The organism is Prosthecobacter sp. (assembly GCF_044378005.1).
Classification (GTDB): Bacteria; Verrucomicrobiota; Verrucomicrobiia; order Verrucomicrobiales; family Verrucomicrobiaceae; genus Prosthecobacter.
Map to the genome: position 1 here is coordinate 57672 of NZ_JBILYB010000004.1, position 45310 is coordinate 102981.

General features: G+C 61.6%; 23 protein-coding genes and 1 pseudogene (1 of these 24 running past the window's edge). 11 read left to right on the forward strand and 13 right to left on the reverse strand.

The window, feature by feature from the left end:
- The 3 genes in view from lysA to AC6FTP_RS01695 are tightly spaced (at most 57 nt apart) and all read right to left on the reverse strand, a layout consistent with a single transcriptional unit that may run on beyond the window.
- Window positions 1–135, reverse strand: the beginning of a protein-coding gene (gene lysA, locus AC6FTP_RS01685; RefSeq protein WP_497205167.1) for a diaminopimelate decarboxylase. The gene continues 1158 nt to the left of window position 1, outside the view; 135 of the gene's 1293 nt are visible here — the first part of the coding sequence; its start codon is at window positions 133–135; its stop codon lies beyond the left edge, outside the window.
- A 57-nt stretch (window positions 136–192) separates the two neighbouring features.
- The gene (locus AC6FTP_RS01690) at window positions 193–2085 is read right to left on the reverse strand and encodes a protein kinase domain-containing protein (RefSeq protein ID WP_497205168.1); all 1893 of its coding nucleotides are present in this window, start codon (window positions 2083–2085) and stop codon (window positions 193–195) included.
- Complete coding sequence (locus AC6FTP_RS01695; RefSeq protein WP_497205169.1) at window positions 2082–2792, reverse strand: RNA polymerase sigma factor; 711 nt, start codon at window positions 2790–2792, stop codon at window positions 2082–2084. Before AC6FTP_RS01695 ends, AC6FTP_RS01690 begins: the two co-directional genes overlap by 4 nt.
- A 98-nt stretch (window positions 2793–2890) precedes the next feature.
- Between AC6FTP_RS01695 and AC6FTP_RS01700 the strand changes: the two genes are divergently transcribed.
- Together AC6FTP_RS01700 and AC6FTP_RS01705 are read left to right on the forward strand one after the other, a co-directional pair.
- Window positions 2891–6541 carry a fibronectin type III domain-containing protein gene (locus AC6FTP_RS01700; RefSeq protein WP_497205170.1) on the forward strand — a complete coding sequence of 1217 codons (3651 nt, stop codon included), beginning with the start codon at window positions 2891–2893 and terminating at the stop codon, window positions 6539–6541.
- 71 nt (window positions 6542–6612) lie between these two features.
- Window positions 6613–9345 (forward strand): choice-of-anchor D domain-containing protein, encoded by a 2733-nt coding sequence (locus AC6FTP_RS01705; RefSeq protein ID WP_497205171.1) that lies wholly within the window; start codon window positions 6613–6615, stop codon window positions 9343–9345.
- 3 nt (window positions 9346–9348) lie between these two features.
- Here the strand turns inward: AC6FTP_RS01705 and AC6FTP_RS01710 are convergent, their stop codons facing one another.
- Entirely contained in the window at window positions 9349–10779 is a 1431-nt protein-coding gene (locus AC6FTP_RS01710) for a DUF1501 domain-containing protein (protein ID WP_497205172.1), read from the reverse strand.
- A gap of 90 nt (window positions 10780–10869) precedes the next feature.
- On the opposite strand from AC6FTP_RS01710, the gene AC6FTP_RS01715 reads away from it, so the two are divergent.
- The 4 genes from AC6FTP_RS01715 to AC6FTP_RS01730 are packed head-to-tail and all read left to right on the forward strand — an operon-like array spanning window position 10870 to window position 13542.
- The gene (locus AC6FTP_RS01715; protein ID WP_497205173.1) at window positions 10870–11910 is read left to right on the forward strand and encodes an aldo/keto reductase; all 1041 of its coding nucleotides are present in this window, start codon (window positions 10870–10872) and stop codon (window positions 11908–11910) included.
- Window positions 11911–11967: 57 nt separating this feature from the next.
- Window positions 11968–12483: a peroxiredoxin family protein gene (locus AC6FTP_RS01720; RefSeq protein WP_497205174.1), complete on the forward strand. Its 516-nt coding sequence runs from the start codon at window positions 11968–11970 to the stop codon at window positions 12481–12483.
- Between the two features lie 12 nt (window positions 12484–12495).
- Complete coding sequence (locus AC6FTP_RS01725) at window positions 12496–12981, forward strand: GNAT family N-acetyltransferase (RefSeq protein ID WP_497205175.1); 486 nt, start codon at window positions 12496–12498, stop codon at window positions 12979–12981.
- Window positions 12982–13023: 42 nt separating this feature from the next.
- The gene (locus tag AC6FTP_RS01730; RefSeq protein WP_497205176.1) at window positions 13024–13542 is read left to right on the forward strand and encodes a GNAT family N-acetyltransferase; all 519 of its coding nucleotides are present in this window, start codon (window positions 13024–13026) and stop codon (window positions 13540–13542) included.
- A 3-nt stretch (window positions 13543–13545) separates the two neighbouring features.
- Here the strand turns inward: AC6FTP_RS01730 and AC6FTP_RS01735 are convergent, their stop codons facing one another.
- Window positions 13546–14160, reverse strand: coding sequence for a redox-sensing transcriptional repressor Rex (locus AC6FTP_RS01735; RefSeq protein WP_497205177.1), 615 nt, complete (start codon window positions 14158–14160; stop codon window positions 13546–13548).
- Window positions 14161–14276: 116 nt separating this feature from the next.
- Here AC6FTP_RS01735 and AC6FTP_RS01740 point away from each other — a divergent pair, with 116 nt between their 5' ends.
- Window positions 14277–14915, forward strand: coding sequence for a 3-keto-disaccharide hydrolase (locus tag AC6FTP_RS01740; protein WP_497205178.1), 639 nt, complete (start codon window positions 14277–14279; stop codon window positions 14913–14915).
- 271 nt (window positions 14916–15186) lie between these two features.
- Here the strand turns inward: AC6FTP_RS01740 and AC6FTP_RS01745 are convergent, their stop codons facing one another.
- The 4 genes and pseudogenes from AC6FTP_RS01745 to AC6FTP_RS01760 all read right to left on the reverse strand — a co-directional run bounded on the left by AC6FTP_RS01745 (window position 15187) and on the right by AC6FTP_RS01760 (window position 19739).
- Window positions 15187–15378, reverse strand: coding sequence for a hypothetical protein (locus AC6FTP_RS01745; RefSeq protein WP_497205179.1), 192 nt, complete (start codon window positions 15376–15378; stop codon window positions 15187–15189).
- A gap of 283 nt (window positions 15379–15661) precedes the next feature.
- The gene (locus tag AC6FTP_RS01750; protein WP_497205190.1) at window positions 15662–16369 is read right to left on the reverse strand and encodes a hypothetical protein; all 708 of its coding nucleotides are present in this window, start codon (window positions 16367–16369) and stop codon (window positions 15662–15664) included.
- Window positions 16370–16372: 3 nt separating this feature from the next.
- Window positions 16373–18316 (reverse strand): annotated as a pseudogene (locus AC6FTP_RS01755) (YbhB/YbcL family Raf kinase inhibitor-like protein); the annotation flags it as partial.
- Between the two features lie 139 nt (window positions 18317–18455).
- Entirely contained in the window at window positions 18456–19739 is a 1284-nt protein-coding gene (locus AC6FTP_RS01760; protein WP_497205180.1) for a sulfatase-like hydrolase/transferase, read from the reverse strand.
- A gap of 43 nt (window positions 19740–19782) precedes the next feature.
- Between AC6FTP_RS01760 and AC6FTP_RS01765 the strand changes: the two genes are divergently transcribed.
- Entirely contained in the window at window positions 19783–20988 is a 1206-nt protein-coding gene (locus AC6FTP_RS01765) for a sialidase family protein (protein ID WP_497205181.1), read from the forward strand.
- Window positions 20989–21039: 51 nt separating this feature from the next.
- Here AC6FTP_RS01765 and AC6FTP_RS01770 read toward each other — a convergent pair whose 3' ends face one another.
- Window positions 21040–31797 carry a sulfatase-like hydrolase/transferase gene (locus AC6FTP_RS01770; RefSeq protein ID WP_497205182.1) on the reverse strand — a complete coding sequence of 3586 codons (10758 nt, stop codon included), beginning with the start codon at window positions 31795–31797 and terminating at the stop codon, window positions 21040–21042.
- Between the two features lie 150 nt (window positions 31798–31947).
- Between AC6FTP_RS01770 and AC6FTP_RS01775 the strand changes: the two genes are divergently transcribed.
- Window positions 31948–32646, forward strand: coding sequence for a response regulator transcription factor (locus AC6FTP_RS01775; RefSeq protein ID WP_497205183.1), 699 nt, complete (start codon window positions 31948–31950; stop codon window positions 32644–32646).
- The gene (locus AC6FTP_RS01780; RefSeq protein WP_497205184.1) at window positions 32643–34127 is read left to right on the forward strand and encodes a sensor histidine kinase; all 1485 of its coding nucleotides are present in this window, start codon (window positions 32643–32645) and stop codon (window positions 34125–34127) included. Before AC6FTP_RS01775 ends, AC6FTP_RS01780 begins: the two co-directional genes overlap by 4 nt.
- On the opposite strand, the gene AC6FTP_RS01785 is transcribed toward AC6FTP_RS01780, so the two are convergent.
- The 3 genes from AC6FTP_RS01785 to AC6FTP_RS01795 are packed head-to-tail and all read right to left on the reverse strand — an operon-like array spanning window position 34115 to window position 43502.
- On the reverse strand, window positions 34115–36388 hold the full coding sequence (locus tag AC6FTP_RS01785) for a PSD1 and planctomycete cytochrome C domain-containing protein (RefSeq protein WP_497205185.1): 2274 nt from the start codon (window positions 36386–36388) through the stop codon (window positions 34115–34117). The two genes, AC6FTP_RS01780 and AC6FTP_RS01785, sit on opposite strands and share 13 nt — an antisense overlap.
- A gap of 53 nt (window positions 36389–36441) precedes the next feature.
- The gene (gene dtd / locus AC6FTP_RS01790) at window positions 36442–36888 is read right to left on the reverse strand and encodes a D-aminoacyl-tRNA deacylase (protein WP_497205186.1); all 447 of its coding nucleotides are present in this window, start codon (window positions 36886–36888) and stop codon (window positions 36442–36444) included.
- Between the two features lie 32 nt (window positions 36889–36920).
- A complete protein-coding gene (locus AC6FTP_RS01795) occupies window positions 36921–43502 on the reverse strand; it encodes a GEVED domain-containing protein (protein ID WP_497205187.1) in 6582 nt (2193 codons plus the stop codon).
- A 208-nt stretch (window positions 43503–43710) separates the two neighbouring features.
- On the opposite strand from AC6FTP_RS01795, the gene AC6FTP_RS01800 reads away from it, so the two are divergent.
- Window positions 43711–45310, forward strand: a 1600-nt coding sequence (locus AC6FTP_RS01800; protein WP_497205188.1) for a glycine--tRNA ligase, incomplete at its 3' end; no start/stop codon positions are given.

A 45310-nucleotide genomic window follows, 5' to 3' on the forward strand; every position in this document is an offset into this window, starting at 1 on the left:
GTCGAGACGTGTGAAGTGGCTCGTGATCGTGCCTTTGGAATAGACATAAAGAGGCGTGCCGTGTTTCTGCGCCAGGCCCTGGAGGCTGACGTTTTCACAGAAGAGCTGACCCTGAGAGTAATGGAAGCTATGCATACGAGGGCGCGCTAGATAGGCGGAAAGCCTGGGAGCGCAAGGCGCATAGCAGCTGCCTCATGGGGCAGGACCCTTCTTCGCCGTCCCCGTCTTCATCTCCAGATCGAGCACGATGCGGAAGCCGTAGTTGGGCTGGGCGCGGCCGGGGCGAGCACCGATGTGGAAGTCGGGACGAGCTTGGCGGGACTGGCCGGTGGCCCAGGAGCCGCCGCGCAGGCCGTAGAGGACGACGTTGCCATCGCCCACGCTGTCGGGCGCGGGGGTGTCAACCCATTCGGCGACGTTGCCAAAGAGGTCGTAAAGGCCGAGCGCGCTCGGCTTGAAGCTGCCGACGGGCGCGGTGCGGGGGAAGGGATCGCGACGCTCGAAACGCGGCGTGTCCGCTGGCCAGTTGCTGATTTCGGCGACTTCTATGCCGGCGAAGTTGGCCTGCGCGTTGGCGTCTTCGCGTTGCCAGATCGTAGTGTCGTAGTTGGCGATTTCGTTCCACTCGGCTTCGCGGGGCAGGCGATAGGCTTGCTGTGTGGTGAGACGGCCTTCCTGGCGCTCTTTCCACGTCAGCCAGGCACAAAACAAACGTGTTTCGACGAGGTCGATGCCGGTGACGGGATGATCCGGCGTCTGCGCAAAGCCTGGCGAGTCCCAGGTGGAGAGTTTTTCGTTTCGCTCGTCCTTGTCTTCGCGGCCAGTTTTGAAGCCGCGCATCTGTTTTCGCGGGTTTGCCAGTCCGATGCGCCAGTCGGGCAGCACGGCGTTTTCGGCTTCGCTGAAGGCGATGTAGTCGCGCAGCCGCGTCTCATACACGCTGATGAGCAGCTTGCGCTTCGGCAGCGGGACGAACTTCATGCCGAGGCTGTTCTCCCAGGGCTTTTCTTTGGCGGCGGAGGCGGGTTTGGCGAAAACGGGCTTCGCAGGCTCAAAGTGGCCTTTCATGGCAAACCAAGCGCCGAGGGCTCCGCCGAGCACGAGAACGATTAAAGCGGCGGCGAGGCCAAAAACGAGCTTCGAGCGCTTTTTGCGCGAAGCATGCGTGGCGGCGATTTTTCGCACACTGGCGGCCAAATTGGCCACGGAGGCGGTGCGGCGCTGTGGATCGTCGGCGAGGGCTTCGGCGAGGATGGCGTCGATGCGTTTGTCGATGTCGATACGTTGCGAGAGCGGCGTGTATTGGCCCATGGGCACCGCGCCGCAGAGCAGCTCGTAAAGCAGCACGCCTAGCGCATAGACATCGCTGCGTTGATCGGCCACGCCGGCCTGTCGGGTGACTTCGGGGGCGATGTAGTAGGGCGTGCCAAAGGTGTCGCGCGTTTGCGTGAAGCCATACCAGTGCGAATCGTCCACGAGCGTCTTCGCGAGGCCGAAGTCGGCGATCTTCACGGTGCCGTCGCTGCCGACGAGGATGTTCGCGGGCTTGATGTCGCGATGCACGATGCCGCGCTCGTGCGCATGGGTGATGCCGGTGCAGACTTTGTCGTAGATCTCAAAAGCCTTCGCGGGTTCCAATCGCTGCGCTTTGAGCAATCGGCGCAAATCGCAGCCGTCGATGAACTCGCTGACGAGGTAGTGTCGTCCATCGGTGGTCTCGCCCTGGTCCAAAACTCGCACGACATGCTCGTGGCTGAGCTGCGACATGGCGCTGACTTCGTTTTCAAAGCGGGCCGTGACCTCGGGATCGCGAGTCAAACGGCCCGCGACGACTTTGATGGCGACGGTTTGGCCATCGTGCAGGCGTTTCGCGCGATAGACCTCGCCCATGCCGCCGCCGCCGATGAGTTCGTGGACTTCGTAGCCGTCGATTTGCAATGCGACGGCTTCTTTTTCTGCCGCAGGCTCGTCGAGCAAGCCTAGCAGGCCGCTTTTCATGCTGCGAGCCACGCAGGAAGGGCACAGGCCGTTCACGAGGAGATTCTCCTCGTGGGCCGAGCCGCAACTGGGACAGGCGATGCTCATGCGACTTCCCCGAGGACGGAAAGCAGGTAGCGCAGCTCCGTTTCGACATCGCCGCCGCTTTCGAGCGTGGAGGCGACCTCGGAGCGCAGTTCATCGGCGAGGCGTTTCCTCGCGCGGTGCATTTCGATTTTCACATGGCCTTCGGTCATGCCAAGAGCAGCCCCGATCTCCGAGTAAGGTTTCAACAATTCGGGATTCGCGAGTCCCGTCTTCAGCGCATCGAAAAGCGGTGTGCGGCCGCGTTCCTCGAAATGCGCGGCCATGCGGTCCATGGAGCGACGCAGCACGGACCAGGCCCAGCGGCGGTCGAACCACGCGTCTGCCACATCCGGTGCGGCGGCCACGTCAAAGGATTCCATCTCATCCATCGACACGACGGCTTGCCCGCCGCCACGTTTTTGCCGCGCGGCATCGCGGCGGGCATTCGAGAGATGATTGCGCACCGCCTGCATCATGTAGCTGCGCAGTTTGCCACGCTCCGGCGCGACCTTGTGGAGATCGCCCTTCGTGATGAACTCCGACAAAAACTCCTGCGTGAAGTCCCGCGCCTCCTCCCGCTCGCAGCCCAGCGCCCGTAGGTAAGTGTAAATCGCCGGCCAGTAGGCCTTGCAGATGTCCTCCAGCGCCTCGCGAGACTCCGGCGCTTCCGTTTGAGCGGTGAGCACTTGGGTCCAGGCAGTGGCGGGAAAAGGAGCGCGGGAGGGCATGGTTTGAAGAAGTGAAAATAGGCAGTCGGAATCAAATGACGATCAATTTGTAACCCGCAATCTTCACCGGGGCTGCTTGCGATGAACTTCCTCCTCTCATGCATCCCACACGTCGCGTTCTTCTGCTTCTCGTCCTCGCTTTTCAGGCCTTCACGTTCACCTCCGCTCAAGAGGTGCCGCTGCATCCCTCGGTGGAAAATGGAAAGCGCATGGTGCGGTGGAACGTGGCGGCGGGGACGGTGCAGATCATGCGCAGCACGACGCTGGCTCCGGGATCTTGGGTTCCCGCACCGACGCCGAAACTGCTGGGCGGTGATTGGTGGGAAGTTGAGGCACCGACGGATGAAACGCGGGTGTTTTACAAAGCTGATCCGCCCGTGGTGCCGGCTTTGCCGCCGCAAAACATGCGCCTCGCGATGGATGGGAACTCTTTCCGGCTTGAGTGGGACTCGGCGCACGAGGCGGCGGGCTATGTGGTGTATGCGGGGCTCGATCCGAATGTGGGTCCAGCGAACTACGAGCGGCGTGTGGTGCTGGGGAATGCGAACTCGATGCTCATCGAGGGTCTCACGAATGGGCAGGCGTATTACATCACCATCGCGCACATCAATCCGGCGGGCACAGGACCGGTGGCAGTGGCAAGGCGGGCGGTGTTTGGCCCGAATGGCACGGCGAGCGGCACGATGCGGCGCACGACGCCGCAGCAGGCCGGGCGCGCATTTGAAGTCGAGGCGCAGGGTGCGAGCGTGATGCTGACGCCTGTCGCCGCAGGTCCGGGTGCCTTTGTGCCGCAGGGCACGAGTGATGAGCGTGGCGTGGTGAGCATCCCTCATGTGCCGGTGGGCGAGTATTATGTGGACTGGGCCTGGGGAGGGGAAAATGGACGGCGTGCGGGGACGATCACGGTGACGCCGAAGGGTACGACTTTTGGCACGATCAATGTCTCGCCGCCCGCCAGTGGCACTGCGTTGTTTGGCACGCTGCGCATGGCGGACGGCATGCTGCCAGCCGTGGATCATGAGGCTTTCAATCTGCGTCTGCGTGCCACCGTGACGGCCATCGCAACCGGCGGTGCGCAGGTGAGCATGACGCCGGACACGCATGGCCGCTGGCTGTTTCAGGGGCTGCCGCCATCCGCCTTTCCCGTCACGCTGCGAGCGACGCTGGCGGGCTTGTCCGTGGAGCAAATCGTGCCTTCTCCTCCGGCGCAACCGCAGCGCATCCCGCTCGTCTTTACGCAAAGGCCGCCGCGTGTGGTGAAGGTGCGCACGAAGCAGAATGGCCAGGAGGTGCAGTCCGTGCAGCGTAGCGTGCCGACCACGCTGGAGGCAGAGATCGAGAACCCGGACGGCGTGACAACCAACCCGCGCTGGACGGTGGAATACGGCGGCGAGACGCACGTGTTCAACACGCCGACTCCCACGATCTCCTTTGATCCGCCACCGGGCGGAACCACGCAGAGTCCCACGCCAACCGGCGAAACGACGAGCGATGGCGGCATCATCCGCATCCGCGTGAGTGCTGCTGATGTCTCGGAAGATGTATCGTTCGTTGATCGCTCGATCTCTTCCGGTCAGCCTACGCAGCCGGATGGTTATTCGGGCGAGTTGAGGGTTTGGGACCCGCTGACGCCGGATGTGAGTTCGGCTCTGTTTGGCAGCACGATCACGATCACACCCGCGAACGCCGCACCTCTGGTCAGAGTGTCACCCGGCCCCTACTTCGAGATGGATGTGAATGCCACGTCCTCTCCACCCTACCTCGTGCGCATCGAGAAAGAGGGCAACATGCGCTTCCTCTGGCCCTTCTCCACTCGCCTGCCGAATGAGCCGCGCTTCCATCTCTTGGGCATGCAAACGAGCACGCATCACCTGCACGCAACGCAGGATCTCGTCATCAGCTACGCGGGCAATGGGGCCAAGATCACGCTGCCACCGGGTTCACTGCTCGACTCCACCGGCTCGGTGCACACCGGTGATTTCACCGCTTCGCTCGTATCGCTCGATCCCGGCGTGCGGCATCCCTTTCCTCCTGGCGCGGAGGTTCACAAGCTCGTGCTCGGCACTATCCAGCGTACGGCGATGAAGTGGATGGGCTTCTTTTGGATCAGTCTCAAAGACCTCAACGGAGCACCGCTGACACCCACCGCTGGAGCCACGCTGACGGTGCCGGTGAACACCTCCCAGGGCACGCCAACGGCCTATGATCTGGCGGTGCAAAATGATGCCACAGGCTGGTTCAATGACGCAGGCACGGTCACCGAGGTGAATGGCCCCACAGCTGGCATTTACACCGCTCCTCTCACGCAGAACGGCCTGCACATCGTCTATCTCGGCGGTGAGCCAAACACCATCGAGATCGAGGCCGACCGCACGCTGAACTACCCCTTCGACGTGCTCGTGGGCGGCAGCTTTTTTCCGGTCACCGTGCGCGGGCTCAGCACGCACAGCCTCGGCAGCTTCACCCTGCCTGCGTCACAGACCGTGCGGCTGAAGGTGCTCGCGCTCAATCAAGCGCCCGGCATCTACGACTACTACCCGAGCATCAGCGCCATCTACAACTACGCCTCGTTCGATAAGAACGTGATCACGGAGAAGATCATCTCGCCAGCGGCATCCACCACCGATCCCACGGATGCGCCCGCGTTCAAGACCACGCTGAGCCTTGGCGATACCGTGACCGAGCTCGCCAGCCATGTCGGCGACATCAGCGGCAAGTCCTTCTTCCTCGACCGACAGAAGAGCACCAAGGCCGATTCGGATGCCTATTACGCGAAGATCAAAGCACCCGCCACGCTGCTGGAATGGCGGCGGCTGAATGGTTTCCCGGATGCCTTTGGCGATCCGATGCCGAACGTGCCCACCGAGCGCTACGCCACCACCTACTACTACAATCTCACCGACCTCGGCTTTGCCCGTGCGCAGACCATGCGCATGAGACCGGGGCTGAATGACGTGATGGATGTGGCCTTCCAGGTGACGAACTATCCGAGCCTGGAAGATGCGCGGCTCGGCAGCAGCGCCATTGCCACCGTGTGCATGGACTACGCCGCCCGCTTTGACGACGGTGAATCGAATCCGAAGCGCTACACCCGCTTTTATGTGTATGACGCCGCCGGATTCCTCATCGGGGGCGCGGATCTCGATGGCTCGGGCAAAAAGAAATTCGTGCCAAACTCTTGCACCATGTGCCACGGCGGCTCCGACTACACCGCCGGCGGCACCACGAACCTCGGCGCACGCTTCCTGCCCTTTGACCTGCACGCCTACTCGTATCACCCGAAATGGCTCAATCAGAACGTGGAGTTTGCCAAGATGAACGAGGCCGTGCTGCAAACCAAGACCACCTCCGCCATCGAGGACCTCATCACCGGCTGGTATGGCAATCCCTCGCCAAACGCCGCGCCTCTGGAGTGGTTCTTCAGTCACACGCCATCGGCACCGGGGCTGAGCTGGTCTGAAACACCGGATCAAGACAGCGCCTACCATAGCTTCTTCGTCACCTCATGCCGCGTCTGCCACGTCAGCCGCGAAAGTGGCAACGCTCAGTTCGACTCCTACAGCGCGATGGAAGGCTGGGGCTTCGGCGGCACCTCCACGCAGTCACTCGAAATGCCGCAAGCCCAGCGCACCTGGGGCATCTTCTGGGGCAGCCGAGGTCGCAACATCCTCGATCCCAACATGAACTTTGAAGCGCCCCAAAGCCTCTTCGACCGCGCCGGCATCGCGATTCCGTGGCTGGATCCATAGCTGCTGCTCTTTCTTTTGTAACCCACTCACCCCCAGCGGGGCTGCTTGCGATGAACCTCCTCGTTCCTCGCATGAAAAAAGTCTTCCTCGCCTTGCTTCTCATTGTCACTCAAGCCCTCGCTCAACTGCCACAAAACTGGTCGCCGAACTTCCCGGTGACGAACACGGTCGGCTCGATCAACAGTGTCGCGGAGACGGCGGATGCCTATTACGTCGGCGGATCGTTCACCAAGCTCGCAGGAGTGGCGGCGAGTGGCATTGCACGGGTGGACAAAACCACCGGCACCGTGACGCCGCTGGGCGCTGGGTTGACGGGTGGCACACCCATCGTCAATGCGGTGGCGGTGCTCGGCACTGATGTGTATATCGGCGGCACCTTCACAGCGGTGGATGGAGTGCCCGCCAGCCGTGTGGCGAAGTGGAATGGCAGCGCGTGGTCAGCGCTCGGGAGTGGTGCGAATGGCAGCGTGAACGCACTGGCCGTGCTGGGCTCGGAGCTGTTCATCGGCGGCACTTTTAGCTCCGTGGGCGGAGTGAGCTTGACGTCGAGATTGGCCAAATGGAACGGCAGTGCGTGGCTGGCTGCGGGAGCAGGTTTTAACAGCACCAGCGTTCCTACCGGCGGTCTGGCCGTGGTGGGCACCGAGCTTTTTGTGGGACGAGGCACCCAGGTGCAGAAGTGGGATGGCAGCGCGTGGAGCAATGTCGGCCCCACCACGGGCGGCATCGGCGGCATCGCCGTGCAGAACGCCAACAGCGTCTATATCGTCACCAACACAGATTGCCGTCACTGGAATGGCACGGCGTGGACCACGCTGAAGACCTTTGATGAAGTCGCCACGGAGATCGCCGTGGTCGGCAGTGACGTGTATGTGGGCGGGCAATTCACGAACTACCTCGAACGCTGGGATGGCAGCGCGTGGCAAACCGTGGGCACCACAGGCGTCACGAACTACCTGACAATGCTCGCAAGTGTCGGCGGCGCGATGTTTGCGAGCGGTGATTTCACCGTGACCGATGGCGTGACTACGCCCGGTCTTGCCCGCTGGAACGGCAGCGCGTGGTCGTCGATCTTTGAGGACCTCAACGGTGGCCTCAATGGCGAGGGCTATTCCATCGTCGAACTGAACGGCAAAATCTACGTCAGCGGTGGCTTCACCAGAGCCGGGAAAATCGCCGCCAATCATGTGGCCTGCTACGACAAAGCCACCAACACCTGGTCGGCACTGCCTGGCAGCCAAGGCGGCAGCCTCGTCGTTCACAACGGCGAACTTTATGCCTACTACTTCACGGACACGCCTGCTCCACCCTATCCGCTCACCGTTGCCAAATGGACCGGCACCGTATGGGCGACGGTCGGAAATCTGGAGGCTTCTCTGACAGGCAGGATGGAGAGCATCGGCGGCGTGCTTTACGCCTTCGGCGACATCTCGACAGCTAACGGCACGCCCATCAACTACATCGCCAAATGGAATGGCACGACTTGGAGCGATGCGGGCAATGGTTTGTCCCTCAATGCAGACTCCTTCGTGCAATCCATGTGCCAAGTGGGCAGCCAGCTCTACGTTTCGACCTTCAATGACATCAGTGTCTCAGCATTGCAGCACAGCGACATCCTGCAATGGAACGGCAGCGCCTGGGTCACGCACACCAGCAACATCAATCCCTTGGTAAACTGCATGACCGCCATGGGCACAGACCTCGTCATCGGCGGCTCCTTCGTCACCATCAACGGCGTGCCCTGCAACAACAACGTCGCCCGGTGGAACGGCACCTCCTGGAGCGCCCTCGGCACAGGCGTGAATGGAAGTGTCAACGTGCTCAGATACACGCATGAGCTGCTCTTTGCGGGCACACAGGTGGACAGCGAATTCCTCCGAGAGTGGAATGGCAGCACCTGGGAAGAGGTGGGCGGCGGCCCGAACTGGGACGTGTGGGACATGACCGTCCTCGGTGATGAGTTGTTCGTCGCCGGGAGCTTCACTCAGGCTGGCTGGGCCGACATCCCTGAAGGATTTAACTACGTGGCCCCCAGCTCCAGCTACATCGGCAGCTACCCGCTCACGCCCGAGATCGCCATCGAGCAACCGGTGAACACCAACCTCGTCGATGGCAGCGCGAGCATCGACTTCGGCAGCCTCGCCACCGGAGCCAGCACCTCGCTCACCTTCACCCTTCGCGGCACAGGAACGATTCCCTTGCTCAATCTCAGCATGACCAAGGACGGCACGAACAGCAGCGACTTCACCTTCACCGCCATCCCCTCCGTGCTTGAAGACAACACCAGCACCACCTTCACCGTCACCTTCACGCCCAGCGCCGCCGGTGCTCGCAGCGCCGCCATCCACATCGCCAGCAACGACGCGAACGAAAGCCCCTTCGACATCACGCTCACCGGCGCCGCCACTGCCGGCCTCAGCGTCATCGAATCCTGGCGGCAGACCTGGTTTGGCATCACCACCAACACTGGCGACGCCGCCGATGAAGCCGACTCCGATCACGATGGCTTCAGCAACGCAATGGAATTCGCGCTCGGCATGAATCCCACGCTCGCCACCACACCCTCATTCCAAACCCAAGTCACCGGCGGCAACATCGAGTTCACCTACAATCGCAGCAACGCCTCCGTGCTCGCAGGCAAGACCTTCCACGTCCCCTGGACCGAAACGCTGAACAATCTCGACTGGAGCGAGACCGGTAGCACCGAGCAAATCCTCACCGACAACGGCACCACGCAAACCGTGAAGGCCACGATTCCCGCAGGCACGAGCGGCCGCCGTTTCGTGCGGCTGGAGGTGTGGTGAAGTTCACACGATCTCTCGGATCACTTCCCCAAAGTCGATCTCCAGGCGTTTGCGGCCGGGATACTCCATGCGGTGGGAGTCGATGCCGAGCTGGCGGAGCAGGGTGGCGTGGATGTCCGTGACGTAGTGCGGATGCTCCACGGCATGGAAGCCGAGGTCGTCCGTGCTGCCGTGGGCGATGCCGCCTTTGATGCCGCCGCCGGCCATCCAGACGCTGAAGCCATACGGATGATGATCCCGCCCATCCGTGCCCTGTGAGCCAGGCGTGCGGCCAAACTCGGTGGCAAAGACGACGATGGTTTCTTCAAACAAGCCGCGCTGTTTGAGATCGGCGATGAGGCCGGCGATGGGCTTGTCCACCTGGGTGGCGAGCTTGCTGTGGTTCTCACGCAGCTTCGAGTGGCTGTCCCACGCGCCAGCAGCGCCATCGCCATGCATGATCTGGATGAAGCGCACGCCGCGCTCCACGAATCGACGCGCCGCGAGGAGCTGCTCACCGAAAGGTTTCGTCACCGCGTGGTCGAGGCCGTACATTTTCTTCGTGGCTTCGCTCTCGCGGTCGAAGTTCACTACGTCGGGCACATCTTTCTGCATGTGATAGGCCAGCTCGTAGGACTTGATCCGCGCCGCCAGCGCCGGGTCATCAGGGTAACGAAGCGCACTGAGGCGGTTGAGTTTTCCCGCCAAGGTGAAGCGTGCTGCCTGCTCAGCCTCGGTCATCGCGATCTCGGGCCGGGCGTAGGCCAGCGGGTTCTTCGGGTCGATCTTGAGATTCACCGCATCGTAGGCCGGACCGAGATAGTGACCGTCTTTGAGATCAAAGAAGCGGGGGCCGATGTTGATGAACTGCGGCAGGTTGTCATTGAGCGATCCGAGCCCGTAAGTCACCCACGCGCCGATGGTGGGGTGACGCCCATCAAGCATGTGCTTGCCGGAGTGGAACTGCACCTGCGCGCCGTGATTGTCATCCGTGGTCCACATGCTGCGGATGATGGCGAGGTCATCCACCGAGTCGCGCAGGTGCGGGAACCAGTCGCTCACCTCGATGCCGCTTTGCCCGCCTTTGCGGAAGCCGATCTGAAGCGGGTAGATCTTGTTCCGCTGCTGTCCGTTCGCGTCATTCACTACGACCACACGCACCTTCTTCCGCCGTTCGGGATCGAGCACGTCTTTGTAAGGCGTCTCCGCGATGCTTTTGCCCGCATATTTGTTCAGCAGCGGCTTCGGATCGAAGCTCTCCATGTGACTCACGCCGCCTCGCATGAAGAGCCAGATCACATTCTTCGCCCGTGGCTGGAAGTGCGGCTTCCCATCCGGAAACTCCGGCAGAGTGACTGCACCAGCCTCACGCTGGAGCAGCGATTGCAAAGCCACCCCCGCAAAGCCCAGCCCGACATCGGACAGGAAAGCGCGGCGCTGGAGAGGGTGAGGCATGAGACACTTACGCTGCGAGGTGCGAATGATTTTCGAGCTAGCGCAAAGCTTCTCTCTTGGCTCGCGCCGTATGCCCTCTATTTTCAGGACATGAAACGCAATCGCATCGGCCGCACTGGCATCGTCGTCACCGACATCTGCATGGGAACCATGACCTTCGGCCTTCAGGCCGATGAGAAGACCTCCTTTGCCATCATGGACCGCGCCATCGATGCCGGGATCGACTTCTTTGACACGGCGGAGATGTATCCCGTGCCGCCGAGTGCAGAGCTGTTTGGCGTGACGGAGCAGATCGTCGGCAAATGGCTCAAAGGTCGCACGCGGGGCGAGATCATCATCGCCAGCAAAGTCACCGGTCCCGGCCATGGCTGGTTCCGTCCGCCCATTCGCGGTGGCTTCACCGCGCTGGATCGTCGGCAGATCTTCCAAGCCTGTGAGGACAGCCTGCGCCGCCTCCAGACCGATTACATCGACCTTTACCAGACCCACTGGCCGGATCACGGCATGGAGCAGGCGGAGACGCTCGGCGCGCTGACCGACCTCATCGACCAGGGCAAAATCCGTGCCTGGGGCAGCAGCAATGAAACCAGTTGGGGCGTCATGAAAAACCTCTGGGAAGCCGAGAAGCACGGCCTCGCCCGCATGGCCTCTGTGCAGAACAATTTCTCCCTGATCAACCGCCGCTGCGAAAACGAGCTGGCCCAGGTTTGCCGGAAGGAAAGTGTGAGCCTGCTGCCCTACTCGCCCCTCGGCGGTGGCGTGCTCTGCGGCAAATACAACGGCGGCGCTTTGCCGAAAGGCGCGCGCTTCACTGACTACATCCAGAACGGCGGCCCGCGTCAGAAGCGTATGGCCGCGCGCTTTGTGAATGAACGCAGTCTCGAAACCACGGCACGTCTCCAAATCATCGCCGCCGACCTCGGGGTGAGCGTCACCGCGCTCGCACTGGCCTGGAGCAAGCAGCACGACTTCGTCGCCTCCACCATCGTCGGAGCCACCACCGTCGCCCAGCTTGAAGAAAGCCTGGAAGCCGCTGACCTCGTGCTCAGCCCCGAGACACTGGCCCGCATCGACGAGATCGACGCCGAGATCCCAAACCCGATGACCGAAGATGGCTTGAGAAGACTCTAAGTGGAATAAAGCCGTCGAGGAACGCTCACACGGAGGCTGTTTCAGCCCACATCTTCCATGAAGATACTCCTCCTCTCCCTGCTGCTCATCTCATCTGCTACCTTCGCTGCCAACCCGGAGGACTTCACCGTGAAGTCCGCCACTGGCTCGGAAAGCTTCACGCTGAAAGAGGCGAAGGGAAAATATGTGGCCGTGCATTTCCTCCTGAAAACCGAGTGCCCCGTCTGCCTGCGCCACACGCGTGACCACTTCGCCAAAGCCGCGACTTTGCCAAACGTCGTGCAGCTCTTCCTCAAACCCGACACGGATCAAGAGATCGAAGCCTGGGCCACCAAGCTGCCTGCGGAGGAGCTGACAAAGCACCCGATCTACCGCGATGCGAACGCGAAGCTGGCCAAGGCCTTCGACATCCCGGATGGCTACGCTTTCCACGGCCAAGTCGTGCATTACCCCGCCACCATCCTGCTCGGACCCGATGGCAAAGAAGTCTTCCGCTACGTCGGCAAGAACAACGGCGACCGTCTCAGCTTCGAAAAGCTCGCCGAGAAAGTAGCGGAGCTCTCGAAGCCGTGACATGGCTGCGCTGTGAAGCCCGTCATCACCACCCGTCCCGCCGTCGAATCCGACGCGCCTCTCCTGCTCCAGCTCATCGGCGAGCTGGCCGAGTATGAAAAGCTCACCCACGAAGTCGTGGCAACTGCGGACAGCCTGTGCGCGACGCTCTTTGGCCCGAATCGCAGTGCCGAGGCGCTCATCGGCTGTGTGGATGGCGTACCCGCAGGCATGGCGATCTTTTTTCAGAACTACTCCACCTTCCTCGCGCGGCCCGGCATTCATCTCGAAGACCTCTACGTCCAGCCCGCGCATCGCGGCTGCGGTTTGGGCAAAGCCCTCATCACCGCCGTCGCCAAACTTGCCGTCGAGCGCGGCTGCGGTCGCTACGAATGGACCGTACTCGACTGGAATCAGCCCGCCATCAACTTCTACCACAGCCTCGGCGCCGAGATGAAAAGCGACTGGCGCATCATGCGCGTCACCGGTGAAGCTTTGGGGAAAATGGCAGGTTTATAAAGCCGCTTCCAATAGCTGCCGGAAATCGCTAGCCTTTACGCCATGACCTGGATCGACTGCACCCGCGAGCACCTGGACACCATCCGTGCCATCTTCAATGACGCCATCGTGAACTCGACGGCGCTGTACGACTATGTGCCGCGTTCGCCTGAGGTGATGGAGGTCTGGTTTGAGGCCAAACAAAAAGGCGGCCTGCCCATCCTCGGCGTGCTGAGTGATGAGGGTGAGCTGATGGGTTTCGGCAGCTACGGGCCGTTTCGACCTCATGCCGCCTACAAATACAGCGTGGAGCATTCGACCTATGTCGATGCGCGCTTCCGTGGGCGTGGGCTGGGGAAAGAGATCCTCCAGCGGCTGATCGAGCGCGCGCAGCAACAGGACTACCACATGATGATCGGCGTCATTGATGCGCAGAATGCCACCAGCATCGCCCTGCATGAAAAGCTCGGCTTTACCTCCTGCGGGCACATCCGCGAGGCAGGCTACAAGTTTGGCCGCTGGCTGGATCTGGCGCTCTATCAGCTCGTGCTGAGCACGCCCGAGCAGCCGCGCGAAGTCTGAAGATCAGCGGATGAAGTAGCTCAGGTTTTCCAGCTCCACGGCCAGATCCACGCTGTTCACCACCACGTTTTCCGGCACATCAAGCACGGTGGGGGAGAAGTTCAGGATGGCTTGGATGCCCGCCTCGACGATCTGATTCGTCACCAACTGAGCACTGCTGGCAGGCACGGTCAGGATGGCCATCTTGACCTGCCGATCCTTGATGAACTTGGCCATTTCGCTCAGATGCAGGATGGGGATGCTCAGCCCGATCTGCGCTCGTGGAGCAATGTCGAAGGCCGCTGCCACCTCGAAACCCTCTTTTTTGAAGCCGCCGTAGCGCAGCAATGCTGAGCCCAGGTTCCCCACGCCCACGAGGATGACTGGCTGGAGATGATTTTGCCCCAGCACCTCGGCGATCGTCGCGCTCAGGACATCCACATTATAGCCGAGTCCACGCGTGCCGAACTGGCCGAAATAAGTCAGGTCCTTGCGCAGTTGCGTGGACTTCACGCCCGCAGCCTTGGCCAGAGCCTCGGACGAGACGGTATCGACGTCATTCTCTCTCAACCTGCTCAGGCAGCGCTGGTAGATGGACAGCCGGTAGATGGATTTGCGGGGGATGTCTATGCGAGCCACTTGTGAAAATTCACCCGCTGGCACGATTTGTCAATGCAACCGTTAGGCGTCACCCCTAACTCTCGGCTTGCCTTCCCTCGTGTGATTCTCTCCAGCATCGCGTTATGCTTTGCCCCATGAAACTTACCACCCTCCTCGCCCTGGTTTCCACCCTCACCTTCGCTGCCGACCATCCCGACACCACCGGATGGAAAGACCTCTTCGCCCCCGATCTCTCGAACACCGTCGCCCCCGGCGGCTGGGGCTTTGCGAATGGGGAGCTCGTCGCCAAAGATCACGACACGCTCTGGACGAAGGACTCGTATGGCGACTTCATCCTCGATCTCGAATTCAAAGTCGCCAAGGAATCGAATAGCGGGGTCTTCCTCCGCTCCGGCGACATCAAGAATGTGCTCTCTGCCCTGGAAATCCAGGTCCACGACAGTGCCGACGGCAGCAAATACGGCATGGTCGCCGCGATCTATGACGCCATGCCTCCGAGCAAGAGTGCGGCGAAGCCCGTGGGCGAATGGAACCGCTACACCATCACCTGCAAAGGCCCACAGGTGACTGTCCTCTTCAACGGCGAGACCGTCATCGACGCCAACCTCGACAACTGGCCCGAAGTCGGCAAGAACCCCGACGGCACGCCGAACAAATTCAAGAAAGCCCTCAAAGACTTCGCCCGCAGCGGTCCCATCGGTCTTCAAGGTCTCCATGGCGCGGCGCAGGCCCCCGTCTGGTATCGCCATCTGAAGATCAAAGTGCTGGAATAGAGATGATCCATGCTCTGGCCGCCGCCGCGCGCATCTGGCTGAGTCATCGGATGAACGAACCAGCCTAGTGGTTCAATCCAACAGAGCTGATGGGTAAAGGCGTTTGAGTTTGATCCGAGCGTCTTTGGTGGTCTAGCGCCAGTCAGTTCCGTGGTGTTGCTCATTGCGTTGGCCTGCCCAGGCGAGCAGATCGCGCTCGGCTTCCTCCTGGGCAGCATTGCGGCGGTCAAGATACTGGCGTTGGGCCAGCCGATCTCAATTTCGGCCATGTTCAGCCAGCTTCCTTGCTTGGGCGTAAAATGCCATTCGATACGCTTCTTGACCGCAGTGCCTGGCCCGGCTCGAACACCTCGTAGAGCGATGCGGACGTGTGGGTGTTGAGCTGTTTGCAAAACTCGTCCAAACACACCAGCGGGCGCTTTGGGTCGCGTGGACGAGCATAGACTTCCAGCACGTCTTCCATGGCGCATACAAAGGACGCGCTTTGCTTCGGCGGCAGGCACCATTGTTCGATGCGCCGGGGTTTTAACTCGTTTTTTAGCGTCCTGCCCTGCCGCGCGACTTCTTGCGATGCGTCGAACAGCCATGCACCGCGATTTGCAGTCGTGCTCGGCCAGCACACAGCGTGTGCGCTCCACCGAGGGCACCGAGACTCCCACGGCACGGGCGATGTCTCGGTCCTTCATACCGCCCTCCGAGTGGTTCTCATCGGCGCACAGCACGGGTATCGTCGCAAATGACCGGCTTTACCTCACCGGCACTCCCGTCACATCTAGATCCGGCTTCGTGTTCCATCGCGGGGTCCAGCCGGACTTTTCGACCTTGGTGCGGAAGATGACGGTGTTGTCGAGGGCGATGTCGTCGGTCCAGATGAACTTGGCACCTTCGAAGTCGTTCTCGAAGTAGGGTTGTTTGGGATCGACTTCTTCGATGGTGTATTCTTTGGCGTTCTTCCAGGTGCTGTCATCGAAGTCCACTGCCCACCAGTTCTCGGGGAGAGGCTCTTGTTTGACCTGTGGATTGGTAGTGTCGCCGTTGATGGGGCCGTGGAAGAAGTTTTTGGCCTTCCAGCTCGCGTTGGTGACGGTGCCATCGGCGAACTTCAGGCAGAAACCGCCGTCGCCGATGCTGGTGCCGTATTCCATGCCGGTCTTGGGATCGGCGTTGTCCTTCGCGAGCACGGCGATGGTCATGGGATACTCGGGGAGGAAATCGACGCTGACGACATTGTGCGGCGTGAACTGGATCGGATCCACGGCGACGAGACGGCCGTTCACGTAGAGCATGAACCAGTTATCGGCATAGACGTTGAGTTTGATCGTGTCGGCGATGCTTGGTTTGATGAGTCCGGGCGGCCCCTTGGGTTTGGTTGTAGCGCTGGGTGTCTGCGGTCGGACTTGTCCGACGGGTCTGACCTGTCCGACAGCACCACCGCTACTATGAACGACACGCAGCGATGAACTCGCCAGCACCTTGTCTTTCATTGCCGCGAGGAGTTCTTCGCGTCCTGGAGAGTCTGCGACCTTCAGAGGCTCTGAAAGGGCATACATCGTGATCACATAGGTCTTCGCGCCTGGGCCTTTTGAGTGCGGCGGTTCGTAGCCGACCTCTCCTTTGAAGCCGGTGCCGAGTTTGCCGATGCGCTGCGAATCCTTCGGCAGGCTCGCGGCATTCGCGGGGATGTCGTAGAGGGTCCAATACCACTTTTTGTCACCGTCAGGCGTCACATGATCCATGATCAACGCGTAGCTCTTCGTCGCGGCGGGTGCGCCTGACCATTCCAAAGGCGGACTGATGCCATCGCCATCACCTGTGAACTCCACTGGCAGCTTCTGGAGATCTTCAACGACAGAACTGCTAAGCATGAACTTGCCATCGCTGCTGCGGGGTTGATCTGGCAGCGCGACAAAGGCCTCCTGCTTGCCACCGCGACCGCCGCCTTCGCCTTTCTTCATCTGTTCGCGTGCCGGAGGTTCATCGCCACGAGACCGGGGTGCGTCACCGGCAGGTGCATTGCCTGCGAGTTCGTCGAGTTCCGGCGTATCGAGTTTGCCGTCGTGATTGTGATCGAAGGTGTTGAACTGCTCTTTCGCCTTTGCCATCGCCTCGGCGAGCGATGTCCCGTTCCTCGTGGCGTTCGTCTTCGCGTTGTCGGCGAACTCCTGCGCGGTGACAACGCCGTCGCCATTCACATCAAGAATACCCTGCACAGCAGCCTGCGGACGTGGCGGACGACTGCCTTCGCCCTCGGGACGCGGCGGAGGCTCATCACCTGGGCGCATCTCGCCCTCACGACCGCCTTTGCCCTGTCCCTTGCCTTTACCTTTGACCTTCATGCCTTCGGGTCCGCCAGGACCTTCACGCGGAGGACCACCGCCACCACCACGGCGTGCGGTGTAAACTTCATTCGATTTGCCCTCGCTGCCGTTATCGAACTCAAAGGGAAACGTGCCGTCGGCTTTGATCGAGTAGCTGATGCTGCGTTTGTCGCCATTCACTTCATAGCTGAGTTTGTAGCTGTCCTTACCGGTGCTCTCAAAGCCGGTGATCTCCGCACCGCGTAGCGCAGTGAGCGCCTCGCGCACGCCTTGGGCTCGCGGTTGCGGATCGACCTGCTCTCCCGCCTCCACGACTTCGCCATGGAAGCCGCCGATAACATACGGATACTTCATCGACGCATGGTAATGATATCCGTTGGGCGATTCGTGACCGTGGCACTCGTCGAGATTTGCCACGGGCGAGCCATCAGGCTCCGTGAGGCCGTAAATGGGATAGCCATCCAGCGCATAAGCCACCGGCATGCCTTTCCCGGCCTGCGCCTGCAAATGCAGAGGCGCGATGTGGTAGTGGTAATCATCCGCGCGTCCGCAATGCCCGCCCCACTCGTCCAACTCGCCGATCTCGTAGCTGATCTCACCGCGATTGTTCTGCGGGTTGAAGATCGGGATGCCATTCACGGCCAAAGCGATCGCGCCGCGCAAGAATCGGCCTTTGATCATGGCGGGTTCCTTCGCAGGCACCGGCTTCAGCGGGATGCGCCAGGCATTGTCATCGAAATACGGCTGCGGCAGCGGCACCTGCTGCTGCCACGCGGTGATGCCGACCATCATGTTGTGATCCGGCAGGCCATTCGAGCCGACATAGAGAAACTCGCCGTCCGCACGCAGGTCGAGCTTCGTGAAGGGCAGAAAGGCCTTCGAGGTCTGTGGCGCATTCGCCGCGTTCGCGGCTGCTGCTGCGGCGAGTTGAACGACAGAGGCCGTGGAGGCCACTTCCGTCATGCCACGCTCGCGTTTCCACTCCTCCAAAATGTGCGCCCGCAGCGCCTCGCGGTCGGTGGTGGCCAGATCATGCGCGGCGAGGCTCGTCGCGAACAGCAGGAGGACAGGGAGCGTTTTCATAGCACCACCTACTAACTCGCGGCGCGTCAAAACGGCTTCAGCGATTCTCGGGAGATTTGTCAGGATTGCGTCAAGGAGGGTGAGGCAGCGCTTTAGCCTGCCGGATCAAGGGACGTTCATGGCAGGTTGAAGCACTGCCTCACTCCTTCGCCTTCTTTTTCTCCTTGTTCGCATGTCGGCCGCTGCCGTCGCCTTGGTCGAGGATGCCGCCAGCGGGGTTTAGCTTGCCCAAAACGGCCTCCAGGCGTGTGCGGGCCTCGCGCGGACCCTCGACGAGCGTTTCGGTGAAGGGCGCGCCGCTCATGTCGTAGAGCTCGCCCTTTTCGTTGAGCTTCCAATGCGCATCGCGCACATACCACATGCGGGCGAGTTGATTAAAGACCCACTCCCGCGCCTTCGCGGGCTGCCCGAGGAGCTGCGGCGCGATGCTTTGACCATCGAAAGTCATGTCAGGCAGCTTGGTGCCGATCAACTCGCCAAACGACGTGACAAAGTCAGTGGAGTCAATCAGGTCAGCACTCACACGACCCGCAGGCGTTTTGCCAGGCCAGCACGCGATCATCGGCACGAGACCCCCGCACTCCAGCATCGTGCCTTTCATGCCAGAGAGCACCTTGCCGCCGATGGTGGCGCGGTCAGCCATGCCTTTGCCGGTGCCGTTGTCGCCCATGAAGATGACGAGCGTCTTCTCACGCAGCTTCAGCGCATCGAGTTCGACGATGAGTCGGCCGACGAGCTTGTCCATGTAGGCGATGTTGTCCGCCATGAGGTCGTCGCTGCCGGGAGCGCTGTCCGGCGTGGGCAGCAGCTCGCCGTGCACGTGCGACATCGGGTAATAAACGAAGAACGGCTCGTCGCGATGCTGCCGCACGAACTTCACCACGCGGTCGTGGCACATGTCCGGCATGTATTCGCCATCGGCGAGCTTCTTGTCGTCGCCATTGATGCTGTAGCGCTCTGGCTTGCCGCCCTCGACGTTGCGATACACGCCGCTGCCGTTGAAGCGCATCCAATCATCGAAACCATGATCGCCCGGCTCACCGGGAAGCTGGCCCCATTTGCCCACGCAGGCCGTGGCATAGCCCGCGGCTTTGAACAGACGCGGCAGCACGATCTCCTTCAGATCGAGGTTCGTGCAGGCGTCCTGATTCGTCGCTCCATTGCGAAACGCATAACGCCCGCTCATGATCAGCGCCCGCGAGGGCCCACAAAGCGCCGCCGTGAAGCACTGCGTGAACCGCGTGCCCTCCGCCGCGAGCTTGTCGATGTGCGGCGTCTTGTAGCGATCCGAGCCGTAGCAGCCCACGTTCCCGATGCCGAGATCGTCCGCGAGGATGAAGATGACGTTGGGCTTCTCCGCTGCAGTCAGGACGACGGCCATCAAATGAAGCGCGAAGGTGAGGAAAACAAAGTGTCGGACCATGGTGCGCCTGCAAACGTCGGGAACTGAATGCCGTTTCATGATTATGCACCTCACCCGCCGCCATTTTCTCCAAACGACCAGCCTCGCGCTCGCGTCGGCTTACACGCACGTTTTCGCCGCCGAAGACCCGCTCATCGAGTCCATCGAGAAGGTCGTGGTGAAGACACCCGCGCTGCCCAAGGGCACCTGGTTTCATCCGCGAGCCTGCATGGTCGGCAAGAAGGCCTTCATGACCACGCAGCCCATCGTGGGCTCCGATCACTTCGGGCATGTGCACTGGACCACCTCCGATGATCTCGGCCAAACCTGGAGCGATTTCACGCCCGCGCCACCGCTGGGTTGGGAAAAGCTGCCCGATGGCATGAATGAGGCCGTTTGCGACATCACGCCCGAGTTTCATCCGCAGACCGGCAGCGTGCTGGCGCTTGGTCACAATGTCTTCTATCGAGACCGAGGCTTCTTCCGCGACCAACCGCCGCGCTGGCCGATCTACGCCGTGTGGAAAGACGGCGCGTGGGGGCCACGGCGCAAGCTCGTGTGGGACGACCCGCGTGCCACCGAGATCTACTCGAACAATTGCGGTCAGCGCCATGTGCTGCCCGATGGCGATGTGCTCATGAGCTTCACCTTTGGCGTCAAAGGCCAGACTCGCTCCGTGTGCGGCGTGCGCTGCTCCTTTGATGGCGAGCAGCTCCTCATCAAGCAAACCGGGAACGCGCTTACCAACAGCGTCGGCCGCGGACTGCTCGAGCCCTCGCTCACGCGGTTCGGCGGCCGCTTTTACCTCACCATCCGCGCCGAGGACCGCAAAGGCTACGTCGCCGTGAGCGATGACGGCCTGCACTACGAGCCGCAGCAGCCGTGGACCTGGGACGACGGCACGCCGCTCATGACGAACAGCACGCAGCAGCACTGGCTCACGCACTCCGACGGCCTCTTCCTCGTCTATACGCGACGCGATCCCACCAACGAAAAGGTCATCCGCTGGCGTGCGCCGCTCTGGGTGGCGCAGGTGGACCCGAAAACGCTCCGCCTCATCCGCGCCACCGAGCGCATCGTGCTCCCGCTCATTGGCGATGGCGTGAACGCCGCCGACCTCGTCGCCTTCAACGGCAACTTCGGCGTCTGCAACGCCAGCCCCGCCGAATCCTGGATCACCGACGGCTCCTGGTGTCCCAAAACCAACACCGGCGAACTCAACCTCGCCCGCGTGAAGTGGCGGAAGCCGAATGGGTTGGTGGAGGGGTAACTTATCGAAGCTGGGCCGCGAGGTTGTCTGCCAGACAACAATCCTTGCCACTCACGGATTCCACACAACCCGATAAAACGCCCTTTGCCCATTCACCCGCGCAGGCAGGTTGTCGGTGTAAGTCGCGTTTGTGTTGGTGTTCGTGAAGGTCAGCGTGTCAATCGTTGTCCAGTTGGTGAGATCGGTACTCCATTGGATTTGATACGGTTTGTTGGGGATGGCGTTCCAGCGGAGGCCGACTTGGCCGGGGGCGACGTTGGCGACTTCGATGGGCGGACTGACCTTCGGCGCGAGGACGAAGCTGTGGGAGATGCTGCGGTTGATGCGGGTGGGCGTTTCGTCGTTGAAGACGCTGGTGGCATCGGGCGGCATGGGGTCGGTGGCGGTGCGGTAGCTGCGGACGTAGTCGGCCACGGCTTGATCGGGGCCGACGGTGACGCGGATGTGGCCGCTGTTGGGCAGGAGGTAGCTGGTGCTGTTGGCCCCGAGATTGACGTATTGACCGTCGGCGGCGCTGCCGAGGCTGGTGTAGTTCGGCGTGCCGGGCTGCGGGCATTCGAGATAGACGACGCCGTCCTTGGTTTGATAGCCGTAAAGATGGTCGTGGCCGTGGAAGACGACGTTCACCTTGTTCATCACGAGCAAATCATGGATGGGCATGTCCCAGCCGGGGCGCTGCGTGGCGAAGCCGGGGCTGCCATCGGCGTTTTTGCCGCCCCACTCGTATTTGTCGCTCACTTCGATGCCGCCACGTGCGGCGTATTGGGGGGTGCCGGTGGCCGTCTGCGTGCTGCCGCCGACGATGTGGTGCATGAAGACGAACTTGTATCTCGCGCTGCTGTTCTTCAGCGTGTCGCGCAGCCAGTCATACTGCGCTTTTCCGAGGCTCCAGTTCCACGCGTCGTTGGAGGAGTTGGGGTTCGTGTTCGTGTTCCAGAAGGGATCGAGCATGATGAACAAGGCCTCGCCCCACTCGAAGGCGTAGTAGTCTTCCAACAGACCGAGCGTGCCGCCGGTGTAGTCCTTCGGGGTGGGATTGCCGGCGTAGAAGCCATCGGGCGTGGGTGCGGGGTAGAAGGCTTTGCGGGCCTTCAAATCCCAGGCGGGAATGTTGTTCTGCTTGTCGGCGGCGGCGTTGAAGAGGTAGCCGTATTCCGCCTCGTGATTGCCGAGGCCGAAGAAGAACGGGATGCTGTGGCAGGCACGCTCAAAGGCATTGCGGAAGATGATGGCGCGGTTGTTGATGCTCGTCTGATTGATCGTGACGCCGCCGCCCCACTTCGGTGGCACGCCGAGCAGGCCATCGGCGAGCTTGTCGGTCATGAAGATGTCGCCGACGTCCATGTGGAGGTCGGGCGCATCGAGGCTGATGTTCTGCATGGCACGCCAGAAGAGCTGCATGTCGGTGTTCACGTCGATATGCGGGTCCGCAGTGACGGTGAAGCTGAACGTCGTGCCGCGTGGGCGTGCGGTGTGGAAGCTGCGCTCGCCGCGAGCATTGTAGAAGGGCGCACCGACATTGCGATGCCGCACGCGGTAGTAATACTCGGTGTCAGGCTGCAAGCCGGTGATCGGGATGCGGATGGGGTTTTTGAACTCGGGCTTGGCGTTGTCGATGTTGAACGTCGTGGGCGTGGTGGCGAGCGTGTATTGACCGGGAGCGGTGCCGTATTCGACAAAGACCTGCTGATTGGCCGAGGCGATGAGGTTCACGGTCACGCCGTCGGTTTTCGGCAAGGTGAGGAACTCCGCGCCGAGGATGGTGGCATCGGTGAGCAGGTTGTTGACGGTGTAGATGTAGTTGCCGCTGCCGGGGCTGGTGGCGCTGGCGTTCGTGTTGTCGGTGGCCACGACTTTGAAATTGATCGTGGTGCCGCCGTTTTGCGCCGGAATGACCGCGCCCCATACGCCGTCATTGGCGGCGCCATCGCCGTGCAGGCCGTCGTCAAACATGGCGAGCGTGATGGTGGGAGGCGGAGCGGTGGTGGCAATGACGATGTCGTCGATGCTGATGCGCGGCGTGCGTGTGGGAGCCGTGGCGGCATAGCCGGTGGCCTGGAAGCGGATCTTTGTCTGCGTGCCGAGTTCAGCGCCTGCGAGGTCGTAATGGAAGAGCTGGAAGCCGTGGTTCACCGTCGTGGCAAAGGCGGTGGCGAGCGGCGCGGCGCTGGTGTTGACATAAGCTGGTGTGTTGATCACAAACGTGGTGGCATTGGTGATGGAGCTGATCGTCGCGGCCGGGAAGTAGTTCGCGGCGGCGTTTGCGGCGGCATTGGTCGCTGTGGCGTTCACAAGCGTGGCGGTGGTGCCGGTGACGAGCGTGAAGGAGGTGTTCGGCGTGATGGTGCCGATGCGGGTGTTGTTCGGGATGCCGGTGGCGGTGATGAACATGCCTTCGACGAGGCCTGTGGTGTTCGTGCAGGTGGCGGTGGAACTGCCAGTCGTGATGCCGATGGTCGCATTCACCGGCGCGGCGAGCACGCTGCGGCCCGTGGTGAGTCCGGCGGTGCTCGCACAAGTCGCCGTGGTGCTGCCTGCGACGGCGCCCGCGGCATTCAGCACGACATTGCTCAGCGACACCGTTTCAGCGTTCCAATCCTCGCTCAGACGCGTGTTCCAGGTCGCGCCGTTGTCGGAGGAGACTTGCAGCGTCCAGCCGCAGTTGTTCGTGGCAAAGAGATCGCGTGTTTGCACATAGAACTCGATGAAGCCGCTCGCACCTGTGGTGTTGATGGCATTCGTCGTGGTGAACATGGAGGCCAGCGGGTCCGCCGTGCCGCCATTGAACTCCGCAGCGGCCGTGGTGGCGCTCAAAGTGAGCGCGGTGCCCGCCGTGGTGGGCGCGGCATTCATGGTGAAGGTCGTCGCGCTTGTCACGGAGGCCACGGTGGCGTTGTTCGCCAAACCGGTGCCGGTGAGCGACATGCCGTTCACGAGACCGGCGGTGCTGTCGCAGGTCACCGCCGTGCTCGCGGCGGTGGTGGTCGCATTCGTCAAGGTGACGCCGCAAGCTGTGAGCGTGAGTCCTGCGCCCGTGCCGGTGGCGGCCTGCGAAAGGACAAACGTGGTCGCGTTCGTGATGGAGGCGACGGTGGTATTGCCCGTTTGCGTGCCATTGATGCTGCCGGCGATGTTTGGACCAGTGATGAGCATTCCAGGCCACAGCGCGGCGGTGCTCGCACAGGTCACGGTGGTGCTGCCGCTCGTCGTCGCCACGCTCGTGAGGCTGATGGCGGTGCGATTCGAGGTGCTCACGGCCTGACGCACATTGCCCGCGCCGATGGTGGTCCACGCGTTGAGTGCTCCGGTGCCGTTCCAATTGTTCGACGAGGTGTTGTTGAAGCTTTCCTTCCAGATCGCGGTGCTCACAGGCGTGCCGGTGTCGTATTGAAGCTGCACGCTGGTGAGCGTGGTGCCGGGCTGCGGCGTGATTTGCGCCAAAACCGTCGTCGGATCGAGGTAAGTCGGTGCCGTGGGGCCGGTGCCGACGCTGACGATGGCGGGGCCGTTCGCGTTGTAGGTCACGTTGATGCTCGCGGAGCCGGTGTTGCCGCCTTGATCGGCGCTGTCGGTCGAGGTGGCCGTGAGCGTGTTCGCGCCCGGTGTGAGCGGCACGGTGGCGGTCCAGGTGGCATAGCCATCGGAGGTCGTGGCGGCCACACCGTTGACCATCAGGCCGGTGAGTGGCGAAACGGTGTCTGTGGCTGTGCCATTGACCACGATGCTGTTCGCAGTTGTGGTCGTGTTGTTGGCGGGCGCGGTGATCGTGATCACGGGCGTGCTGGCGTCCTGCGTGGACGAAGCGGTGTTGCCAAAGGCGCTCGTGGCCGTGCCATCGGTGGCGGTGCCGCGATAATAATACGTCGTGCCGCTGGTGAGGCCGCTGAAGGTCACGCTGGTGCTGCTCGTCGTCTGCGAGGTGACGCTGGCGAAGTCACTCGTGGTGCTGCGCTGGATCGTGTAGCCGGTCGCGCCGGGCACGGCGGTCCAGTTCAGTGTGATGCTGGTGCCTTTGGTGAAGGCGGGCAGCGTCAAGGCAGGCGCTGGCATGGTCACGGTGAGCACGCCGCTGTCGCTGGTGGTGTTCCCGGCGGTGTTGGTGATGACCACATCATACGTCGCCGCATCGGAGGGCTGCAAATTGGTGAGCGTGAGCTTCGTCGTGTAGGCTCCGCGCACGATGGCGCTCGCGTTGTCGGTGACTTGCGTGAAGGTCGTCGCGCCGCTCACATTGCCGCCGTTGGACAGATTGGAGCCATTTTTCCTCCACTGCACGGTGATGGTGCCGTTCGGATAACTCGTGAAGGGCGCATAGAGCTCGATGGTGCTGCCTTGAGCCGCCGCGTTCGTGATGAGCGGCGGGCCGATGTAGGGCTTGAAGTTCTCCGCGCTGATGGCGGTGACGCTGTTGGTCAAACTGGTGACGATGCTGGCATACGCGGGATTCGCGATGAGGTCGGTGGTTTCCTGCGGATCATCGGTGAGGTTGAAAAGCTCCGGCGTGAGCACGTTGGCCACGCGGCCACGGCGCAGTTTGAAGTCCTTCGTGCCGCCATTCACCGGATCGGTGAACTTGTTGATCGCGATGGGGGCCGCCGCATCCGTGACGAGCGTGGCATTGCCTGGGCGGAGCGTCGTCGTGGTGCTGTTGGTGGCAGCGAGCAGGTTCGGCCACACGTTCAAGCCGTCGAAGGGCTTGGTGTTCTGCGGCGTCACGCCAACTGCGGCGCAAAGAGTGGGGAACACATCGCCCACCCACATGTATTGATGACTGATGATACCGCTGGGCAGCACGCCGGGATAAGAGATGCCCGCCACCTCACGCAGGCCGCCGTCGTAGCTGTCGCCCTTGTCACCACGCAGCGGATCATTGAGCGAGCCCTTCGTCTCATCGCCGCCATTGTCACCAAACCACAGAATGACGGTGTTGTTCGTGACGCCAGCAGCATCCAGTGCATTGAGCACGCGGCCCATCGCCTGATCCATGCCATCGACGGCCGCGGAGATGAGGCGACGGCTGGTGTTCGTGACGCCGAGGTTTTGATACTTCGTGATCAAGTTCGCTGGAGCCGAAACGGGGCCGTGGATCGAGTTGAAGGCCAGATGCAGGTAGAAGGGCTGGCTCGGATTGCGGTTCTGAATGTGCGCGATGGCCTTGTCCGCGAGCAAATTGGGCGACCAGCCGCCGGTGCCCTGCGAATCGGTATGCTCGCTCGGTCCGTCCTGCTGCACGCCATTGAGCCACCAGTCGGGAATATCGAGCGAGTCGGCCTCGGCGCTGTTGTGCGTGTAGTAGTCGATCGCGCCAGAATACTGGCCGTAGTGCGAATCAAAGCCGCGATTGAACGGCGCGTATTGCAGGCCCTCCTGGATGATGCGGGTGTTCACACCATTCACGAGCGTGTGATGCAGGTTCTTGTCACTGCCGCCCATGTGCCACTTGCCGCACATGAAGGTCTGGTAGCCCGCCGCCTTGAAGGTCTGCGGCATCAGATGCTCGCTCAAATCGGTGCCGCGGGTGTTGTTCGTGGCATGGCGAATCGGATTGCGGCCGGTGAGCATGGTCGAGCGTGTCACCGAGCACACCGTCGTCGCGTAGAAGCGCTCCAAGCGGATGGAACCCGGACGCGTCGTGCCAAAGCTGTCCATGTTGGGCGTCTGGATCGGCACCTGGCCGGCAGGCGTGTGATAGCCCACATCGCCCCAGCCCTGGTCATCCGTGATGATGACGACCACATTCGGAGCCGTGACGGTGGTGATGGTGAGAGCAAAAGCCTTCGTGGCGCTGCGATTGGCCGAATCCGTCACTTCGATGGTAAAATTGAAGTTTCCGGCCTGAGTCGGCGTGCCGCTCAAAACACCGCCACTGCTCAGCGTGATGCCATTCGGCAAAGAACCGCTAAAAAGGCTCCAAACATAGCCCGTGCCGCTTCCGCCCGTGGCGGCGAAAGTCTGCGAATAAGCCCCCGTCGTGCTGCCATTCGGCAACGGCGATGCTGTGGTGATCGTCGGAGCCGGAGCGACCGTGTAGCTCGTCGTTGAAGAGGTCGTCGTGCCTGCACCACCAGTGCCCGTGGCCGCGATGGTGAAGTTCACGGTGCTGCCATTGGCCTGCGCGGGGATCGTGGCACTCCAAAGACCACCGCCGAGATCCGTCATGGCGATCACGGTAGGCGGAGCACCGCTCGTCGTGTTCACCACGATGTCATCAATGCTCACACGCGGCGCACGCGTCGGCTGTGTCACCGTGCCGCCTGCATACTGGAAGCGCATCCGCATGTTTGCCGTGCGCTCGCTGGCATCAAGCGTGTAGCGGTAAGGCTGCGCGGTGCCATCGGCCTTGGTGTTGAAGTTGTGATTGATCGTCGTCGCAAAGGCCGTGATCGGCGCGGCGCTCGTGTTCACATACGCGGCGGCATTTAGCACGAAGGTCGTGCCATTGGTGATGCTGCTCACCGAGGCGTTCGCAGGGAAATAATTGCCCGCGATGGCCGCCGTGGCGCTCGTGGCGGCTGCGTTCGCACTCATCGTGAAGTCCACATTCGGATTGATGGCTGTGATGCGGGTATTCGCCGGGATGGTGGTGCCCGTGCTGGTCACAAACATGCCCACCGCGAGCCCTGTGGTGTTTGTGCAGGTCACCGTGGCGCTCCCGCTCGTCGTGCCACCCGTCACATACACCGGCGCGGCGGATACCGCGCGTCCCGTGGTGAGTCCCGCCGTGCTGGCGCAAGTCACCGTCGTGCTGCCGGTGCCGCTGCCAGCTGCATTCGTCACCACGTTCGTCAGAGTCACCGTGCTGCCCGTCCAGTCCTCCGTGAAGCGTGTGTTCCATGTCGTGCCATTGTCTGGCGACACCTGGAAGGCCCACTGGTTGTTCGGCGAGAGACTGTTCAGGTCACGCGTCTGCACATAGAAATCCACGTAGCCCGAAGTGCCCGCCGCATTGATCACCGGCGAGGTCGCCATGGCCGTCGTGAGGCTCGCCGAGGCCGCCTGGAACTCCAGCGCGTTGCCATTGCCCGTCAGCGTCAAAGCCGTGCCCGGCGTGGTCGGAGCCGCGCTCATCACAAACGTCGTCGCGTTCGTGATCGAGCTGATGGTCGCGTTGTTCGCCAAACCGGTCCCCGTGAGTCCCATGCCCGCCACGAGGCCCGTCGTGCTATCGCAAGTCACCGACGTGCTCGCCGCCGTGGTCGTGCAGTTCGTCAACGTGATGCCATTCGCCGTCAAAGTGGCCGTCGTGCTCGAAGCCGTGGCCGCCGCGCTGATGACAAAGGTCGTGCCATTCGTGATCGAGCTGATCACCGCGCCTGCCGCCATGCCGGGGCCGGTGATGATCATGTTCGGCCAAAGGTTCGCCGTGCTGCTGCACACCACGCTCGTGCTCGCACTCGTCGTCGTGCAGTTCGTCAGCACCACGGGCGAGGTGCGGTTCGATTGCAGGTTTGCCTGACGCGTGGCTCCAGCTCCGTTCGTCGTCCAGGTATTGAGACCACCTGAGCCGTTCCAGTTGTTCGACGACGACATCGAGAAGGTCTCGCGGAACACATTCCCGGTCACCTGCGCCCCGAGATCATAGGTCAAAGTAACCCCGCTGATGCCACCGCCGCTTCCAGCCGCCACCTGGGCCGTCACCACGGCCGGATCGGTGCTGCTCGGCGACATCGGATTGATCGTGATGTTCGAAACGGTCGGCGGAGGCACGAAACCGATGCCGGAGAGATTGATGTCGAACGATGGATTGCCCGCGTCACTGCTCGCGATGTGCAAAACGGCTGTTTTCGTCCCAAACGTGGACGCATTGAACTGCACCGTGAAGGTCGAGGTGCCGTTGTTTGCCGCCACAGGAGTCGTCGGAGAGGTGGTGACAGAGAAGTTGGCGCTGTTCGTGCCATCGATGGTCACACCCGTGATGTCGAGCGGCGTGCTGCCGGTGTTCGTAATGGTGAAAGTCTTCGAAAGCGTGCTGCCGACATTCACATTGCCATAGGCCACGGTGCTGAGGCCGTCGATGAGCGAGGTCGCGCCCTGTGCCACGGCGATCTGCGTCGTGAGCGTGGCGGTGCGCACGGCAAGGACCGGGAAGCTAGCTGTCTTCGCCTGATAGCTGATGATGCCCTGCGAGCCACGCGGCGGACCTTCGGCGGCAGGCACGCTGTTGTTCACGCCCAGCTCCAGCAGCCACGCTTCGGTTTGCGTGCCTTTGTTCGACGTGGAAGACCAGTAGGCCGTCGCACGAGGCAGGGCGCGGAAGATCAAGCCGGTGCCGGTGGAAAGCGCATTGCTGCTCAGGGTAAAACTCACACCCGGATTGATCGCCGTGATTGTCGGCGTGGTGGTGTGATTGATGTAAGTGCCTGCGATGCTGAAAGGATCGATCACCGTCATGCCAATGACGAGGTCCGTGGTGTCCGAAGTCGCCACCACGGGGCTGCCGGAGGTCACCGAGCATCCCGACATCGTCTTCGCGAACATCGTGCGATTGATCGCAGGCTTCAAATTGGTCGCCGTGCCGCCGCTGGTGGTAGCGAGCGAGTAATCCGTCAGCGTTTGCAGCTCTTTGATGTTCGGCATGCGCCAGTCGTTGTAGCCGCCGAGCGTGAGCCCTTCCGCCCAGGCGAGCGCGGCCTCCCAGGTCATCGCCGTGCTCGGCATCTGCGTCCACATGAGCGAGGTGTCCGTGTCCGTGATCGTGCAGTCGAGATTGTTCACGTAGTTGTGCGTCATGTTGTTCTGCGCCAGCCGCACATAGCGGGCGTGGTAACGCAGCGTGCCGCCCGCGCTCACCGTCTCCGCCTTCGGCTTCGGACCCACACCACCACCGGAGTTCACGCACCACACATTCGTCGTGCTGGTGCCAAAGACATCGCGTGACCACCAATACTCCGCCGAGGGCGAGGCAGGCGGGAAATAGGTCGCGTTCATCGCCGGATTGCCCGTCTCGTAGTTAAACAGGCTCATCAACTCATGCGGATTCGGCAAACGCCAGTCGCTGTAGCCGCCGGTGGTCTGAGCTGAGGCATTGTTGACCGAGTTTTCCCAGGTCATCTCGCCCGCGTCGGCCTTCTGCCACATCAAACCGGTCACATTGTCCGTGATCGTGCCGTCGCCATTGTCGGTGAAGCTCTGCGGATTCGCGGATGGAGTCGTCGTGTAGTCGCTGTCCTCGCCGAAGGTCGTTGTCGTGCTCACCACCTGGCTCGTGTCCGGCAGCTTCACCTCCGACCACGCGCCCATCGGGTAAGAGGTGAGGCGGTTTGCCGGAGCCGTGCCCGCTGTGGGCGTGTAAGTCTGCGTTGTCGTCAGCACTGGCCCGCTCAGCACGCCACCCACCAGCGCCTGCGCACGCCATGTCATCGTCATCGAGCGAGGGTTCACCTTGCGATTGATCGTCCAGCACTCGTCATAGTCCACACCGCCCATGTTCACCCGCATGACATGCGCATCGGGCGATGCGGTGGCCATCGACACGGCGGTGAAGTTTTTGCCCGTCGTCGTCGCGATCGCCGGGATGCTCAGCACGAACTGCGTCGCGTTCGTTACCGAGGTGACTCGTGCGCCATTGCTCACGCCATAACCCACCACCGCAAGTCCTGTCGTGAGTCCCGTCGTGCTCGCACACGTCACCGTGGTGCTGCCGTAAGTCGTCGCACATCCGGTGAGATTCACACCCGCGACGAGACTGAGATGCCCGCTGCCATCCGTCACCAGCGGCGCGGGATTCATCTGCGCCACGATGTAAGCCCCGGCCACCGCCTTCGCATTGTAACCGCCGGTGCCATCCGCACGCAGATTTCCGACCGCTGGCTGACCATCGACTTGATTGCCAAAATTCACCACCGTGCCGTGGAAGGCCTTCATCAGGTAAGGCGACTGCGGCGTGCCATACGGATGCGTCGCGTCCACCGTCGTCGTGCCCATCGCGTGGTAGTGATACCCCCAGCCGCCGCCATGATCGTGACCACCCTCCGCATCCAGCGCCTGCCGTGGCGAGCCATCCGGCTCCAGGAATCCATACATCGGATAGCCATCCAGCGCCCAAGCGATGGGCTTGTCATCGCCCAACGGCCCGCCGAAGCGCGTGTTCAAGTGCGTGGGTGCGATGTGGTAATGATAATCGTCCGCCAGACCGCAGTGACCGCCATAGTAGTCCAGTTCGCCGATCTCATACGACACATTCCCGCCATTGTTCGACGGATTGAAGATCGCGATGCCATTCGACGCCAGCGCCACCGCCCCGCGCAGGAAGTTCGTCGGCGGAGCAGGCGGATTGTAAATCACGATGGGCGACGCCGAAGGCACCGGCACCAGCGGGATGCGCCACACATTCGGCTGCTGATAGCCGAGCGAGCCCGCATTGTTCTCATTGCTCGTCGAGTGCGCAAAATACGCCGCCGGGATCGGCACCTGCTGCTGCCAGGTCGTGATGCCAAACATCTTATTCGGCATTCCCTCCGGCGTGTTGTCCGACTCCAGGAAAAAAGTCGTCCCATCCCAGTTGTAGCGCACCTTCGGCTTGAACGGCGCAAACGAAGCCGCCATCAGCAGCCCGTTCCCCGCCGGCGGCAACGCAGACCCGCTCGTCAAAAACGACGAAAGATCAAACCCCGACAACCCCGTCACCGTCACCGGCCTTTTCAGCGTCTTCGGGATCGGCGCCTCCACCGGCTTCACCTTCTTCGGAGCCGACTTCTGCATAAACTCTTCCAAAATATGCGCCCGCAGCGCCTCCTTGTCCCCAGAGGGCAAAGTATGGGCATGCAAAGCGAGCGGCAGGAGGCAGGCGAGGGCAAGAGAGCGTTTCATGGTTGCCCCATCCTGCAAATCCCGTGTCAGGCCCTCTTCACCCGCGAGAGGCAAATTTGTCGGGATTGTGTAAAGGGTGATGCAGACATGCCTGTCTGCACGAGCTTCCAGGTGGCCTTGCAGACAAGAATGTCTGCATCACACTCCACCATGCGACTCCTCATCATCGACGACGACACCGAGCTCTGCCAGCTCGTGGCCGACTACCTCAAGCCCATGGGTTTCGAGGTCGAAATGGAGCATGATGGCGAGCATGGAGCCGAGCGTGCCACGTCCGAGTCTTGGGCCGCCATCATCCTCGATGTCATGATGCCCGGCTGCGATGGCTTTGAGGTCCTCCGCCGCATCCGTGGAAAATCGAAGGTGCCCGTCATGATGCTCACGGGCCGCGGCGAGGAGGTGGACCGCATCGTCGGCCTCGAACTCGGCGCCGACGACTACCTTCCGAAGACTTTTTCCTCTCGCGAACTGCTCGCCCGCCTCCGCGCCCTCCTGCGGCGCACCGGTTGGATCGCGGAGACCGCTCCACAGGCCCCCGTCAAAGAACTCGTCATCGGCGAGCTGCGTATCAATCCCGAAACGCACGATGTCGTCCTCGGTGACCAGCCCGTGCAGCTCACGCCAGCCGAATTTGGCCTTCTTTTGTCACTGGCGAAAGCCCACGGCCGAGTCAAAACCCGCGAGCAGCTCATCGAAGAGGTCGCTGACCGCGAGTGGGACGTCTTTGACCGCGCCATCGACATGCACATCTCCACGTTGCGCAAAAAACTCGGCGATGACCCGAAGGAGCCACGCTTCATCAAAACCGTGCGCGGCTATGGCTACCAACTCGTGACTCCCGGACGATGAACCGCCTCAAAATCCCGCTCTACAGCAAGATCCTTCTCTGGTTCCTGGTGAACTTGCTGGTGCTGGCCTTGCTCGGGCTATTCTATGTACGCGTGATTTTCAAACCTGGACTCGACTGGTTGTTGGATGGCCCGCCAGGTAGTCGGCTTGAGCTGTTATCGAACTATCTGGGCGAGCAGCTTCGCACACGTCCGCAGAGTGAATGGCCGTCGGTGATCGATCATTTCGACGAGTTCATCACTCATCCACAAGGCAATTGGCAGACGATTTTCAAAGGCTATCGCGCAGACAAATCAGCTGCCTTCACTTTGTTCGGCGCGGATGGTCGGCAGGTGTTTGGCCGTGCCGTTGAGGTGCCTGACGAGGTGCGGAGGAAACTCATCGATAAACGTCAGGCGGAGCCACGACCGCGGCCGTCGCGGCGCGGGGACGCACCGCCAGGACAAATGCAACCACCGAAGCCGCGCTTCATCATTCGCAGCAGCGATCCGGCTCGATACTGGGCTGGCATTCATATGGACCTGAGTTTTGAAGATGAGAAGGAGGCGCGGTGGCTTCCGCTTACCATGGTCATCATCTCAAGCGATGTGACTGCGGGCGGCCTTCTGTTCGACTGGCGGCCCTGGGTGGTGGTGCTGCTGATGGGCGTGGGCATTTCAGCATTGTTGTGGTTGCCAGTCGTCGGCGGGATCACGCGTGCGATACGGCGCATAAACGATGCCTCCAAACGCATCGCCGCAGGCCAATTCGACATGCGCTTGCCCGATACGCGTGGCGACGAACTCGGTGAGCTTTCCACTTCGGTGAACACGATGGCCGCTCAGCTTGGCGACTACGTTGCGCAGCAGCGTCGCATCACCGCGGATGTCGCGCATGAACTGTGCTCGCCGATTGCACGGATGCAGATGGCCCTCGGCGTCGTGGAGCAGCGCAGCACACCCGATCAGGCAACCTACCTCAAAAAGCTCGACAACGAACTCCAGCACATGGCCAGGCTCGTGGAGGAGGTGCTCGCCTTCTCCAAAGCGGCGACGCTGCCGGAGCGCGAAACCGCCGAGACTTTCGATCTGCGCGAACTCATCGACCAAGTCATTGCTCGTGAAGCACCGGAATGTGAGATCCAAGTTATAGTCGAAGACATGAAGCTCCACACACTGCGCTCGGCTCTGGATCGAGCTTTGGGCAATGTTCTGCGCAATGCCGTGCGCTACGCCAAAGACATTGAGATCCACGCCAAAACGGAAGATGGCAGCGCTATCATCCAAGTCCTCGATCAAGGTCCCGGCGTGCCTGCCGATTCGCTCGAGCGTCTCTTTGAGCCCTTCTACCGTCCTGAAGCAGCGCGTGGCAGAAACACTGGCGGCAGCGGCCTCGGTCTTGCGATCACGAAGCGCTGCATCGACGCCTGCGGTGGCAAGGTGACTGCAAGCAATCGCGAGGGTGGCGGGCTAGCTGTGGAATTCGTGATTCAATCGATGTAGCGCAGCTCGTTGCTCGCGAGCAGCGCCTGACAAAAAGCGGCCCAGGCGTCGCTGAGGTGCTTGTTTGCCTCGTTGTTCGTGGAGACGAGCATGAGCCCGGCCTCGCGGAGGAAATCACGGGCGCGCTGGATCTCGCGTTCGTTGGCGTCCCGGCCGAAGGCCTGGCGATAGGCGAACTGGATGCGCTGATCCTCATCTTGAGCGGCTTTCTGAATGCGCACGGCAAAGCGGCGTGATTGCTCGACGAGAAAGCTGTTGTTTAACAAGTAGAGCGACTGCGTGGCGAGTGTGGAGCTGTCGCGTTTGCCCGTGATGGTGGTGGCGTCGGGCAGGTTAAAGGGCGTGAGCTCGGGAGGCATCGAATTGCGCAGCATGAGCAGATACACGCTGCGCTGCGTGCTCGGCTGATGCAGTGGCGGCAGTTCGTTGATCAGCACGTCGCGATGCTGGATGAGCGATCCCGTGGCGGGCTGAGGATTCAGATCGCCGCTGGCGACGAGCATGGCATCGCGAATCGTTTCAGCATCGAGACGGCGGCGCAGATGATGTGAGTAGAGTGGAGCGTCGCCGCTTTGAGTGGCGAGCTGATAGGTACGCGACAACAAGATGCTGCGAATGAGCTTCTTGAGCGACCAGCCATCACGCATGAAGCGCGTGGCGAGATGATCGAGCAGCTCGGGATGTGTGGGACGCTCGCCAGATACGCCGAAGTCATCCGGCGTGGGCACGAGACCTTCACCGAAAAGCTGAAGCCACACGCGGTTCACCATCACGCGAGCGGTGAGCGGGTTTTGCGGGCTCGTGATCCACTGCGCCAGTTCCAGACGACCGCTTTGTTTGGCATCGGTCAATGCGCCACCGCCGCAGGCACTCAGGAAACCACGCGGAATGGCGGGTCCGAGCTTCTTCGACTCGCCGCTGATGTTGAGTTTGCAGTCCTCGATCTTCTTCGCGTCTCGCACGCCCATGGCGAGAGGCGCATCGGCGGCGTATTTGAAGCTGGGTTTGGCTGATGGCCGGCGAGGAGGGTTGGCTTTGATGATCGGCTCCACTTCGGCGCGAGTCGTAACTGGTGCTGAGGCTTTCAGCTCGTGAAGTGGTGTCTGTGGTGCGGTGAGCGCCTGATGCGCGGCGGCACCCCATAGGGTTTCAGTGCTTCTGAAAATGCCGGCCAGCGCGTAATAATCGCGTGTCGGAATCGGATCGCTTTTGTGATCATGGCAACGAGCACAGCCGACGCTGAGTCCGAGAATGCCGCTGCCGATGACGTTGATTTGATCGGCCACGACATCCATCTCGAAGTTCTCGTTCATCGCCTTCGCTGGCTTCGCACCGAGCGCGAGCAGACCCGTGGCGATGAGCTGGCGATCACGTTGCTCGGGTGAATCAGCGGGCAGCAAGTCGCCCGCGAGCTGTTCGATGATGAAGCGGTCGTATGGGATGTCTTCATTGAGGGCGCGGATCACATAATCGCGGTAGCGCCAAGCGTGCGGGAAGCTCGGATTGCGGCTGAGACCATCGTTGCCGTTGGATTCGGCGTAGCGGGCTACATCCAGCCAGTGGCGGCCCCATTTTTCACCGAAGTGCGGGCTGTTGAGGAGTGAGTCCACGTAGTCGGACAGGTCTGACATGTCAGACGCGTCGGACGGTGGAAGACCGATGAGATCGAAGCTGAGGCGGCGCTTCAAAATGGTGAGATCGGCATCTGAGGCGGGTTTGAGATTCTTTTCTTCCAGCTTCGCGAGAATGAAGGCATCGAGGCTGTCGCGTGGCCAAGCGGTGTTTTTCACCTTGGGTGGCTGGGGATTGGAAACCGGCTTCAAAGACCACAGCGGTTCCTGTGGCACAGTCTTCGCCTTTTGCTCGGTCTTCGGCAGATCTTCGCGAGGATCAGGCGCGCCCATTTTCACCCACTCAACGAAGTCATTCACCACATGCTCCGGCAGACGTTTCTTCGGCGGCATTTCGATGCCGTCGTAGCGCACTGCCTGTACGATGAGGCTCTCATCTGGCTTGCCCGGAATTACAGACGGTCCCGACTCGCCACCGGAGATCATTTCAGACGGCGCATCGAGCAGCAGCTTGCCGCCGAGCTTCTTCGCGCCCTGCGCGTGGCATTCGTAACATTGCTTCACCAGCACGGGACGGATCTTCGACTCGAAAAAGGCCCGCTGATCCGGCGTCATGTCGGCGGCGGAGCACAGGCATGCCGCCGTGCTGAGGGTGAGAAGCAGGAAGAGTCTTGGAAACTGGGGCGGCATGGGCGGAGGCATGTACGCTCGCGCTCTGGCCATGTTTGCGGGTGCTGTGGCGATCACTCCTTCGCCCGCGAGTCCATCCAGATCGTCACCGGGCCGTCATTGATCAGCGCCACCTGCATGTCTGCACCGAAGGAGCCGCTCTTCACGGGCAGCTCACGCACCAGTGACTTGATAAAGTGCTCGTAGAGCGGGATTGCGTGCTCGGGACGCGCTGCGCGGGTGAAGCCGGGGCGGTTGCCTTTTTTCGTGCTGGCATGAAGGGTGAACTGGCTCACCACCAGCGCGCTGCCGCCGACGTCCTTCACGCTGAGATTCATCTTACCCTCGGCATCACTGAAGATGCGCATCTGGGCGATCTTCCCCGCCAGCCACTCCGCGTCATCCACGACATCATCGTGCTCGACGCCGAGCAGCACCACCAGCCCGTGCGTGATGCACGCCGTCATTTCTCCGGCGATGGTGACAGAGGCCTGCTTCGAACGTTGGATGAGGGCGCGCATGGCAGAGGGAATAGCCGCCTGCCACGAGAGGATCAAGGCGTCTCCGTGATCAGCCGCACGAATCCGCGCTGGGGAAGGTTTGAAGGAACATTCAGTCGGATGGCTCCCCATTCATAACCGGAGGGCGGTGTGGGCAGACCGGGTGGCAGTGTGAGCGGCACCTCCATCGGGGTGTCCCAGGAGGAGAAGTCGAGCGTGGCCTCTGGCTGATAGATGACCTCGGGCGTTTCATAAGCGGTGCCGTTCATCGTTCCACCCATGCGGCGGAGATAAGGAAGCACGAGATGTCTTCCGCCTGCTCCATTGCTGGCTGCCTCTGGTTTGAAGGATGATCGCTGACTTGGCTGACCTGGATGCGTGCCGAAGGCGAACTCATCGAAGTTGCTCACGCCATCGCCATCGGAGTCGGCTTCGGGGGTGTCCGTGTCACCCGTGAGTTGGTTGCCGCTCATGAAGCTGCGGTAGCCGCTGAGATCACGCACTTTCAGGAAACCGATGTGCGAGTGCAACGAACCATCCTGGAAGCGTGCTCGATGTGAATACTGTACAAGGCCGGAGCCGAGCGAGTCGAGGAAGCTGGTGTTGAGCAGTGGATTTGGCCCGGTGAACTCGGTCTGGCCGATGGTCCATTTTTCATCCGTGGCCTGCTGGCCCTGACCGAAGTGCTTGCTGCCATCCATCCGGCTGTTGCTGCCTTTATCCAAGAGGTCGCCGAGCGGCTGGCCGGAATCTTTGGGCCACCATTGGTCGCAGGAGAAGGTGAAGGAGATATATACATCCTGCACTTCGCCGTCTGGTGCCAGTCCATCGGCCCCCAGTGATGTGCTGGTGCTCAAGCGGAAGCGGATGGGCACGGTCTTGGAGAAGGATGTGTGGGGTCTGGTCAGCACGAACTCAGGCGAGAAAGTGAGGAGCACGGCGCTGTAGCCGGCTGCGCTCGGTATGGCGAGTGTCGTGGTCTCACCCACATCCGTGAAGTCACCATCATTGTTCGCATCCATAAAGCCATACAGCGTGGCGGTAGTGCCGGTCTCATTCTTCAAAGCGATCGAGGCAATGATGTCCATGCTTAGATCAGCGGTGGCTGAGGTGAGGTTGCTCACGGTGCTACGAGTCACCGAACAATAGACTGGCGACTCGCTGGCCGGACCCGAGATGTTGTCGGTGCCGCCATCTGCCTCAGCATCGATCTGGATGCCGGATGGATTCGAATCATCAAACAAGACCAAGTCAGGGCGAATGATGTGACGTGGCCCGTCGTCCGCGAGTCGCGTGCGATAGTCGGCCTGACTCACGGTGGTGTGATTGGTGACCGCGCCGGGCACGGTGCCGGGTAAGCTGTCTGGCAGATCGCCGAAGTCATATTGCGGGTCTGTCACCACGATGAAGTAGTCCTCCACCTCACCATCACCGGTTGGGCCGACAGCACCGAGAGTCGTGGCAGTGGCGAGCCGCAGCCGCACGGCCACCGGCTGTGTGAGGCTCGCTGTCGCGGGCACATTCCAAGGGAGAAGAACGATGCCTGCGGTGCCGTTCGGGACCATGAGAGAGGCTGTTTCATCCGCATCCAGGAAGTCGCCATCCACATTCCAATCCGTGAAGCCATAAAGCTTGGCCGGACCACCTGTGACGTTGTTGACGCGGACGGGGAACTTCACTGGAAGACCTGGGTTTGCGTGGATCGAGGAGGGCATCATGCCATCTTCATCATCGGTAGCATCGGCGTCATCGCCATTCGCAGGTGCCGAAGGCAGGCCGTCCGGTTCACCATCCGGCACCGTCATGCCGAGGAAAAGCTGCTGGGTGATGACATGACGTGCGCCATTGTCAGCACGCATCGTTTTGTATCCGGCAGGCAGATCGCCAAAGTCGAGATCGGCGAAGTCATAAGAGACGTTGAAGCCGAAACTCAACAGCCCGTCATGCACCTCACCATCCGTGGCGGCACCCTCTGCACCCACGGCAGTGTCGGTGGTGATGCGGAAACGCATGGCGAACGTGCGTGTGAAGCTCGTTGCAGGAGCAAAGCCGCCGATCATGAAAGTGAAAGCGGGCGTCACGGCGGACACCGAGCCATCTCCAGGAACATGGATGACCGCCGATTGTTCACCTGGATCGGAGAAGTCACCGTCGCTGTTGGCATCAATGAATCCGACCACTTGGGCGGCCGAACCAGTCGTGTTTTCAACGGCGAGGCTGGTCATCAAGCCAAGCTCGAGCCGCGAGTGCATGCCATCGGGAATAAAGGTCTGGGAAGTCATGGCCCACAAAAGACCGAGTTCGTCGTCGTCTCCGTCGAGGTTGTCGCCGCTTGCGGTCGAGTTTGGCAGGCCGTCGTTCTCCGCATCGACTGCCGCGTCGCCTGTGCCTGTGTCATTGGCAAAGGAGAGGCCCTGACGGATCACATGCGATGGGCCGCCATCTGCGGCTCGCGTCTTGTAGTCGGGCGTCGCTCCGCCGCTGAAGTTGCCCGCTGCCGTGCCGGGGTCCTTGTCCGGCAGGTCCCCATAGTCCAGCCATGAGCTGCGCACGGCGATGAAGAAGTCCTCCACCTCACCATCAGGTGCTATGCCGATGGGGCTCAAACTTGTGGCCGTGGAAAGGCGCAGCCTCACCGCCACAGGCGCGGTCGTGCTTGCCGTGGCAGGCACAGTCCAGGGCAAGTTGAATGTCGCTCCCGCCGAGCCATTTGGCACGCCGATGCTGGAGGTCTCGTCCGCGTCGGCGAAGTCACCATCAGCATTCCAGTCCACGAAACCAAAGATCGTAGCAGGACTGCCGGTCACGTTGTTTGCCTTGATCGGGAAGGCGAGCGGTGATCCCGGAACGGCCATGAGACTGGCGGGACGGATGGCGTTTTCATCGTCGCTGGCAGCCGTGTCATCGCCATTGGCCGGAGCTGAGGGCAGGCCATCAGGCTCGCCGTCTGCAGGTGTCGTGCCGAGGTAGAGCTGCTGGGTGATGTGATGCCGTGCGCCATTCGCAGCTCGCAGCGTTTTGTAGCCAGCGGGCAGGTCGCCGAAGTCGAGATCGGCGGTGCTGTAGTTGGGCAGGTTAAAGCTCAACGTGATCAGCTCGTCATAGACCTCGCCATCAGTCGCCGGGCCATCGGAGCCCACGGTGGCATCCGTCGTGATGCGGAAACGCAGGGCGAAGGTACGCGAGAAGCTCGTGGCCGGAGCAAAGCCGCCAATGCGGAAGGTGAATCTTGGTTCGGCGATCTCTGTCACGGCGCTGTTTGGTACCAGAATCACTGGAGCTTCTTCACCCGGATCGGAGAAGTCACCGTCGCTGTTTGCATCAATATAGCCGACCACGCGTGCTGTGGAGCCCGTCGTATTGACCACGGCCAGACTGGTAAACAATTCCAGCTCGATTTGTGAGGCCATGCCGTCTGGGATGAAGGTCTGTGAAAGCAATGCGCTGAGCAAGCCCTGCTCGTCATCATCGGCACCCAGGTCGTCGCCCGTGCTCGTGGCATCCGGCTGACCATCGGCTTCGGCATCGATGTCCACAGGTTCGCTTTCGCCGCCAAAGAAGAGATGCGGCGTGACCCCATGCGATGGTCCGCCATCTGCCACACGCGTTTTGTAATCAGGTGGTGATCCTGTGCTAAAGGTGCCAGCCACCGTTCCAGCTGCGGTGTCAGGCAGGTCGCCATAGTCTTTCGCCGAGCCTTCGGGATACACGGTAATGAAATAGTCCTCCACTTCGCCATCGGTGGCCAGCCCGGTGGGTCCTACGACTGTGTCGGTGGAGATGCGGAGGCGGACAGCCACGGGTGCCGTGGTGCTGGCGGTGACGGGCACATCCCAAAGCAGGCGGAAGAGCGCATTCGCCGAGCCTGTGGGAACAAGCACGCCGGATGTCTCGCCCGCATCGGCGAAGTCGCCATCAGCGTTCCAGTCCACAAAGCCGTGAATCTTTGCCTCACTGCCTGAGACGTTCGTGGCCCGCACCGGGAAGGAAATCGGCAGCCCAGGCACTGGGCGAAGCGATGCCGCAGGCAGGGCATTTTCATCGTCGATGGCATCTGCGTCATCGCCATTGGCCAAGGCCGAAGGCAGGCCATCGGCTTCGAGATCGCCCACCTGATTGCCCAGATAGAGCATCTGATCCGCCACATGCCGTGCACCGTTGTCCGAATGCTTCGTTGGATAGGGCGCTGGCAGGTCACCAAAGTCGAAATCGACACCACCACCTGGATCCGACGTGAAATTGAGCGTGATGATCTCATCATGCACCTCGCCATTCGTGGCGGCGCCTTCCGCTGTGAGAGTGGTATCTGTGCTGATGCGCACACGCACGGCCAGTCTCTTGGTAAAGGCGGCTGAGTTGCCGTAGCTGCCGCCCAGAATCACGGCTCCGGCAAAGCGCACCGTAGTCTGTGAGCCATCCCCGACCACCGACTGCACATAACCTACATTGGCGAGATTGTCATAGCTGTCGGTGAAGTCACCGTCCTGATCCCAATCAACGAATGCATAAACCTTCGCGGTTGTGCCGGTGATGTTCGTCACTGGCATTTCAAACTCCACCACGATGTCCCGCAAGGGAGAGCCGGTGCCCCAGCCTGTGGCAGAGTAATACGAATCGAAGTCCGTCACGCTCAGCCCGATCTCATCATCGTCACCACTCGTGTCGTCACCGTCGGCATTGGCCGAGGGCAGTCCATCGCTCTCCGCGTCCACATCGAGATCAGGGCTGGCCGTGCTATTGCGGAAGTTCAGGCCTTCGCGCAAGACATGGGAGGGGCCGTTGTCAGCCAAGCGCGTTTTGTAATCCGGGGTCGATCCACCACTGAAACTGCCCGCCGCCGTGCCGGTGACCGAGTCAGGCAGATCTCCGTAGTCGATCCAGGAGCTGCGCACCGCGATGAAGAAGTCCTCCACCTCGCCGTCATCGGCACGGCCCACCGGCCCGAGACTCGTCGCGGTGGAGAGCCGCAAACGCACTGCCACGGGCAGGGTCGTGCTGGCGGTGGCGGGCACATTCCAGGGCAGATTGAAAAGCGCCGCGGCTGAGCCGTTCGGCACATTCAGGCTGGAGGTTTCATCCGCATCGGCGAAGTCGCCGTCCGCGTTCCAGTCCACGAACCCGTGGAGCTTCGCCATGCTGCCGGTGACATTCGTCGCCTTGATCGGGAAGCTGATTGGTGCGCCAGGAACGGCATAGAGGGTTGGCGGACGGATCGCGTTCTCATCGTCGCTCGTATTCAGGTCATCGCCAGTTGAGGCAGGAGACGGCAGGCCATCCGGCTCACCATCAGGAGCCTGCGTGCCGAGATACAACGCCTGCGTCGTCACATGGCGGGCACCATTGTCCGCACGCAGCGTCTTGTAGCCTGCGGGCAGGTCACCAAAGTCGAGGTCCGCCGTGCTGTAGTTCGGCAGAGTAAAGTTGAGGGTGATCAATGCATCATGCACCTCGCCATCGGTGGCAGCACCCTCCGAGCCAACCGATGTATCTGTCGTGATGCGGAAACGCAGGGCAACGGTGCGGGAGAAATTCGTCGCAGGAGCGAAGCCGCCGATAGCAAAGGAGAACGTCGGCAGGACCGAAGACACCGAGCCATCGCCGGGCACTGGGATCGCTGGAGCTTGCTCGCCGGGATCGTTGAAATCACCATCGCTGTTCGCATCAATGAAGGCCACGACCTTGCCCGAGGTGCCCGTCGTGTTCGTGACTGGCAGACTGGTTGCCAGCCCCAGATCCAGCTTCGAGGCCATGCCATCGGGGATCAATGTCTGGCTGGTCAGCGACGTGAGGAGACCCTTCTCATCACCATTGTTCCCCAGATCATCGCCATCGGCCTGCGCGGTGGGTTGGCCGTCGTTTTCCGCATCCACATCCGCATCGGCACTGCCTGTGTCATTGGTAAAGAAGAGCCCAGGGCGGATGCCGTGCGAGGGGCCGCCGTCTGCCGTGCGTGTTTTGTAATCGGGTGGTGATCCCGTGCCAAAGGTACCCGCTGCAGTTCCTGCGGCTGAGTCCGGCAAGTCACCGTAGTCCAGCACGGAGCCCTGCGGATGCACCGCGATGAAAAAATCTTCCACCTCACCATTCTGTGCCAGGCCCGTCGGCCCGAGCACCGAGTCTGAGGAGATGCGCAGTCGCACGGCCACCGGTTGAGTCGTCGTCGCCGTGGCGGGCACGCTCCAGGGCAGCCAGAAAACCGCCCCCGCCGCGCCCGATGGCACCACCACGCTGGAGGTTTCATTCGCATCCGCGAAGTCGCCGTCCGCATTCCAGTCGGCGAAGCCAAAGATCTTCGTCGGGCCACCTGTCGAGTTCGTGGCCTTGATCGGGAAGGCCAGCGTCATGCCCGGCACCGGGAAAAGTGATGGCGGATGGATCGCATCTTCATCATCAGGCGCGCCTGTCACATCATCCCCATTCGCCAGCGGATTGGCCAAGCCATCTGCTTCCGTATCCGGCGGCTGCGAGCCGAGGTAAAGCGACTGCGACGCGATATGCCGGGCACCATCAGCGGCCAGCTTGGTCGGATAAGGCGTGTCCGGCAGATCCCCGAAGTCCAGCGTGTTGGCATGGGCTGAACCCAGCACCGCGAGGAAAAGGCAGGACGACAGTGAGCGAAGAAGTGCAGACGACATGATGGGCTCCTTGGATTGGAAAAGAGATTGGGCGGGCTGAGAGAAGCCTGCGTGCAACAGAAGCCCTCTTTTCCGCCGAACGTTTCACTCTCGGCTGGTGCGACTACCTTTCCCTTGCGAAAAGGCCCCTCTGCGGCTCCCTTCGCGCCCCTCTCGCCGGGGGCACTCCAGCCTTTCGGCACAAACCCACCCCCTTGTCATTCATACCATGTCCACCGACGCCAAGAACCCCATCGCGCAAATGGAGAAGATCGTTTCTCTCTGCAAGCGCCGCGGCTTTATCTTTCAAAGCAGCGAGATCTACGGCGGCTGCGGCGGCATTTGGGACTACGGCCCGCTCGGTGCCGAGCTGAAGCGCAACCTGCGCACCGCCTGGTGGAATACCATGACCCGCGAGCGTGAGGACGTGCTCGGCCTCGATGCCTGCATCCTCATGAATCCCGCCATCTGGAAGGCCAGCGGCCATGTGGATACCTTCGCCGACCTCATGCGCGAGTGCTCGCTGACGAACAAACGCGTGCGTGCTGATCACGTCGATCCGCAGTCCGGCACCGTGCTGAAATACAGCGGCGCTCAGTCCCCCACCGGCTGGCGCTGGGATCGCACCATCACCGCACTGACGAAAAGCGGCGAGCACATCGAAAGCTTCCGCAAACGCATCCGTGCTCTCATTGCTCAAAACGCCGGTGAATCCGCTGGCAAGCCCGAGGAGATCGAGCTGCTCAACGAAGAGAAGATCGACACCGTGAATGGCAGCGTCGATTTCCATCCTGAAACCGGCGGCATCCTCGGCGAGGCGCGTCCTTTCAATCTCATGCTCAAGACCTACCTCGGCCCCACCGCGACCGAGGCCGATGTCACCTACCTGCGCCCTGAAACGGCCCAGGCCATCTTTGCGCAGTTCAAAAACGTCTTCGACTCCAGCCGTGTGAAGGTGCCCTTCGGCATCGGCCAGATCGGCAAGGCCTTCCGCAACGAGGTCACGCCAAAGAACTTCACCTTCCGCAGCCGCGAGTTCGAGCAAATGGAGCTCGAGTTCTTCATCAAGCCCGACGAAGCCGTCGAAATCATTAGCGGCGAAGTCGCGAAGTGGCATGAAGGCGCCGATTTGAGCGAACCGCAGCCGAACTGGGGCTGGGAGCTGTGGCACCGCTACTGGGTCGATCAGCGCACGAAGTTCTATGAAGGCATCGGCCTCGGTGGCGTGCTGGAGTACTACTGGCAGACGCCGGAGGACCTCGCCCACTACGCCCGTGCTTGTGTGGACATCCTCTGCGAGTTCCCCTTTGGAACCGAAGAGCTGGAAGGCATCGCCGCCCGTGGCGACTTCGACCTCTCCGCGCATCAAAACGCCAGCGGCAAGACCCAGGAAGTCTTCGACGAAGAACTCAAAAACGCCGCAGCCAAGCTCACCGACGAGCAGAAGGAAGCCCTCATCCAGAAGCGTCTCGCCGCCGAAGCCGCGAAGACCAAGGGCCAGCCTCTGCCCGAAGCTGCCGTGCGTGCCTGGTTCGAGCGCCTCTTCAAAGGCAGCTACGTCCCCCACGTCATCGAGCCCTCCGCCGGTCTCGACCGCATGGCGCTGGCCGTCATCGCCAAAGCCTTCGAAGAGTCCGAGAAAGTCGATGAAAAGGGCAAGAAGGAAGTCCTCACCGTCCTCCGCTTCCACCCGCGCGTGGCCCCGATCAAAGTCGGCGTCTTCCCGCTGCTGAAGAACCGCCCTGAAATCGTCGCCAAAGCCCGTGAAGTCTATGCCTTGCTGAAGAAGCACATGAACTGCTTCTACGACGAGACCGCCAGCATCGGCC

Excerpts from the sequence above, each read along its gene's own strand:
- AC6FTP_RS01690 (WP_497205168.1), bottom strand. The coding sequence starts at position 2,085 with ATGAGCATCGCCTGTCCCAGTTGCGGCTCGGCCCACGAGGAGAATCTC.
- AC6FTP_RS01695 (WP_497205169.1), bottom strand. The coding sequence starts at position 2,792 with ATGCCCTCCCGCGCTCCTTTTCCCGCCACTGCCTGGACCCAAGTGCTC.
- AC6FTP_RS01700 (WP_497205170.1), top strand. The coding sequence starts at position 2,891 with ATGCATCCCACACGTCGCGTTCTTCTGCTTCTCGTCCTCGCTTTTCAG.
- AC6FTP_RS01705 (WP_497205171.1), top strand. The coding sequence starts at position 6,613 with ATGAAAAAAGTCTTCCTCGCCTTGCTTCTCATTGTCACTCAAGCCCTC.
- AC6FTP_RS01710 (WP_497205172.1), bottom strand. The coding sequence starts at position 10,779 with ATGCCTCACCCTCTCCAGCGCCGCGCTTTCCTGTCCGATGTCGGGCTG.
- AC6FTP_RS01715 (WP_497205173.1), top strand. The coding sequence starts at position 10,870 with ATGAAACGCAATCGCATCGGCCGCACTGGCATCGTCGTCACCGACATC.
- AC6FTP_RS01720 (WP_497205174.1), top strand. The coding sequence starts at position 11,968 with ATGAAGATACTCCTCCTCTCCCTGCTGCTCATCTCATCTGCTACCTTC.
- AC6FTP_RS01730 (WP_497205176.1), top strand. The coding sequence starts at position 13,024 with ATGACCTGGATCGACTGCACCCGCGAGCACCTGGACACCATCCGTGCC.
- AC6FTP_RS01740 (WP_497205178.1), top strand. The coding sequence starts at position 14,277 with ATGAAACTTACCACCCTCCTCGCCCTGGTTTCCACCCTCACCTTCGCT.
- AC6FTP_RS01745 (WP_497205179.1), bottom strand. The coding sequence starts at position 15,378 with ATGGAAGACGTGCTGGAAGTCTATGCTCGTCCACGCGACCCAAAGCGC.
- AC6FTP_RS01760 (WP_497205180.1), bottom strand. The coding sequence starts at position 19,739 with ATGGTCCGACACTTTGTTTTCCTCACCTTCGCGCTTCATTTGATGGCC.
- AC6FTP_RS01765 (WP_497205181.1), top strand. The coding sequence starts at position 19,783 with ATGCACCTCACCCGCCGCCATTTTCTCCAAACGACCAGCCTCGCGCTC.
- AC6FTP_RS01770 (WP_497205182.1), bottom strand. The coding sequence starts at position 31,797 with ATGAAACGCTCTCTTGCCCTCGCCTGCCTCCTGCCGCTCGCTTTGCAT.
- AC6FTP_RS01775 (WP_497205183.1), top strand. The coding sequence starts at position 31,948 with ATGCGACTCCTCATCATCGACGACGACACCGAGCTCTGCCAGCTCGTG.
- AC6FTP_RS01780 (WP_497205184.1), top strand. The coding sequence starts at position 32,643 with ATGAACCGCCTCAAAATCCCGCTCTACAGCAAGATCCTTCTCTGGTTC.
- AC6FTP_RS01785 (WP_497205185.1), bottom strand. The coding sequence starts at position 36,388 with ATGCCGCCCCAGTTTCCAAGACTCTTCCTGCTTCTCACCCTCAGCACG.
- dtd (WP_497205186.1), bottom strand. The coding sequence starts at position 36,888 with ATGCGCGCCCTCATCCAACGTTCGAAGCAGGCCTCTGTCACCATCGCC.
- AC6FTP_RS01795 (WP_497205187.1), bottom strand. The coding sequence starts at position 43,502 with ATGTCGTCTGCACTTCTTCGCTCACTGTCGTCCTGCCTTTTCCTCGCG.